Source organism: Metabacillus indicus LMG 22858 (assembly GCF_000708755.2).
Taxonomy (GTDB): Bacteria; Bacillota; Bacilli; order Bacillales; family Bacillaceae; genus Bacillus_P; species Bacillus_P indicus.
The window spans coordinates 346,029-403,699 of sequence record NZ_JGVU02000006.1; the positions used below are offsets into that span (position 1 = coordinate 346,029).

At 44.5% G+C, this 57,671-nt stretch carries 57 protein-coding genes, 1 tRNA gene, 1 other RNA gene and 1 pseudogene (2 of these 60 cut by a window edge); 10 read left to right on the forward strand and 50 right to left on the reverse strand.

The window, feature by feature from the left end; all coding sequences use genetic code 11:
- Positions 1-1,255, reverse strand: partial view of an ammonium transporter gene (locus tag AZ46_RS16205; protein WP_029284510.1) — the 5' portion only. It extends 11 nt beyond the left edge of the window; the window shows 1,255 of its 1,266 coding nt (coding positions 1-1,255); it begins with the start codon at positions 1,253-1,255; its stop codon lies beyond the left edge, outside the window.
- A gap of 262 nt (positions 1,256-1,517) precedes the next feature.
- Between AZ46_RS16205 and AZ46_RS16210 the strand changes: the two genes are divergently transcribed.
- Positions 1,518-2,483: an L-lactate dehydrogenase gene (locus tag AZ46_RS16210; RefSeq protein ID WP_029284512.1), complete on the forward strand. Its 966-nt coding sequence runs from the start codon at positions 1,518-1,520 to the stop codon at positions 2,481-2,483.
- Positions 2,484-3,011: 528 nt separating this feature from the next.
- Here AZ46_RS16210 and AZ46_RS16215 read toward each other — a convergent pair.
- Entirely contained in the window at positions 3,012-5,147 is a 2,136-nt protein-coding gene (locus tag AZ46_RS16215) for a heavy metal translocating P-type ATPase (protein WP_029284514.1), read from the reverse strand.
- Positions 5,137-5,508 carry an ArsR/SmtB family transcription factor gene (locus AZ46_RS16220; RefSeq protein ID WP_029284516.1) on the reverse strand — a complete coding sequence of 124 codons (372 nt, stop codon included), beginning with the start codon at positions 5,506-5,508 and terminating at the stop codon, positions 5,137-5,139. The genes AZ46_RS16215 and AZ46_RS16220 overlap by 11 nt, the downstream gene beginning before the upstream one ends.
- Before the next feature lie 145 nt (positions 5,509-5,653).
- On the opposite strand from AZ46_RS16220, the gene AZ46_RS16225 reads away from it, so the two are divergent.
- Entirely contained in the window at positions 5,654-5,968 is a 315-nt protein-coding gene (locus AZ46_RS16225; RefSeq protein ID WP_029284518.1) for an ArsR/SmtB family transcription factor, read from the forward strand.
- Between the two features lie 49 nt (positions 5,969-6,017).
- Here the strand turns inward: AZ46_RS16225 and AZ46_RS16230 are convergent, their stop codons facing one another.
- The 4 genes from AZ46_RS16230 to AZ46_RS16245 all read right to left on the reverse strand — a co-directional run bounded on the left by AZ46_RS16230 (position 6,018) and on the right by AZ46_RS16245 (position 9,803).
- Entirely contained in the window at positions 6,018-6,935 is a 918-nt protein-coding gene (locus AZ46_RS16230; protein ID WP_029284520.1) for a cation diffusion facilitator family transporter, read from the reverse strand.
- 175 nt (positions 6,936-7,110) lie between these two features.
- Positions 7,111-8,091, reverse strand: coding sequence for an ABC transporter permease (locus AZ46_RS16235; protein ID WP_029284522.1), 981 nt, complete (start codon positions 8,089-8,091; stop codon positions 7,111-7,113).
- Positions 8,084-9,001: an ABC transporter ATP-binding protein gene (locus tag AZ46_RS16240; protein ID WP_029284524.1), complete on the reverse strand. Its 918-nt coding sequence runs from the start codon at positions 8,999-9,001 to the stop codon at positions 8,084-8,086. The genes AZ46_RS16235 and AZ46_RS16240 overlap by 8 nt, the downstream gene beginning before the upstream one ends.
- The gene (locus AZ46_RS16245; RefSeq protein ID WP_029284526.1) at positions 8,991-9,803 is read right to left on the reverse strand and encodes an SGNH/GDSL hydrolase family protein; all 813 of its coding nucleotides are present in this window, start codon (positions 9,801-9,803) and stop codon (positions 8,991-8,993) included. Before AZ46_RS16245 ends, AZ46_RS16240 begins: the two co-directional genes overlap by 11 nt.
- Before the next feature lie 178 nt (positions 9,804-9,981).
- On the opposite strand from AZ46_RS16245, the gene AZ46_RS16250 reads away from it, so the two are divergent.
- On the forward strand, positions 9,982-10,647 hold the full coding sequence (locus tag AZ46_RS16250; protein ID WP_029284528.1) for a haloacid dehalogenase type II: 666 nt from the start codon (positions 9,982-9,984) through the stop codon (positions 10,645-10,647).
- Positions 10,648-10,994: 347 nt separating this feature from the next.
- Here the strand turns inward: AZ46_RS16250 and AZ46_RS16255 are convergent, their stop codons facing one another.
- From AZ46_RS16255 to AZ46_RS16300, 10 genes are all read right to left on the reverse strand, one after another.
- The gene (locus tag AZ46_RS16255) at positions 10,995-12,434 is read right to left on the reverse strand and encodes a hypothetical protein (RefSeq protein WP_051865610.1); all 1,440 of its coding nucleotides are present in this window, start codon (positions 12,432-12,434) and stop codon (positions 10,995-10,997) included.
- A 63-nt stretch (positions 12,435-12,497) separates the two neighbouring features.
- The gene (locus AZ46_RS16260; RefSeq protein ID WP_029284532.1) at positions 12,498-13,415 is read right to left on the reverse strand and encodes an FTR1 family iron permease; all 918 of its coding nucleotides are present in this window, start codon (positions 13,413-13,415) and stop codon (positions 12,498-12,500) included.
- Positions 13,416-13,441: 26 nt separating this feature from the next.
- The gene (locus tag AZ46_RS16265; RefSeq protein ID WP_029284534.1) at positions 13,442-14,194 is read right to left on the reverse strand and encodes a hypothetical protein; all 753 of its coding nucleotides are present in this window, start codon (positions 14,192-14,194) and stop codon (positions 13,442-13,444) included.
- A gap of 74 nt (positions 14,195-14,268) precedes the next feature.
- Positions 14,269-15,033 carry a glycosyltransferase family 2 protein gene (locus AZ46_RS16270; protein WP_029284536.1) on the reverse strand — a complete coding sequence of 255 codons (765 nt, stop codon included), beginning with the start codon at positions 15,031-15,033 and terminating at the stop codon, positions 14,269-14,271.
- Positions 15,030-16,505 (reverse strand): alkaline phosphatase family protein, encoded by a 1,476-nt coding sequence (locus AZ46_RS16275; protein WP_029284538.1) that lies wholly within the window; start codon positions 16,503-16,505, stop codon positions 15,030-15,032. Before AZ46_RS16275 ends, AZ46_RS16270 begins: the two co-directional genes overlap by 4 nt.
- Entirely contained in the window at positions 16,492-17,436 is a 945-nt protein-coding gene (locus tag AZ46_RS16280) for a lysylphosphatidylglycerol synthase transmembrane domain-containing protein (RefSeq protein WP_051827315.1), read from the reverse strand. Before AZ46_RS16280 ends, AZ46_RS16275 begins: the two co-directional genes overlap by 14 nt.
- Complete coding sequence (locus AZ46_RS16285) at positions 17,402-18,349, reverse strand: SDR family NAD(P)-dependent oxidoreductase (RefSeq protein ID WP_029284540.1); 948 nt, start codon at positions 18,347-18,349, stop codon at positions 17,402-17,404. The genes AZ46_RS16280 and AZ46_RS16285 overlap by 35 nt, the downstream gene beginning before the upstream one ends.
- 85 nt (positions 18,350-18,434) lie before the next feature.
- On the reverse strand, positions 18,435-19,631 hold the full coding sequence (locus tag AZ46_RS16290) for a hypothetical protein (protein ID WP_029284542.1): 1,197 nt from the start codon (positions 19,629-19,631) through the stop codon (positions 18,435-18,437).
- 174 nt (positions 19,632-19,805) lie between these two features.
- Entirely contained in the window at positions 19,806-20,420 is a 615-nt protein-coding gene (locus tag AZ46_RS16295; protein ID WP_029284544.1) for a PH domain-containing protein, read from the reverse strand.
- A gap of 101 nt (positions 20,421-20,521) precedes the next feature.
- Positions 20,522-21,931: an MBL fold metallo-hydrolase gene (locus AZ46_RS16300; RefSeq protein ID WP_029284546.1), complete on the reverse strand. Its 1,410-nt coding sequence runs from the start codon at positions 21,929-21,931 to the stop codon at positions 20,522-20,524.
- A gap of 197 nt (positions 21,932-22,128) precedes the next feature.
- Between AZ46_RS16300 and AZ46_RS16305 the strand changes: the two genes are divergently transcribed.
- Positions 22,129-22,488: a YidH family protein gene (locus AZ46_RS16305; RefSeq protein ID WP_320154642.1), complete on the forward strand. Its 360-nt coding sequence runs from the start codon at positions 22,129-22,131 to the stop codon at positions 22,486-22,488.
- A 52-nt stretch (positions 22,489-22,540) separates the two neighbouring features.
- On the opposite strand, the gene AZ46_RS16310 is transcribed toward AZ46_RS16305, so the two are convergent.
- The 9 genes from AZ46_RS16310 to AZ46_RS16350 all read right to left on the reverse strand — a co-directional run bounded on the left by AZ46_RS16310 (position 22,541) and on the right by AZ46_RS16350 (position 27,307).
- Positions 22,541-23,317, reverse strand: coding sequence for a sulfite exporter TauE/SafE family protein (locus AZ46_RS16310; protein WP_029284550.1), 777 nt, complete (start codon positions 23,315-23,317; stop codon positions 22,541-22,543).
- A gap of 54 nt (positions 23,318-23,371) precedes the next feature.
- The gene (locus tag AZ46_RS16315) at positions 23,372-23,599 is read right to left on the reverse strand and encodes a sulfurtransferase TusA family protein (RefSeq protein ID WP_029284552.1); all 228 of its coding nucleotides are present in this window, start codon (positions 23,597-23,599) and stop codon (positions 23,372-23,374) included.
- Between the two features lie 35 nt (positions 23,600-23,634).
- Entirely contained in the window at positions 23,635-24,762 is a 1,128-nt protein-coding gene (locus AZ46_RS16320; RefSeq protein ID WP_029284554.1) for an MBL fold metallo-hydrolase, read from the reverse strand.
- Positions 24,763-24,805: 43 nt separating this feature from the next.
- Positions 24,806-25,372: a sulfurtransferase TusA family protein gene (locus AZ46_RS16325; protein WP_029284556.1), complete on the reverse strand. Its 567-nt coding sequence runs from the start codon at positions 25,370-25,372 to the stop codon at positions 24,806-24,808.
- A gap of 42 nt (positions 25,373-25,414) precedes the next feature.
- Complete coding sequence (locus AZ46_RS16330) at positions 25,415-25,702, reverse strand: rhodanese-like domain-containing protein (protein WP_029284558.1); 288 nt, start codon at positions 25,700-25,702, stop codon at positions 25,415-25,417.
- Between the two features lie 14 nt (positions 25,703-25,716).
- Positions 25,717-26,076 (reverse strand): rhodanese-like domain-containing protein, encoded by a 360-nt coding sequence (locus tag AZ46_RS16335; RefSeq protein ID WP_029284560.1) that lies wholly within the window; start codon positions 26,074-26,076, stop codon positions 25,717-25,719.
- Between the two features lie 20 nt (positions 26,077-26,096).
- Positions 26,097-26,576: a DsrE/DsrF/DrsH-like family protein gene (locus AZ46_RS16340; protein ID WP_029284562.1), complete on the reverse strand. Its 480-nt coding sequence runs from the start codon at positions 26,574-26,576 to the stop codon at positions 26,097-26,099.
- A 114-nt stretch (positions 26,577-26,690) separates the two neighbouring features.
- The gene (locus tag AZ46_RS16345; RefSeq protein ID WP_029284564.1) at positions 26,691-26,951 is read right to left on the reverse strand and encodes a metal-sensitive transcriptional regulator; all 261 of its coding nucleotides are present in this window, start codon (positions 26,949-26,951) and stop codon (positions 26,691-26,693) included.
- Positions 26,952-26,968: 17 nt separating this feature from the next.
- Positions 26,969-27,307, reverse strand: coding sequence for a rhodanese-like domain-containing protein (locus AZ46_RS16350; protein ID WP_051865613.1), 339 nt, complete (start codon positions 27,305-27,307; stop codon positions 26,969-26,971).
- Positions 27,308-27,484: 177 nt separating this feature from the next.
- Here AZ46_RS16350 and AZ46_RS22095 point away from each other — a divergent pair, with 177 nt between their 5' ends.
- A complete protein-coding gene (locus AZ46_RS22095; protein ID WP_162472517.1) occupies positions 27,485-27,646 on the forward strand; it encodes a hypothetical protein in 162 nt (53 codons plus the stop codon).
- 156 nt (positions 27,647-27,802) lie between these two features.
- Here the strand turns inward: AZ46_RS22095 and AZ46_RS16355 are convergent, their stop codons facing one another.
- From AZ46_RS16355 to secG, 6 genes are all read right to left on the reverse strand, one after another.
- Entirely contained in the window at positions 27,803-30,415 is a 2,613-nt protein-coding gene (locus AZ46_RS16355; protein WP_051865617.1) for an HD domain-containing protein, read from the reverse strand.
- 430 nt (positions 30,416-30,845) lie between these two features.
- Positions 30,846-31,210, reverse strand: a transfer-messenger RNA (tmRNA) gene (ssrA, locus tag AZ46_RS21615).
- Positions 31,211-31,366: 156 nt separating this feature from the next.
- Positions 31,367-31,837, reverse strand: a complete 471-nt coding sequence (gene smpB, locus AZ46_RS16360) for an SsrA-binding protein SmpB (protein WP_029284570.1) — start codon at positions 31,835-31,837, stop codon at positions 31,367-31,369.
- Between the two features lie 94 nt (positions 31,838-31,931).
- Positions 31,932-34,322 (reverse strand): ribonuclease R, encoded by a 2,391-nt coding sequence (rnr, locus tag AZ46_RS16365; RefSeq protein ID WP_029284572.1) that lies wholly within the window; start codon positions 34,320-34,322, stop codon positions 31,932-31,934.
- An 18-nt stretch (positions 34,323-34,340) separates the two neighbouring features.
- Positions 34,341-35,084 carry an alpha/beta hydrolase gene (locus tag AZ46_RS16370; RefSeq protein WP_029284573.1) on the reverse strand — a complete coding sequence of 248 codons (744 nt, stop codon included), beginning with the start codon at positions 35,082-35,084 and terminating at the stop codon, positions 34,341-34,343.
- Positions 35,085-35,438: 354 nt separating this feature from the next.
- Positions 35,439-35,672: a preprotein translocase subunit SecG gene (gene secG, locus AZ46_RS16375; protein WP_029284575.1), complete on the reverse strand. Its 234-nt coding sequence runs from the start codon at positions 35,670-35,672 to the stop codon at positions 35,439-35,441.
- 173 nt (positions 35,673-35,845) lie between these two features.
- Between secG and AZ46_RS16380 the strand changes: the two genes are divergently transcribed.
- The gene (locus AZ46_RS16380; protein ID WP_035319424.1) at positions 35,846-36,769 is read left to right on the forward strand and encodes a DMT family transporter; all 924 of its coding nucleotides are present in this window, start codon (positions 35,846-35,848) and stop codon (positions 36,767-36,769) included.
- Between the two features lie 178 nt (positions 36,770-36,947).
- Positions 36,948-37,871 carry a nuclease-related domain-containing protein gene (locus tag AZ46_RS16385; protein WP_081870218.1) on the forward strand — a complete coding sequence of 308 codons (924 nt, stop codon included), beginning with the start codon at positions 36,948-36,950 and terminating at the stop codon, positions 37,869-37,871.
- A 552-nt stretch (positions 37,872-38,423) separates the two neighbouring features.
- On the opposite strand, the gene eno is transcribed toward AZ46_RS16385, so the two are convergent.
- The 8 genes from eno to rpoN form a co-directional block, all read right to left on the reverse strand.
- Complete coding sequence (gene eno / locus AZ46_RS16390; protein WP_029284581.1) at positions 38,424-39,716, reverse strand: phosphopyruvate hydratase; 1,293 nt, start codon at positions 39,714-39,716, stop codon at positions 38,424-38,426.
- Positions 39,717-39,741: 25 nt separating this feature from the next.
- Positions 39,742-41,277 carry a 2,3-bisphosphoglycerate-independent phosphoglycerate mutase gene (gene gpmI, locus AZ46_RS16395; protein WP_029284583.1) on the reverse strand — a complete coding sequence of 512 codons (1,536 nt, stop codon included), beginning with the start codon at positions 41,275-41,277 and terminating at the stop codon, positions 39,742-39,744.
- Positions 41,270-42,031 carry a triose-phosphate isomerase gene (tpiA, locus tag AZ46_RS16400; protein ID WP_029284585.1) on the reverse strand — a complete coding sequence of 254 codons (762 nt, stop codon included), beginning with the start codon at positions 42,029-42,031 and terminating at the stop codon, positions 41,270-41,272. The genes gpmI and tpiA overlap by 8 nt, the downstream gene beginning before the upstream one ends.
- A 28-nt stretch (positions 42,032-42,059) precedes the next feature.
- On the reverse strand, positions 42,060-43,244 hold the full coding sequence (locus AZ46_RS16405) for a phosphoglycerate kinase (protein ID WP_029284587.1): 1,185 nt from the start codon (positions 43,242-43,244) through the stop codon (positions 42,060-42,062).
- A 124-nt stretch (positions 43,245-43,368) separates the two neighbouring features.
- Positions 43,369-44,376 (reverse strand): type I glyceraldehyde-3-phosphate dehydrogenase, encoded by a 1,008-nt coding sequence (gap, locus tag AZ46_RS16410; protein WP_029284588.1) that lies wholly within the window; start codon positions 44,374-44,376, stop codon positions 43,369-43,371.
- Between the two features lie 53 nt (positions 44,377-44,429).
- Entirely contained in the window at positions 44,430-45,458 is a 1,029-nt protein-coding gene (locus tag AZ46_RS16415) for a sugar-binding transcriptional regulator (protein WP_029284589.1), read from the reverse strand.
- Positions 45,459-45,656: 198 nt separating this feature from the next.
- Positions 45,657-45,914: a glutaredoxin family protein gene (locus AZ46_RS16420; protein ID WP_029284591.1), complete on the reverse strand. Its 258-nt coding sequence runs from the start codon at positions 45,912-45,914 to the stop codon at positions 45,657-45,659.
- Between the two features lie 11 nt (positions 45,915-45,925).
- Positions 45,926-47,242, reverse strand: a complete 1,317-nt coding sequence (gene rpoN, locus AZ46_RS16425; RefSeq protein WP_029284593.1) for an RNA polymerase factor sigma-54 — start codon at positions 47,240-47,242, stop codon at positions 45,926-45,928.
- Positions 47,243-47,320: 78 nt separating this feature from the next.
- Between rpoN and yvfG the strand changes: the two genes are divergently transcribed.
- Complete coding sequence (gene yvfG / locus AZ46_RS16430; protein ID WP_029284595.1) at positions 47,321-47,539, forward strand: protein YvfG; 219 nt, start codon at positions 47,321-47,323, stop codon at positions 47,537-47,539.
- 169 nt (positions 47,540-47,708) lie between these two features.
- Here the strand turns inward: yvfG and AZ46_RS22385 are convergent, their stop codons facing one another.
- The 3 genes and pseudogenes from AZ46_RS22385 to AZ46_RS16440 all read right to left on the reverse strand — a co-directional run bounded on the left by AZ46_RS22385 (position 47,709) and on the right by AZ46_RS16440 (position 49,010).
- Positions 47,709-48,146: a peptidoglycan-binding domain-containing protein gene (locus AZ46_RS22385; protein WP_328286784.1), complete on the reverse strand. Its 438-nt coding sequence runs from the start codon at positions 48,144-48,146 to the stop codon at positions 47,709-47,711.
- A 69-nt stretch (positions 48,147-48,215) separates the two neighbouring features.
- Positions 48,216-48,734: pseudogene (locus AZ46_RS22390) on the reverse strand (peptidoglycan recognition protein family protein); the annotation flags it as partial.
- 200 nt (positions 48,735-48,934) lie between these two features.
- Positions 48,935-49,010 (reverse strand) — tRNA-Arg (locus AZ46_RS16440).
- Positions 49,011-49,224: 214 nt separating this feature from the next.
- Between AZ46_RS16440 and AZ46_RS16445 the strand changes: the two genes are divergently transcribed.
- Both AZ46_RS16445 and clpP read left to right on the forward strand, forming a co-directional pair.
- Positions 49,225-50,244 (forward strand): STAS domain-containing protein, encoded by a 1,020-nt coding sequence (locus tag AZ46_RS16445; RefSeq protein WP_029284599.1) that lies wholly within the window; start codon positions 49,225-49,227, stop codon positions 50,242-50,244.
- A gap of 188 nt (positions 50,245-50,432) precedes the next feature.
- Positions 50,433-51,032: an ATP-dependent Clp endopeptidase proteolytic subunit ClpP gene (gene clpP / locus AZ46_RS16450; RefSeq protein WP_029284600.1), complete on the forward strand. Its 600-nt coding sequence runs from the start codon at positions 50,433-50,435 to the stop codon at positions 51,030-51,032.
- 631 nt (positions 51,033-51,663) lie between these two features.
- Here clpP and AZ46_RS16455 read toward each other — a convergent pair.
- The 7 genes from AZ46_RS16455 to AZ46_RS16485 form a co-directional block, all read right to left on the reverse strand.
- Positions 51,664-51,921: an HPr family phosphocarrier protein gene (locus AZ46_RS16455; protein ID WP_029284602.1), complete on the reverse strand. Its 258-nt coding sequence runs from the start codon at positions 51,919-51,921 to the stop codon at positions 51,664-51,666.
- Positions 51,922-51,945: 24 nt separating this feature from the next.
- Positions 51,946-52,896, reverse strand: coding sequence for a DNA-binding protein WhiA (gene whiA / locus AZ46_RS16460; RefSeq protein ID WP_029284604.1), 951 nt, complete (start codon positions 52,894-52,896; stop codon positions 51,946-51,948).
- Positions 52,897-53,001: 105 nt separating this feature from the next.
- On the reverse strand, positions 53,002-53,961 hold the full coding sequence (locus AZ46_RS16465; protein WP_029284606.1) for a gluconeogenesis factor YvcK family protein: 960 nt from the start codon (positions 53,959-53,961) through the stop codon (positions 53,002-53,004).
- Positions 53,961-54,848 carry an RNase adapter RapZ gene (rapZ, locus tag AZ46_RS16470; RefSeq protein ID WP_029284608.1) on the reverse strand — a complete coding sequence of 296 codons (888 nt, stop codon included), beginning with the start codon at positions 54,846-54,848 and terminating at the stop codon, positions 53,961-53,963. The genes AZ46_RS16465 and rapZ overlap by 1 nt, the downstream gene beginning before the upstream one ends.
- Positions 54,849-54,905: 57 nt before the next feature.
- Entirely contained in the window at positions 54,906-55,364 is a 459-nt protein-coding gene (locus AZ46_RS16475) for an 8-oxo-dGTP diphosphatase (RefSeq protein WP_029284610.1), read from the reverse strand.
- Between the two features lie 346 nt (positions 55,365-55,710).
- On the reverse strand, positions 55,711-56,661 hold the full coding sequence (gene trxB, locus AZ46_RS16480) for a thioredoxin-disulfide reductase (RefSeq protein ID WP_029284612.1): 951 nt from the start codon (positions 56,659-56,661) through the stop codon (positions 55,711-55,713).
- Positions 56,662-56,762: 101 nt separating this feature from the next.
- Positions 56,763-57,671, reverse strand: the 3' portion of a protein-coding gene (locus AZ46_RS16485) for a tetratricopeptide repeat protein (RefSeq protein WP_029284614.1). The gene runs 561 nt beyond the window's last position; the window shows 909 of its 1,470 coding nt (coding positions 562-1,470); its start codon lies beyond the right edge, outside the window — the gene reads right to left on this strand; the stop codon is at positions 56,763-56,765.

A 57,671-nucleotide genomic window follows, 5' to 3' on the forward strand; every position in this document is an offset into this window, starting at 1 on the left:
TCTTATCCTCTTTTGATAAGAATACTTCAGGATAGCCGTAACTTCCATGCTCACTCATATCAAGACCCATAATTTCTTCTTCCTCTGTCACACGCAGACCGCCCATCAGCTTTTTTGCTGCGTAAAGAATGACAAACGAAACGATGAAGGCATATGCACCTGATACCCCGACGCCCATGACCTGAACGCCAAGCTGTTCAAAACCGCCGCCGTAAAAAAGTCCCGGCTTTCCTACTGTTGCAAGTTCAGGCGCTGCAAAAAATCCGGTTGAAATGGTTCCCCAAACACCCGCTGCCCCGTGAACGGATAAAGCAAAGATCGGATCGTCTATTCTTTTCTTTTCAAAAAATCTCACACTATAGAAAACTAGGATTCCGGCAACAAATCCGATTAGAACAGCTGCCCACGTTTCTACAAATGCACATGATGCGGTAATCGCGACAAGGCCGGCAAGTGCCCCGTTCAGCATCGTCGGGACATCTGATTTCCCGAGAACCGCCCATGAAACAAGCAGAGCAGCAACCGCGCCGGCAGCAGCCGCAAGGTTCGTATTCAGGGCTACATAGCCGAAAAAGCCATCTTCCACTCCGAGCGTACTAGCGGCATTAAAGCCGAACCAGCCAATCCACAGTACGAGCACACCAAGAGCCGTAAAGACCTGGTTGTGGCCGAAAATACTGTTGGCAGAGCCATCCTGATTAAATTTTCCGATACGGGGTTTTAACAGAATTGTAGCAGCTAAAGCAGCCATAGCACCTGTTAAATGAACAACTGTCGAACCGGCAAAGTCCTGCTTGCCATGCTCTGCTAGCCATCCGCCTCCCCAAATCCAGTGCGCAACTACAGGATACACCAGCGCCGAAAACAAAACCGTGAACACAAGATAAACCGAAAGCTTCGCGCGCTCAGCAAATCCGCCAAGAGCAATGGTGATCGCAATCCCTGCGAATGCAAGCTGAAAAAGAAAGAAAACAGATGAGGATAAATTCATCCCCTCAAGCTCATATCCTGAATAGAAAAAGTGTGATAAACCTACAAAGAAATTGCCGTTGTCACCGAAAATAAAACCGAATCCAACCGCCCAGAAAATAAGCGATGCAAGACCAAACGTAAAGATCGTTTTCCCTGCAATATGCCCTGCATTTTTCATCCTGGTTGAGCCTGCTTCAAGCAGAATAAACCCGCCCTGCATAAGTATGACAAGAATGGCACCAAGCACCACCCATAAACTGTTTAATAAATACACCGAATCCAATTGAATGTCCTCCTTGATGATTATTACCTTACATTACATGTTATTAAACATAACATAAAACTATTATTCTATATTCTATCTGAATATTAAATGTTGTCAACCAGTTTTCTGTAAATCATGTCACAAATCCTAACATTGATGAATCTGCCTATTTTTCATAACAGGAATTGTCCGGCTCCGCTTTCCTCATGGACATTTTTACCTTTTTAAGGTAAAATTATATTGTGAAGTTTTTCACATAATAATGGGAGGGTGTTGCACTGTGGCACAGGAAAAAATAAACCGTGTAGTGCTTGTAGGAACCGGATTTGTAGGATCAAGCTATGCGTTTGCTCTTATGAATCAGGGAATAGCAGATGAACTGATTCTTATTGACGCGAATGCCGAAAAAGCCCTTGGAGATGTCATGGACCTGAATCATGGAAAAGTCTTTGCACCGAATCCGACTGCCATCAGGCTCGGAGACTATGAAGATTGCAAACACGCAGACCTTGTTGTTATTTGTGCAGGCGCCAACCAGAAGAAAGGCGAAACACGCCTTGATCTTGTTTCAAAAAACCTGAAGATTTTTAAAGAAATTACCGAGAGTGTTATGAAATCAGGTTTTGACGGCATCTTTCTCGTTGCAACAAATCCCGTCGATATTCTCACATATGCCACATGGAAATACAGCGGACTGCCACAGGAGAAAGTGATTGGATCAGGAACCATTCTGGACACATCCCGCTTCCGCTACCTGCTTGGAGACTACTTTAAAATTGCGCCGAACAACGTCCACGCATACATCATAGGCGAGCACGGAGACAGCGAGCTGCCGGTTTACAGCACTGCGGACGTCGGAGGCATACCTGTTATGAAAATGATTGAACGGAACAGCACCTATAAAAAAGAAGACCTGGATGAGATCTTTAAAAATGTACGCGACGCAGCCTATCAGATTATCGAGAGAAAAGGCGCAACCTATTACGGCATTGCCATGGGCCTTGTCCGCATCACAAGAGCCATCTTTCATAACGAAAATTGTGTGCTCACCGTTTCTGCGCGTCTTGACGGACAATACGGCGAATCTGATGTGTACATCGGCGTACCCGCCGTTATTAACCGCGACGGCATCAGGGAAATCGTTGAGCTTGACTTAAGCGCAGACGAACAAAGCAAGTTCCGCCGCAGCGCAGGGGTGCTGAAAGAGATCCTGGCACCGTTTTGGCCGGGAGATGCACCGGATTAAGGAAAAAGAGAGTAAAACTGCAGCACTCCGGTTTATGGGAAGCCGGAGTGTTTTGAGTTGGAAAATGTGCTGTTTAGCAGATGGATGGAAGAGTCATAAGAGGCTTCGATTGTTACCTTTAGCTGCGGCGGAAAGGCATGGAGGGTCATAAGAGGCTTCGATTGTTACCTTTAGCTGCGGCGGAAAGGCATGAAGGGTCATTAGAGGCTTGGATTGTGACCTTCAGCTGCGGCGGAATTGTCTGAAAGGTCATAAGAGGCTTGGATTGTTACCTTCGGCTGCGGCGGAAAGGCATGAAGGGTCATTAGGGGCTTGGATTGTTACCTTCAGCTGCGGCGGAAACGGCTGAAGGGTCATAAGAGGTTTGGATTGTGACTTTCAGCTACGGCAAAAATATCTTAAGCGTCATATAGGCAACAGTTTGTGACCTTCATACATGATAAAGACCTCTGAAAGGTCATAAATTCCCAAAAGCACTTATTCCATTCAAAAAAACACGAACCCCCGCAAGGTCCGTGTTCTCACAATCTATCTGTCTCTTTTTTCTTTTACTCTTAATAAACGCAATCCGTTGGCTGTCACAAGCAGGGTTGCTCCCATGTCTGCGAAAATGGCGATCCAGAGGGTCAGCCAGCCTGGAATGACAAGAAGCAGCGCAAGGAGCTTAAGTCCGAGTGCGAACGCGATGTTCTGCTTGATGATGACGAGGGTTCTGCGGCTTAAGTCAATGGCAAACGGCAGCTTCTTCAAGTCATCTCCCATCAGCGCTACGTCCGCTGTTTCAAGCGCCGTATCGGTTCCGGCTCCGCCCATGGCTATTCCTACTGAGGCTGCTGCAAGCGCAGGAGCATCGTTTACTCCGTCACCGACCATAGCTGTCTTGCCATAGGACTGCTGCACATCTTTAACGGCTGTTAATTTATCTTCCGGAAGAAGGTCTGCTTTTATGTCCGAAACGCCGAGCTGCCTGCCCACCGCTTCAGCAGTTGCAGCATGGTCTCCCGTCAGCATCACAGTCTTGCTGATTCCAAGCTCCTTCAGCTGATCGATCACCCTGATGCTGCTTTCCCGCACCTCATCTGCTGCAGCTAAAAGAGCAAGCGGCCCTTTATCTGTACCCGCAAGCATAACGGTTTTTCCTTCTCTTTGCAGGGAGTGCATTCGTTCTGTCCATTTGGAATCCAGCTTGCCCGACTCTTCAAACAGTGAGGCATTCCCCACATAAATCCATTCGCCGTCAACTTTTCCTTTCAGTCCTTTCCCAGTGACAGACGTAAAGTCTTCGACCACCGGGGATTCAAACGGAAGATTGTAATCTCTTGCCTTCTTTAAAACGGCAGATGCAAGCGGATGCTGTGATTTGTTTTCAAGAGCGGCAATCTTTGTGAAAAATTCATCTTCAGAACGTCCTCCAGCAAGAACTTCAAAGTCCGTAACAGCGGGTGTTCCTTTAGTCAGGGTTCCTGTTTTATCAAAAGCCACAGCCTTAATGCTGCCAAGCTCTTCAAGGTAAATGCCGCCTTTTATCAGCACTCCGTTCCGGGCCGCATTGCCGATGGCCGTTACAATGGATACAGGTGTAGAAATAACGAGGGCGCACGGGCATCCTACCACTAAAACGGCAAGCCCCTGATAAATCCACGTTTCCCATGCACCGCCAAGAAATAATGGCGGAAGAACAGCAACCAACAACGCGACAGCCATAATGGCAGGCGTGTAATATTTCGCAAACTTATCAACAAATGCCTGTGAAGGGGCACGCTCAGCCTGAGCCTCTTCTACCAGATGAATGATTTTTGAAATAGCCGTATCTTCTGCAAGCTTCGTGACCTCAACCTCAAGAAATCCTTCTTCGTTCAGTGTCCCGGCAAACACATCTGCACCGGGGCTTTTTTCAGCTGGCATGGATTCACCGGTAATCGGAGCCTGGTTAACAGATGAAAAACCTTTTATAACCCTTCCGTCCATAGCAATCTTCTGTCCCGGTTTGACAATCATTAAATCTCCGACCTCAATATCATCAACCGATATCAGCGATTCCAGGCCATTTCTCCTAATCAGGGCTGTTTTCGGGGCTATTTCCATTAAAGAACGTATCGACCGGCGCGCCCTGTCCATTGAATAGGATTCAAGCGCTTCGCTGATGGCAAACAAGATGACAACAACCGCACCCTCACTCCACTCTCCAATGATTGCAGCACCAATAACAGCGATTGTCATCAGTGTTCTCATATCGAATTCAAGGCGCATCAGATTTTTAAATCCCGTGAGGAAAAGCGAATATCCCCCAATGATTATGGCAACCAGAAATGCCAGAATAGACGGCAGGCTTTCTTCTCCATATGCAAAAAGAGAATAGTACCCGAAAGCAATGAAGCCTATTGATGCGAGCAATGCCCCATGCTTTTTGATAAAAGGTTCTGCCGGTGTTTCCACAGCCCCTTTTTCAGGAAGTATTTTCAGGTGCTCAAACGCACCGGCTTTCTCGATTTCTTTTATACTGGCTGTTCCCATCACGGTCAGCTTGGCGGCACCGAAGTTCACTTTCGCATCCGTCACGCCGTCCAGCTCCTTGACGTTCCGCTCAAACTTCCCGGCGCAGCCCGCACATGTAAAACCTTGTACCCGGTACACATTCTTCTCGGCTGATTGTTCAGCTTCCATGGATGCTCATCTCCTCTTGATGAACAAAAGCAATCCGGATCTGCTGCAATACATGCTCATCATCCAATGAATAATAGACAAGTTTTCCTTCTTTCCGGAACTTTGCGAGACCGGAATTTTTCAAAAGCCGCAAATGGTGCGATGCGGTTGCTGTTGTTGTGCCGGTGATGGCGGCTGCATCACAGACACAAAGCTCCCCCTCTTCAAAAAGGGCACAGACAATTTTGAGTCTCGTTTCATCAGCCAGTGCTTTATAAATTCTCACAGCCCTTCCTGTATCCAGCTGTGCTGCTTTTCTTTTTGCCCGCTCCACCTTCTCAGAGTGAACACAGGTGATTTCACAAACATCCTGCAGATTCATTTTCATCACACCCCACATTCAAATCATTGTTTGAATAAAGTATATGCATGAATACATGAACAGTCAAACAATTATTTGAATGTTTGTATAAACAGAACATTTTTCCTATAATAAAGGAACAATCGCCCGGAGAAGGAGAATATCAATGTCTAATGAAAAACACGGGTCCTATCAGGACTTGGACGAAGAAACGCTGTTTATCGCATCGCAGACATTCAAAGCATTGTCCGATCCTACCAGACTCCGTATCTTAAATCTCCTGACACAGGGAGAACGCTCGGTCAATGAAATAGCTGAAACCTTATCTCTTCTGCAGTCAACCGTTTCCCACCAGCTCAGATTTTTAAAAAACCTGCGCCTGGTCAAATTCCGCAGAGAAGGCACCACCTTATTTTATTCACACGATGATGAACATGTTATCGGGCTTCTAAAACAGATGATTGAGCATGCGCAGCATTAAAAAGACAGCAGAAAAGCCCCATAATTCGGGGCTTTATTTTAATTGTCTTTTAATTGCAGTGCTCATCCCCGCAGCAGCCTGATCCTTTCCAGTCGACCTGAATGGTTGTATGATGAAGTCCGAATTTGTCATGCAGCAGTTTGTTCGCTTCTCTTAGGACAGCCTGCTGTTCCATTCCTTCCTCCACTTCAAGATGACAGCTCAGTGCAGGAAAATCTGATGTAATCGACCATACATGCAGATCGTGCACCCCGTGTACACGGTCCATGTTCAGCAGAGCGCCTTTAATTTCATCCAGATTCAAGTTGCCCGGAACACCCTCCATCAAAATATGAAACGAATCCTTTGTGACCCTGAATCCGCTGATGATGATTAAGATGGCCACAATGATACTTGCTACCGGATCTGCTGCTCCCCAGCCGAAAAACATGATCAGCAGGGCGGCGATAATGGCCCCGACAGAACCAAGCATATCCCCGATCACATGGAGAAAAGCACTCCTGACATTCAGATTGTCATCCTTGTCACCCTTCATCAGAATAAATGCAGCTGCAATATTAACCAGCAGGCCGATGCTTGAAATAATCAGCATTCCTGAGCTTACTACTTCCGGTGGATCCACAAACCGCTGATAGGCTTCTATAAAAATAAAAATCGAAATGACGATCAGCGTCAGGCCGTTTATGAATGCAGCAAGTATCTCAAACCGTTTGTACCCGAATGTTTTAGAAGAAGATGCCCCTTTTGCCCCGAATACCAGAGCCAGATAACTCAAGCCAAGCGCAGCCGCATCACTCAGCATATGACCTGCATCAGAAAGCAGAGCCAGACTGTTTGTCAGAAGCCCCCCTATCACTTCAGCAACCATAAAGAGAGCAATAAGAGCAAACGCCCAAAGCAGTGCTTTTTTATTGTTCGTATGGTGGTGGTGATGCCCGTCATGACCATGGCTGTGAGAATGTCCCATCCAAATCCCTCCGTTCTTCTTATATATGAATATATGCTCATATATATTATTTCAAAACGTGTTGTTTTGTGCAAGTTGTACTTAGTTTTTACATTTCTATTTTAATTATCAGGTTTGTACGCCCTTAACGGAATGCAAGTATGAAAAAAACAGCCGCATCCCCTGCGGCTGTTTCTTAGTAAATATCTCTTCTCGAAAAGACAAAAAACGATACGATGAGGCCGCACACGGCCCATACGCCGAGGACACTCATTGAAAATCCGAGCGACATCCCGCTGATTGGCGGAGCCATTCCGGCTACGTAGTCTGTGAGCCTCAAGTTGACCATGAAAAAGTATTTCGCTGATTCCCACGAGGAAACCATATTGGCAAGAATCGCTCCCGCAATCAGTGCTGCGAGCATGACGCCCATGACGGATGCCGTACTCTTCATGAGCACGGACAGGGTAAAGGTAAGCGTGCCGATGACGACAGCGACGAACCATACGAGCCCAAGCTCCATCAGGATATACTGCCACTGGTCAATGAGCTGAACATTTTCCGTGTTCAGTTCTTCTCCGGTCACGGTAAATCCGGTCAGCACAGGCATTGTCCACCCGCCATATCCGAAGACGACTCCAGATATCAGGTAAGACAGAACCCCAAGCGAAAGAACAATAAACGATATGGACAAAAGCAGGGTGATGTATTTACTCAGAAGGATCTTCCACCTTTTCACAGGTCTTGTCAACAGCAGTTTAATGGTGCCTCTGTTCGCTTCGGACGAGACAAGGTCTGCTGCAATGACCATGACCATGAGCGGCAGCAGGAGATCGATGGAATTTTCGGCGAACATCCTCATGAACGTCGGTGCTCCCGGCGCACTTGGATTGATGTCATTGTCCAGGTAGTATTGCTGCTGTTCCATTCGGATCTGCAAATATTTTTTCCATTCAGCTGAAATTCCGCTTGAACTCAGCCGGTTCTGGGCATTGATAATTTCCTGCTGCAGCTGAGTGCGCCAGTCTGTGGTCCCAAGTTCTTCTTGAAGCTGTTGTGCTTCTTTCATTTGTGCATAGGTGAAAAGGCCAACCAGGACGGCAAGAATTCCTGCGATAATAAAGAGCCGCTTTTTGCGGATGATTTTGATCATTTCGTTGTAGACAAGATTAATCAATGGTTTCACCTTCAGTCAGTTCAATGAACAGGTCTTCAAGAGTAGGAAGCTTAACCTGGATTTCTTTTACTTTAACACCAGCTGAAACGAGCTTCCCGTTCCAGTCCGGGATATGTTCTTCTTCATGATACGTGACAATCTGCTGATCAAAGTCTGACAGGATGGCTGTTTCCGCTGCCAGCACTTCTTTCCCTTTTTCAGGAGGGTCAAGCTTCCAGATGACTCTCTCTTTCTCTGACAGGAGGTGCTCTACTGTGTCTACTTTAAGTACAGATCCTTTAGATATAATCGCCACTCTGTCGCACATCAGCTGAATTTCACTGAGCAAATGAGAGGATACCAGAACACTCAGTCCTTCTTCTTCTGCCAGGAACCGGATGAATTCCCGCATTTCCCGGATGCCCACCGGGTCAAGGCCGTTTGTCGGCTCATCAAGAATGAGTACATCCGGCTTGCCAAGAAGAGCCTGGGCAATACCAAGGCGCTGGCGCATACCTAGGGAGTACGTGCTTACGCGGTCGTCAATTCTGTTCTGCAGTCCGACAAGGTCCACCACTTCCTGTATCCGTTCCTTCGGAAGCCCGGGAACCATGCGCCAGAAATACTGAAGGTTTTCCCGGCCTGTCAGGTAAGGATATAGTTCAGGGTTTTCCACAATGCACCCGATATGACTGATGGCTTTTGAAAAATCCGTCTTTAAATCATGACCGCAAATTGTAATCTTTCCTGACGTTGCTTTAATGAGCCCGACAAGCATGCGGATCGTCGTTGTCTTTCCTGCTCCGTTTGGTCCGAGAAAGCCGAATACTTCTCCCTTTTGCAGCTGAAATGAAATGCCTTTAATGATCTCTTTCCGTCCAATTTTCTTTTTAAGATCTGTCACTGCGAGCGTTGTCTGCTTACTGCTCATCCTGCTTCTCCTCCCCGCTGAACACAATCAATGATGAAAGCCTCTCTCCGATCAGCTTATAGCCTTCTGAGTTAGGATGAAATTTATCGCTGTACAAGTAGTCATTCACGTTCTGCTCAAATAAATCGAACGTCGGAACCATGATGACGTTTGGGTATTTCGCTGCCGTCTCTGCGGATTCAAAATTCCACTGTCTGACAACAGCTGACGTCGTTTTTGCATCTTCAAGATCATTAAACGGGTTGTAGAGACCGACATAATAAAGCACGGCTTCCTTATTTATTTCGCGAATTTCGCTGAAAATGGCATCCAGATTCTTTACATACGCTTCTCTTGCCGCTTCATTTGCAGAAGCGTTCAGATTTTCCAACGCCTGGCCGCCCTGGAACAAATCATTTCCGCCAATCGTCATGACAATCGTATCCGCTGAGCGGAGCTGCCTCTTGATTTCAGGCTTTTGGAGCTGACCTATGACGTCTTTTGAGACTTGTCCTTTTACAGCCAGATTAGACAGGTTAATCTCTCTGTCTGTCTTTTCTCCGAGCTCATCCATCATGTAGCCGATGTATCCTTTACCGGACTGATCCCCGGTTCCCCGCGTTAGAGAATCTCCAAGCGCGACAATCTGATACTCCCCGTCGCTCGAAGCGCTTACTTCTTCCTTTTCACTCTGACCGGGCGAAAGATTAGCAGCCGGCCCGCTGAAAAAATAATGCTGAATCGTCCATCCAAGTCCAAATATCCATAAAGCGGTTGCCAGCACGGATAAAATGCCGATAAACTTTGCTGCAGTTGGTTTCAAACGATCACCTTTTCCTTACGTGTTATCCATCAATTTACATGAAAACAGAAGCTCAGTGCAACTTTGAGTACGTTCCATTTTGGACAAATTTGACCATTGTTCAAGCTTTCGCCATATTTTCTGTCTGTTTGTGTATAGTAAAAAAACGGGTATGGCTCAGTAATAGGAGGAGACGCCAATGAATAATGAAATAAAGGCTTGTGTATTTGACGTATACGGCACACTTTTTGATGTGCATTCCGTAAAGAAAAAAGCAGATGAACTTTATGATGGACGAGGAGAAGAGATCAGCAGGATATGGCGGCAAAAGCAGCTGGAATATTCCTTCCTGCGGCAGATTATGGGCAACTATGAAACGTTTTTGACCGTCACAAGAAACGCACTGTCATACACCCTTCGTTCGCTTCATCTGGAGAATTCACCTGAAAAAGAAGAGTTGCTTATTAATGAATATAAAAAGCTGGAATGCTACCCGGAAACGGAAGAGGTTCTGCGGAGCCTATCGGGTAAAAAACTGGCTGTCTTTTCAAATGGATCCCATGATATGCTGGATCCCCTCATTGAACAGTCAGGACTTGCCCCTCTATTTGACGCCATTATCAGTGTGGATCATGCGAAGCAATTCAAACCTTCCCCCGCTTCCTACACCCTTGTATTAAAAGAACTCGGGGTCGAGCGGGAAAACGTGCTTTTCATGTCATCAAACGGCTGGGATATTTCCGGTGCCAGAAATTTCGGATTCCAGACAGCTTGGATCAACCGGGGAGGCATGCCCACAGAAGAGCTTGGGGTAAAGCCGCATAGTATTTACGAAGATTTGAAAGGGATTTTGGAGTGGAGATGAGTTGCAAGCCAATTTATCTTACCCTCCTAAACCGCAATTCGATGTGAGAGGGCACGCAAATCTACTTTTCTTACCCTCCGAAACCGTTATTCGATCTGACAGGGTACGCAAACCTGCGTTTCTTACCCTCCCAAACCGTTATTCGATCTGGCAGGGTAACCAAACCTGCGTTTCTTACCCTCCCAAACCGTTATTCGATCTGCCAGGGTAAGCAAATCTACTTTTCTTACCCTCCAATACCGTTATTCGATCTGCCAGGGTAAGCAAATCTACTTTTCTTACCCTACAAAACCGTTATTCGATCTGCCAGGGTAAGAAAACCTCATCAGCGTCACTCACCCCACCCATCATTCCTTCAATTTATAAAGTTCAATCTCCCCGTATACAGGATCAAAAAGCAAGTTCGAATGAAATTCTTTTACTTTTTCAAGCCGGGGATATAAGTCCACTCCCTGTTCCTTAAATCCGTCGACAAGCTCGCCTGTCAGATAGATCTCTTTGTCTTTCTGGTAGGAGATGTCTTTTTTGAAGTATGGATATGTGTAAAAGCGTTTATGGTCATAGGGAACGGAAAGATACTGCAGCACCCGGGTTTCTTCCCACGTATACACAATCAGCGGCTGTTTCTGCTGTTCAAGGTATTCCGCCATCTGATAGACGGCGGGTTTTTTTTCGGCCTGTTCTTTTAGAATGGGAACACATACCGCTAACTGAAGGCCCGCGAACAGAATAAGGGCATACTGAGCTTTTGCAGATTTTGCGGCAGCCATTGTAAAAAGGCTGAAAAGCAGCAGCATGGCAACCGGAAACGAGTGTCTCGGTTTATCAATATTTTGCGCGAAGAGATTCCAGATAAAATAGGCGCCGGCAAGGATGAGCAGCAGTTTGTTGATCGACCAATACTCCCTGAATGCACTTTTTCGGAATCTGATCAGCAGCAAGCCCCCAGCTAGTGCACCCGCCCCAAGCAGGAGAAGCGATCCGGCAAACATGCCTGTAAACACAACGTTGTGGACAGTCAGCCGGTAAAGTCTGGACAGGAGCGGTTCTCCTGACTCCGTGACAGCGCCTCCCCAAGAAGTGAAGTGACCTGCAACAAATCCCATGGAAAGCTTTAGAAAACCGCTTATGCTCCCTTCACTGAGTATAAGCGCAGCAAGCCACACTCCCTGAAACAGAATGGCCGCCGCAGCAAGGCCCGCAAGCTCCCTAAAACCTTTTCCTTTTCGGTACTGATGAATCCACAGGAGCACGATGGCAAGACCGAACGGAGCATACGAGAGCCTGATCCCCATTAACAGACTGAAAAAAAGAAGCGGCAGGAGCTGCGCCGTCAGATTGGTTTTATGATAGGCACGGTGAACCGCCCATAGATACCACCACAGCGCCCCGATTGCCGCTCCTTCTGACATCGGCTGAGCTGAAAGGATAGAGAGGTACGTGTTCGTCTGCAAGGCCGCCACAACCAGAAGTGATGGAAGACGTCCGGCATACTGCCTTGCAAGCAGATAAACCGGCAGGCTCGCAGCAAGTGTCATGATTCCGTTAAAAACAGACAGCGCCTGTGCAGGGTTTTCTATCCAGCTGTTAGCAAGCATGCCTCCGAAGATAAAAAAAGGATAGCCGGGAAAATGCGGCTGCATGGCAAGAAGATCATATCTCTCAAGTGCAAGGGCAAAGTCAACCTGATCCCAGGTTGCTGCATAGGGGCTGCTGTATAAAAACCGTAAGCTGAAGACTGCAGCCAGAAGAAAAAAGGCGGCGGCTGTCGTGATGTTTTTGCTCATTATTGCATTCTCCTCTGCTGGATACTGAACGATAAAAAACGCAAGGCATATGCCTTGCGTTTTTTAGCCTAAACGTGCCTCAGGCTTCAATACTTCTTTGGATGCTTCTTTTTCTTTCTTTACAGGCTTCTTAGTTGTCAGCAGCATATAAATGACAGCAAAATAGCCAAGGTATCCGATGACTTCCTCGAGAGAAGGCATGGATGAATAGCCAAGAAATGCTTTCAGGAAGATGCCGATATCTCCTGATAAAAGCGGTGCTGTGCCGTGATCGCGCAGATAGTGCGCATAATCAATTGGATGCTCCGGCAGGAGCCAAGTAATGTTGTACACATGAGGCATGACGCTTCCAATGATCTTTAAATCCTGAAGGATAGAAATACCTTGGACAAACAAACCCGCAGCGATCAGGACAATGAAAGCCCCCGTAATTCTAAAGAATGCTTTAAGTGAAATCTTCATTGTTCCTTTAAAGAATAAATAGCTGACAACAGATGCTGTGAGCAGCCCCGATATAGCACCCCAGCCCTGTATAGCCGCTCCAATGTTTCCGCCCGTGATGGCTGCGAAAAAGAAGACCGTTTCTACACCTTCGCGGAGGACAACAAGGAAGGAATGCATGACCATGCCGATGATGCTACCGGCAGAAATATAATGACTGATTTTCCCCTCAATGGAGGACTTGATGTTTTTGCTGTGTTCAGCCATCCAGAAAACCATTTGCGTTAAAAGAATGGAGGATATAAAGATGATGGATATCTTCAGGTACATTTCGCTTCCCATCGCCGAAAAGCCGGTAAAGACGACCTGGAAAAGCAATGCGACAAGGTAGCTTGCGAAAATGGCAAGACCTGCACCAAGCCAGACAAATTTCACAAGCTTTGCATTGTCTATTCTCTTTAAATAAGTGGTGATAATCCCTACAATCAGCAGGGCTTCAAGTACTTCGCGGAATGTGATTAAAAAAGCCTGAAGCTGCATACTATACCCTCCCCTTTATAATGCGGCTACTTTCTTCTTCTCCGGATGGTGAATACTGTAACGGCCGCAATCACTGCTGCGAGCAGCAGAATTGGAATCCAGTTTTTTAAATTCGCAAGATCTGTCCAGTCCGTTGTCTCTGAAGCGGTCGATTCTTCCTCTCCGCTTGTAAAGTGTCCCTGTTCAAAATCTTCTATATCAAATTCTTTTTTCAGGTTCGTTAAAATAACATCTTTGCTTTCATTAAACGAATCCTGGCTTGCATCTGCTTTTCCGACACCGAAAAGGCCCGGATTTCCAAGAGATTTTAGAGCTTTATTGAATTCATCTTTGTTCTGCTGATCCATTTCAGGGTCACTCTCTGCGATGCGCGGCGACAAAGCTTCGTAAGTAGCAAAGCCTTTTGCAAGCAGTCGTTTGCTTGTATCGTAATCTTTAAAATTCGCGTCTACGTTCTCAAGGCGGCGGCTGATGTTCATGGCAAGAAGCTTCTCCATGTTCTGAACCAGCTGTTCTTTGTCTTTATCTTCTATATTCTGAAGGATTGCTTCTGAAGGCTCAGCGCCCATGTGCATATCCACTTCTTCCTGAACTGTTTCATAAATCTTCTTTGCCTCAGCAAAATCAGGAGGAGATTCGTCGAGCTGAACCTGCATGTTTTTATAAGCTTCTGCGATCTTTTCCTCATTCGGATCACCGTAGGAATAAGCAGAAACACTGTTATGTACAGGCAAACTGAGTAGTATTAGTGCTAAAAGCAGGATAAAAGTCTTTTTCATTATGTTCCCTCCCTAAACAATGATAATGATTCTCATTTTTATTGTCAATAAAAAATGAGAAAATAAAAAATACTCTAGGAGCATTTTTTATTTTCTCTAAAAAGCGGCAAAACATGTGCATCTCTTTTTATGGCCGGTTTTCTGACCGGGCGCGTCATTTCTTTGAAGATGGCAGGCAGAACAGACGACATGTATTTTCTGAATTTAATAAATGACTGACCTTCTGTCCGCACTTGATAGGTGATCGGCACCTCTTTTACCCTGAAGCCTTTGCGGACAAGGTTAAGTGTGATGACCTGGGCATAATTGTAGTCATGGATGATTTCAGCGTGTTCCATTGCCTGGCGGGAGAACGCCCTCATGCCTGATTGCCCGTCGTAGATCCACCTTCTTAATAGAAGCGACTGAAGGAGGGTGAAGCAGTAATTGCCAAGCCTTCTATGAAGCTTCATCCCTTTTATCGTTCCTAAAAATCTCGAACCCATTGTGTAGTCTGCTTCTCCTGCAAATATCGGTTCCAAGAGGTTTGGAATTTCATCCGCTGGATATTCGTTGTCGGCATCAATCATGACAGAGATATCAGCCCCTAATCGAAAGCTTTGCGCAAGGCCTTCTCTGACCGCAGCCCCGAGGCCGCCGTTACGGGGCATTGATACAATATGATCAGCGCCTGCCGCTTTTGCGACACGGACAGTTCCGTCTGTTGAACCATCGTCAATAACCAGAATTTCAACGTCCACATTCTCATGAATGTTCCGGGGAACACATTCGATGACAGGTGCGATGGATTTTTCTTCGTTGTATGCGGGCAGAAATACGATTACTTTCTGTTTTCTCATTGATCTGATCCTTTCTTAACGGCATCCATGAGCACCGGTCCCCTGCTGTGCGATGGAAATGGTGCGCCTAGCAGATAGGAAAGGGTAGGCGCAATCGATACGAGACTGTGTTTTTCCTCCACCACTTTGCCTTTGGCAATGGATGGGCCGTACATGAAGAACGGCACAATCCGCTCTCCCTCATCAAGATGGCCGTGACCGCCGATGCCATCGGCCTGGCCGTGGTCCGCACAGATGATAAACGTCGTATTTTCGGCTTTTCCTGATTTTTCAAGGTGTCCGATAAAATCCTTTACGAGATGATCGGCTTCTTTTATTTTCTGAAGATACTCGTCATATAATACACCTCTGCTGTGGCCTGTCTGATCTGTTGAAATCAACTGGACGATGAACAGCTCAGGATCCTGCTCATCCATAATCTGCTTTGCTTTTTCCATGATTTTATAATCAACCACATCATTTTTCATGACGGCGGTAAAGGTTTCAACGTCTTTTCCAAATGCGTCCACAAGGTGGGCAACGGCAAGCATTTTCCCCTTTTTCCCCACTTTGCGCAAGGAATCAAAAATACTTTCTGTCCGCACTCCGAATCTCCACACCATGTTGGATTTTATGCCATGCTCAAACGGGTATGTGCCGGTGAACATGGATGAGAAACACACGACCGTTCGTGCAGGATACACCGTTTCCATCTTCGCATACTCTGTTCCGTTCTTGCGGAGGTAATCGAGATAAGGGGTATCAGCTTCTTCAAACCGTTCCTTTCTCATTCCGTCGATGACAATGACAACTACTTTATCATTCATGCCTTCTTCAGGTACTTCGGCGTTATCTGTATACGTTTCAATCGGCTTCGGCTTCCAATCGAACAGATAGTGATGAAGGATAAAGGTATAAATGAACAGGCCAGCGTACAATATGATAAGCTGCCCGGCAGCAATATCTGCAAATGTTCCGCCATTGTAGAAAACGCTGAACGCGTAGCTCCAGACAGAAAGAACAAGCATCAGCTTCGGCAGCTGCTCCTGTGCATTTCCGCTTGTGGAGTCACTGTTTTTTAACACAAGCTTCCAGAAACGCGTAAAGTTAGTCCAGGACGTCCCAATCCGCAGATGATAATAAAACGTTCCCCAGAAAAAGACCGTAAAAAAGAAATAAAGACCGGCAGCAAATAAGAGCAGGCCAAGATTCACTGTATCAAACATAAGCAAATACGCAATGAACGGAATCCACAAATAATTTCTTAAAAACAGAGGGAAATCATAGAGATAATAAATAATAAGCAGTGGAATGACAACGAGCAGCGAACTTGCGAACGATTGCCAAAAACGGACATCTTCAAAAAGACCAAGATGAAACAGCAAAAAAGAACCTGCTGCAAAAATAGGTGTGAACGGCTTGCCTTCATTCAGCAAATTCCAGCACCATGCAGCGATTTTCTCAAAAGATGAAGCTTGTTTAGCTTTTTCCACTCCGATTCCTCTCCTTTCTTTTCATGAATTTTGTCAGTTCTCTTAAAGGAACCGGCAGCAGCAGAAATGCAGCCAGGCCCCCTGCATATGAAAAGACAAACTTAAATACGTGGCTGATGACTGCGTATCCGTAAGCTTCCTGTACGTTTGCACCTGTCTGAACGAGTGCCGCTGTCATGACTGACTCATAAGTGCCCACCCCGCCCGGCGTCACCTGAAATACCTGTCCTGCGACCGTTACGCTGTTCACCCAAATCGATTCAATAAAGGATAAGCTTCCAGGTGCAGCAACACCAAATATAACGAACGCTTCAAGCACCCAGCTCACAATAATCAAACATAAGACCGCCATGCCCCTCACACCGTGAAGCCCTTCTTTCAACTGAAGAATCTGCTTGCGGAGAAACTCCGGAAATTTCAGCCGAAGCAGCAAAAGCCCCGCTCCTGCAAGACATGCCAACAGGACAACAAGCGGAACATTGAGGCCGAAGCTGCCAAGTAAAACAGCAAAGCCTGCCCCTGCGAAAACAATCAGCACAAGCATGTCAAGAAGTCTCAGCACGACCACAGAGTGGGCTGCCTGTCCAAGGGATACATGCCGGTCACCTTTAAAAACAGCTGCTCTCACTGCGTCCCCTGCTTTTACAGGAGATAAATGATTGACAAACAGACTGTAAAGCAGGCCTGCCAGACACTTTCTGAATGAGGCCCGGTTTTGGAGATACAGCTTCCAAGACGCTGCCCGCAAAATAAAGGCAGTCCCGTAAAGAAGAGTCATCAAAATCAGAACGTACGGACGCTGAAGAAGGGACTGAAACTGGCCAATCATCAATTCCGGATGGAACACGCGGAGACTGATAAAGATAAAAAAGCCTACAAGAATGAGACCTGTCAGATTAAATAAGGTCCGAATGCTCTTTTGCCCAGGCAACAGTTTCCTCAAATCCTTTCTTAAAAGACACCGCAGGATCATACCCGAGTTTCACACGTGCTTTTGACACATCAGCCCAGGTCGACGTCACATCGCCTATCCTTGCCTCTTTTTGCAGCAGCTTCACATTCGGAAAGTGATGCTTGATCTCATCCACTACCTCACTCATTAAAACGGGCCGGCCTGATCCAAGATTGTACACGTCACTCTCTTTTGATTTCAGTGTCAGCAGAATGCCGCTCACAATGTCATCAATATACGTATAATCACGGCCTGTACCCTGTCCGTAAATAGTAATCGGCTCATTATGGAAAAGCTTGCGGATGAAAGTGGCAAACGCCATATCCGGCCTTCCCCACGGTCCATATACGGTAAAAAATCTGAGGATATTCATCTGAAAGCCATACATGTGGCGATAAGAGTGGCAGAGTGCCTCTGCACCTGCTTTTGAGGCAGCATACGGGGAAAGAACCCTTCCTGTCGCCATATCCTCTGACAGCGGAAGCCCTGCCTGTTCTCCGTAAACGGATGAAGAAGAAGCAAAGATCACATGCTTCACATTCTGTTCAGCGGCACAGGCAAGCACATTGTTTGTACCGTCGATATTCGTCTTAATATAAGCAGAAGGATCTTTAAGGGAAGGTATGACCCCTGCCAGTCCTCCCAGGTGAACGACAGCATGGGGCTTTTCCTTCTCCATGATGACAGAAACCTTTTCGCGTTCCAGGAAACTGCAATTATAATAAACGGCAGGCCCGGTTTTGAATACCTGCTTCAGCTGATATTCTTTTCTCGCATGGGGCAGTTCCTCGGAAAGATGATCTATCAAAACCGGGTGCATGCCCTCTTTTAAAAGGCGGATGGCAAGATGGCTTCCAATGAAACCTGCCCCTCCTGTTATAAGTACTTTCATATTTGCATTAATCTCCTCATCATCCATTCTCATCGTAAAAAGAAGAAACCTTGTCTGCAAACAAGGCTTCTTCTTTTATACCATATTATTGAGCTTTCTGAATGAGATTATTTAAGCTCTCTTCAAGTAAAGGCAAATATTTGTCTGCTTCTTCTTTGTTGCCTGCTTTTGCAGCTTCAAGATAGCTATTAGCATTTTCAGTCAGCTTCGCTGTTTCTTCTTCGCCAAGAATTTCTTTGATGTCATTTTCAATCATGTTGATGAAAAGAGCACCCTCGATGGCTGTAACTGTTCCTTTTTCTTCACCGAACGCTTCTTTGCTTTCTTCATATTCATGAAGGGCAATCTTGCCGAATCCGCGTACGAACGCTCTGTTGATTTTGTAAGCATCAATATTTTTCGCATCTGTCTGAAGATCAAGCTGGCCTAGGATGTAGTCTGCTTCTTCAGGCGCATTCTTTTGCAGATAAGGATACACTGACTGATAGAAAGCCCATCCTTCTGACTGCTGAATCATCGCTTCTGTTTCATCCGTTTTCGCTGATTCTGACGCTTTTGTTGCATAGCCGTTCGGCACAGCGCCTACTGCATAATAGAATGTTTTCATCAAGGTTTTATCAACTACTTGTTTTCCAAGTGAAAAAGCAAGTTTGTCGTCATTTTCAATGGCTGACTGAATTTCGCTGAACCCGCCTGAAATAACCTCCTGCATGTTTGACTCATAGGCGGCATCGCGCTTTTCAACGGTTCCTTCAAGAACACTGTAGAATGTCATTGCTTCTTCATATTCTTCCGTTACTTCTTCTTTATTTCCCCAGTTTTCATCGATTTCAGCAAATTCGTGTCTGACCGTCTGGAAAAATTCTTTCTGCATGAGCTTATCAAAAAGCTGTCTTACAACAACCGGATTCATTTCTTCGTTCTTGCCGGCTGCAAGTGCAGCTGTCAGCGTCTGGTCAACCTGTTCTCCGAATTCCTCATCGCGCTTTTTAACAAGCGGCTGAAGGTCGGATATGTAGATTTCTTCTACTTTTGCAAAGTCCACTTCTTTGTCTTCTTTTGCTTTATCCAGTTCTGCAACTGCTTCTTTATAAGAGGCCACAAGAGCTTCAGGCTCCATTTCAGCCTGCTTATCTGTATCTGATTTCACTTGTTCTTCTTTGCCTGCTTTCTCTTCTGCAGCCGGTTTCTCTTCATTTGATGACGCGGAATCTTTTGAACATCCGCTGATGATAAGAGCTGATGCAAGAGCCGCTGATAAAATCGTCCACTTAAGTGACATGTTATTTCCCCCTGTTTATCGCTGTTGATAATGATTTTCAATAAGTACTTCGTCATTATAATGGAGAACGATTCTCATTGTCAACACACTTCAGACTATTTGCACAGGTTTTAAAGCAGCATGCTGCTCCATATGCAACTAAAAAGCCTGCTCACTGAGAGCAGGCTTTAACGATCAATTATTAATGTACTTTTCAAAAACACTGCCAAAATCTTTAATATGGTACTGCTCGCGTACAGATGTCATCCAAGTGAACCCGAAGTCCGTCAGATCTCTGTATGTATCCGCTAGCTTTGTATCATCCGTTCTTGAGTTTTGCAGTACATTCACCGCTTTATCAAGACTTTGAGACGCCATATCAATGTAGATGGCATTCTCATGGGTAGTTTCAGCGATGCGAAGAAGAGATTTGTACAGGTCCTTCAGCTGTTCAATTTGATCTTTGCGAACGTCAATGTCAAAACGCTGGCTGCCGAGAGTGAATTTAATTTCAACGTCCATATCAATTTTGCCTGCTGTTTCAAGCATCACATCAGCAAATTTATGCTGTGCGTACGGATAGCGTTTCAATGTTCGCTTTGAAGAGACAGCATTTGCACCATCTACATGGATAAAGGCAAGATTCGTAAAGCAGTACTCGTCTGCTTTTGTTTTTATTAAGAAGTAGATTTTCTCGTTGTCTTCATGCATCACATAATCGTCTGCATCTGTTTTATCAAAGTCCTGAGGGCTGATGATCGTGCCGATATCTGACAGGCCAAGTGCTTCTGAAGCGATCTTTTTAAACATGGTTTTCATCCTTCCTTGTTTAGCATCTCCCTAATTTTAACAAGAGGCAGAAGGATTGGGAACCGTTTTTTATGAAAAGATTTCAGACAGGATACCCTTTGTCAGCTTTCTTTTGAGTACGGCAGGTCCGCTTCCTTCCAGGCAGAAAAACCGCCGATAATATTGATGGAATCTTTGTACCCTTCTGCCTGAAGAACACTCATGGCAATGGCGGAGCGCACTCCTGATTGACAGTGTACAAGCAGCTTTTTGTCACCCGGGAGCTCATCCGTTCTCTTTTGGATGGTTCCAAGCATCATGTGCTTTGCTTCCAGGATATGCCCCTGCTCCCACTCTGCAGCGTTTCTTACATCGATGACTGCATAGTCTTCAGGGTTTGATTTAAGCAGATCAGCTGCCTCGGCTGCGGTGACTTCTTCATACGTTTCCATGTCTGAAATCTCACTGATGCCTTTTGGTTCTATATAGGCTGCCGTTTTATCATACCCTACCGACTCGAGCATTTTTTTTGCCTGTTCTACAGATGCTGACTCACACACGAGCACCGCTTCCCTGCTGTAATCAAGAAGCCATCCGGCCCAGTTTGCAAACGTTTTGCCAAACGGAATATTAAGACTTCCAGGCAAGTGCCCCTCTTTAAAAAGATCAGAAGGCCTTGTGTCTATTACTTGTACCTCTGAATTCTTTTTCAGGTCCTTATCAGACATCTCCTGTATATCAGCTTCACGCAAGTAATCCGGCCCCTCTTTGTTCACTTTTTTCATCAGGGCAAAATATTTCGGAGGCTCAGGCTGGCCTTTAAGCAGTTCTTCTATAAAATCATCTTTGTTATCAAGTTTAAAAGCCCAATTGTTTTTCTTTTCATATCCGGCCGTTGTAACCGGCACAGCCCCCAATGCTTTTCCGCAGGAACTCCCTGCTCCATGAGCCGGCCATACCTGCATATAGTCAGGCAGTTCCCTGAACTTCTGTACGGACTGATACATGGCAGCTGCCCCTGCTTCAGCAGTTCCCGTTACACCCGCCGCTTTCTCCAAAAGATCCGGACGACCAATATCTCCGACAAAAACGAAATCTCCTGTGAAAATCCCCATCGGCACATCAGAGCCGCCTCCTCTGTCAGTAAGAACATAAGAGATGCTCTCCGGTGTATGCCCAGGAGTATGAAGCACCTTCAGTTCGATTTTCCCGATTGTGAAAACAGAGCCATCCTTCAGAAACTCGTGGTCAAACTCTTCAGCAAATCCGTATTTCCAGTTTTCATCGCCCTCGTCAGATAAAAAGAGCTTGGCCCCTGTCTTTTTCGCAAGCTCTCGTGATCCAGATACATAATCGGCATGAATATGGGTTTCTGTTACGGCTGAAATATGAAAACCCTCTTTAGCAGCTGTTTCCAAATAGGGAGATATGTGGCGTGCAGGATCTACAATCAGTGCCTCGCCTGTCTTCTGGCATCCAACAAAATAGGACATTTGAGCAAGATTTTCATCAAAGAATGAACGGAAAAACATAGAATTGCCTCCTTGTTATTTTACATATACCCGTATATGTATATTACCTCGTCAACATTCTTCTAAACCTGTTTGTATCTAAACTGATTTCCGCTTTTTATTTATAAATATGGACATACTCTTACAGAATTCAAAAGTTGAATATATACCCCATATAGTATTTAATGAAGGTAAGATAAATGAATGAGGTGAACCCATTGAATAAAACAGTGAGCTCTAATTACATTCAGCAGCATCTCGCAAATGAAAGAACCTATTTAGCCTGGATCCGGACATCCATCGCCATTATCGGAATCGGGTTTCTTATGACTAATATTCATTTTACTTTTTTGTCAAAACTGTCTGATATGGCTGATGCCATAACTACTATTACCGGTATTGTCTCCATTTTTTCAGGAATTGGGATTGTCCTGTTTTCGACGTATGACTATATCAAAAAAACGAAGCAGATCGATACTCAGACGTTTAAGCCCTCTAAACATATTGTCATCTTTTTATCCATCATTATTCTTGTGCTGATTCTTGGGTTTACTTTCTACTTTTTCCTTATAATTTAATCGAGCAAGATAAAAGAGCAGCAAATCAACCGATGATCTGCTGCTCTTTCTATTAAAGAATATCCAGCCAAATCTTCACGGCTGTTAATAATATCAAGACAGCGAGAATGATTTGAAGGATTTTCGTATTCATTTTTTTACCTGCTATTGCACCAAGCGGAGAAGCAATCAAACTTGCAACAACCATAATCAGAGCAGGATAGTAGTCAACCTGGCCTGTCGTTATTTTCCCTACAGTTGCTCCAATGGATGAAATCAAGGTAATTGCAAGGGACGAAGCAATCGTCATTCTTGTAGGAATTTTAAGAACCACGAGCATAATCGGCACAAGTAAAAATGCCCCGGCTGCACCGACAATTCCTGATCCAACACCAACAATAATTGCTAGAACAGCAGCAAGCCACTTGTTAAACGTTACTTGATCAAGAGGAATATCATCGATGCCCTTTTTAGGAATGAACATCATAATAGCTGCAATCAAAGCAAGTACTCCGTAAATCACGTTAATGCCTTCTTCAGACATTGCTTTAGAGCCAAATCCGCCGATAAAGCTTCCGATTAAGATACTTGCACCCATATAAAGGATGAGCTGCTTATTTAAGTATCCGCCTTTTCTGTAGGCCCACACACCGCCGATTGTCGCAAAGAAGACCTGAACAGCACTGATCCCCGAAACTTCATGGGCGCTGAAGGCTGCAAGTCCGAAAAGGGGCGGAATGTATAGAAGCATCGGATATTTTATGATTGAACCGCCGATTCCAAGCATTCCGGAAATGTATGAACCGATAAAACCGATTAAGAAAATAGTGATAATAAATGCAAAGTCCATGGGTAAGTCACTCTCCTTTATTAAAAAAGGGAACCTGAACCGGTTCCCTTTCTATTATCCTTTTCTGATCCAGAACTTGAAGACACTGTTTTCTTCTTCGTGTTTCACAAGCTCGTGGCCGCCCGATTTTGCCCAGGCTGTAAGGTCCGCCTTTGCCCCTTTGTCTGTTGCATGTACTTCAAGCACCTGTCCAGATTCAAGTTCAGCCATCGCTTTTTTTGTTCTGACGATTGGCATTGGACAAGCTAAACCTTTTGCGTCTAATACTTTTGCTGTTTCCATTTTAAAATTCCTCCTAGAGTTAATTTAAAGTCTGATTATCTTACTGCACAGCGGTTTGGACCGATTTCCATTTCACGCTGCTGCTCTTCATCCGGGGTGATTTTCCCCATGTTTGTTTCGCGAATTTCCTGGTACGCATTTGGCTGCGGAGGAAGATTCTCGGTTACAAGCTTTCTGAACTCATTTTCATCTTCAATGTTTAAACCATGGTTCTTTTCAAAAAGTACGCCTAGCTTCTCAGAAACACTGCCATCGTCATTTAACTCATCAATAATCATGAAATGAGCCGGAAGGACAAGCAGATCCTCAGACAATTCTTTATAGCGCTTATAAAGACTCTCGCGCAAGTCGTCTACCCAGTCTTCAGCCATACCTGCAAGATCCGGTCTCCCAATGGAATCGATGAAAAGAATATCACCTGAAAGCAGGAATTTCTCATCAACGACGAAGGAAGTTGATCCAATCGTGTGGCCCGGTGAATAAAGGGCATGGATATTGATTGTCGTACTGCCGATTGTGACATCTGTTCCGCTTTCTAATGCGTTATAGTCAAAGGTTACTTCACCAGCATCCTTTGGAGGCAGCCAGTAGGCTGCGCCTGTTTTCTCGGCGATGATTCTTCCGCCGGAAATATGATCCGCATGCAGATGCGTATCAAACACATGCTCAATTGCTGCACCCTTCTCTTTTGCAAACTCGAGATATAAATCTGTCATACGGGTTGAGTCAATAATCGCTGCTTCACCGTCTGAAATGACCATGTAGGAAAGACAGCCTTTCCCGATGCGGACGAATTGATAAACCTCGCCGCCGTTCTTTAAGTCTCCGACTTTTACAGGCTCGAGATGCTCACTCCAGGCTTTCATGCCGCCTTTTAAATAGGACACAGACAGACCTTCATCAGCAAGCATTTCACCAACCATAATGCTTGATCCTTCTTTTGCACAAACGACTAATACGTCACAGTCTGCCGGAATCTGATCTAGTATCTCTTCAACCCCATCAAGCAAATCAAAATACGGGATATTTAAATAGCTGAAGTTTTCGCCTTCGATTTTCCAATCCTGAAAATCACTTTCGTTGCGGACATCCAAGATGAATAAAGGCTGTTTATCAAATACCTTTTTTGTTACGTCTTTTGCTGTCATCACATTTAATGCCATGTTCAATTACCCCCTAAGGTATATTATATGGTAAAAAAATTTGTTAGATGCGTGCCGTATTGCCAGACCATGCAGACATGCCTGGAACAACGTTTTTCACGTTCGCAAATCCATTGCCTGCAAGTTTTTGAGCGGCAAGATCACTTCTGCTTCCTGTACGGCATACAACATAAATCTCGTCTTCTTTGTTCAGCTCATTCATCCGGTCATCAAGCTCGCCAAGCGGAATAGATACTGCATTTGGAATATGTTCAAAAGCATATTCTGCTGCTTCCCGTACATCGAGAATCACAATGCTGCTGTCTTCAAGCTTTGTTTCAAGCTCTTCATTGCTGCTTACGTGAGGGTACGTTTTCTCTTTTGTTTCTTCACCTGAAGATTTGCGCACATAATGCTTAAGAATGCCGTCTTCTTCGATTGTGCCGAGATAATGATGTCCTGCGCTTCCTGCCCAGGCTTTCAGATCAGCCTTCGAGCCTTTGTCTGTAGCGAGCACCTCGAGTACCTGCCCAGGTTCAAGATCTTTCATCGCTTTTTTCGTCTTTACGATTGGCATTGGACATGCAAGGCCTTTTGCATCAAGTGTCAAATTCGTTTTCAGCGTATTCATTTTCATTCCTCCTAATTGTCTAAGTGCTTTTTCCTGTGAAAATTACTCCGTTTTCCCTTCCCACTCAAGCATTCCGCCAGTCATATTAATAACCTTGAATCCCTGGCTTTCGAGAAACTGGGCTGCGCGGCCGCTTCTTCCGCCTGAACGGCAGACCATTGTGTATTCTTTGGTCTTATCAAGTTCATGCATGCGGAATTCAAGAAGCCCTAAAGGAATGGTCATTGCACCGGGAATTTTGCCGGCTGCCGTTTCATCCGGTTCTCTGACATCAATCACAGTTAAATCTTTTAGCGATGCTCCAACTTCTTTTGCCGTCATTTGTTTCATCCGATTCAGCCTTCTTAATTCCAGGCGTTCATTCCGCCTTTAACGTTTGTCACATCTTTAAAACCAAGCTTTTTTAATGTTTTACAGGCACTCTGGCTTCGCATGCCGCTCTGGCAGATGACAACAACCTCACGATCTTTTGAAAGAAGCTGTGCCTTTTGAGCCAATTGATGAAGCGGCATATTTTTAAAACCCTTAATATGTCTCCCCTTATACTCTGCAGGGGTCCTGACATCAATATACTGCTTGCTGCGGTCATCCAGCTGCTCTTTAAGCTGAGCAGTTGAAATGGCCCGGATACCCTTTGCAGGCATAAGCCTTTTAATAAGAAACAGTAAAAGCAAGCCAATTAAAACGTATTGTACAATCTCCAACTGCACTCACACCTTTCCAGTTAGATAAACAGATTCACATTGCCGTCTTCTGCGTCTGCCAAATAAGCGGCAACCCCGGCATATTCAATGTTATCAAGAAGTTCTTTCTCCTGGAGACCAAGCAGATCCATTGTCATTGTGCAGGCTACAAGCTTAATATCCTGTTCTTGAGCCATTTCGATCAGCTGCGGAAGCGGGATAGCGTTGTGCTTTTTCATGACATCTTTAATCATCTTAGGACCCATTCCAGCAAAATTCATTTTAGAAAGTCCCATTTTATCTGCGCCGCGCGGCATCATTTTGCCGAACATTTTTTCCATGAAGCCTTTTTTAACAGCAATCGGTTCATCTTTGCGAAGAGCATTCAAGCCCCAGAATGTGTGGAAAATCGTTACTTCATGATCGTACGCCGCTGCACCATTTGCAATAATGTAAGCTGCCATTGCTTTATCGTAATCACCGCTGAAAAGAACGATGGTTGTTTTTTTAGTTTCTGACATGTGTTGTTCCTCCTGTTTTTACCCCTTAGGGTATATAGTTTAATAAAAAAATTTACCTTTACCCCTATGGGTATCATACTAATGAAAAATAAAGAGGGTGTCAACCCTTTTATTTTATCTGCTTCTTACCAGCAGATTAACAGCTTCCTTAACCAGATCTTCCGTGTTATGGCCTTCCTCATTTGCAGCCCGTACACATTCCACCAGGTTAGAGCTCACAACGACACCAATTGTCCGGTCAATCGCCGTTCTCGTGGCAGACAGCTGTGTAATCACATCTTTACAGTCTTTCTCTTCTTCCATCATCCGAAGAATGCCTCTAAGCTGACCTTCAATCCGCTTAACCCGGTTTTTCATTTGATCATTGTACTCCATGTTCTTCTCTCCTTTCATTAAGCATTTATATTGGCAATCGTACACCCTTTGATCTGAAATCCTTTTTGCTTCAGAATACGGATGCCGAAATTTCTCTGCACCTTATCGGATGCAATGATATGAATGTTATTGTGCTGAATTTCCTTATAATATCTGTGCAAATAGGCAACAGGTATATTTCTTGCACCCGGCACAGGATTCTTATAAGACTCATTGTAAGCTCTCAGATCCAGTACCATAATACCTTCTGCCGGCTGATCCGGCATGCTGCTGCAGGCGATTCCCCGCACAGGAAAGTAGCGGTTATATAGTAAAATACATGATAACACGATTATACTTAAAAACAAACCAATCAACGATAGCATCTCCCCGTTAAACGATTTGATGTGAACAAGACTAATAATATACCCCTTTGGGTATTTTGTCAACAACCCGGTTCGAAATTTTTTCATATGCCTAAATGACTTTTTTCAGAAAAAAAATTTGAACTTTATTACCGGTCTGTCACTCTTATAAAAGAGAGAGGTGAAGAGATGGAGGCAGCACGACTGATCAAAAAAGCGAAGCGGGGCGACAAGGACGCTCTGCTCCACTTAATCATGGCAGAAAAAAACGCCTATTACAGGCTTGCCCTTACTTATATGAAAAACCCCCATGACGCAATTAATAAATATTACGTATTAACCCACCTTTAATACCTCTATAATTTGAACATTGTCGAAAAATTAAGAATGAATATTTATGGACGATAGTGGTACTGTTTACCTAATTACGAATAAACAATAAGACATCCTGTTAAATTGGATGTCTTCATTAATTCACTCGAAATATATAAATTACAAATCAAAACCTTACTCTTTACTGAATTGTATGATTTCAAGCTTACTTTCAATATTGCTACCTTCTAAAGTTGTTCCTAACTTCATAGGTTTATTTCTACGTCTATTACCATTATAATATTTTTTGAAAAATTCATTTGCATTTAGTCCAAATAACTCTGTAAATGCCTTTAGTACATTGTGCTTAACACTCCAAAGGAATCGTTTCTCACCTAAAGGCCAACTTTGAAAAATAGTCATACTACCAATACTTGTAGCTATAACGTCTGGCTCAAGCGATTCTAAATTAGTAATTTCATCCACAGTGTATAAGGATGTAAAATTCAACTGCTGAGACCAACTTTGTTCTTTTATCTGAGAATAATTCAACCAGCCATAACTTGTATAACATAATGGAAAATCCCCACCATCTCCCCCTAATGCATAAATAGTATCAGCAATACTATTTAGAACTTTTGGAGATAGATGTTGAAATTGCTCCAGAATTAGTTTACCTTGTTCATTTGCCCATAAAGCAAGTGCTTCTTCAGAAACTACCGGAGTACCCCCTTTTCTACTAGCCCCATTAACTTCACCAAACATTACTCCAAATACACCTTGTAATCTTTCAACATATAAACCACCACATATTAGACATCCTCTTACCTTGCTAGTATAAGCATACTTTTCTCCCATTGGGGTTATCCCTACTCTCCCTACTTGTACACCTTCTTCATTATGTATTGGCTTTAATAATAATGAAAACTCTTCAGCCAAACTTTTAATGTCTACTGGACAATTACTTTGATTAAAACCTGATAACCTTATAATGAAATCAAATGGATTGATTTGTTTCCAATCATCCGCTCCTATAATTCTCTGAATGGGTTGATTTTCGTATTGAATATATAAATCCACTTCTAATGCAGGCGCTATCATTCTACAAATTGATACAAGCTTCTCATTTAAATCAAATTGAAAAATTTCATCGGAAGCATTTAAACTTTTCAGCATTGAATCAATTAATACTTCTTTGTTCTCTATATAAATACGTACAGTTGTCCCAGGATCTTGTAAGCCCTCTCTCATACTACATTTTTTTAGTATCGGACGACCACTAAGCCCCATCCCAAATTCCAGTATTTTAGTTTCACTAGGCCCTTCGTATATGGTCCTAGTTTTTACTACCACTCTTTCTCCCCACATAAAAGTAGAATAAAATCCTATTCCAAATTTCCCTATCGATTTAAAATTACTTGTAAGTAATCCTGGGTGTTCTTTTGTCATTAAATAGCTTCCCCAATAGCTTGAACCAAAAGCTAGTAGTTTTTGACTTAAAGTATTCTGAGACATACCTATACCGCTATCTATTACTTCAATATAATCATTACCGTTTTCCACACCAACTTTTATTGTGATTCTACCCCAATTATTTCCAAGGTTTTGTATAATTCTTCTTGAATGTACAGTATCTCTTGCATTTTGAATAAGTTCCCTTAAAGGAATTGTATGATTCTTCCCATATAATCCTTCACCACCAAGTTGTTTAACTAAACGAGGTACATCACTTACATGTAGACTAGCAATTAAGGGTTCCCAGCCATTAACTCGAACCATTTGTGATAATTTAGTAGGGCTCTCTACTCCTTTTACACCTTTTACGGTAAAAGTTTTTTTATTTGTTTCCTTTAGTAACCTATCTACACTTTTTAACTCGCTATCCACCATAGATAAATTTTCATATGCTAGCCACCAAGCATCGATTTCATCTTCATTAAATCTTTGAACTGAATAATAAACTATTTGATCATCTTGAAGAGTTGGCCTAGACAACTTCCCCTGAAACTTCCAGTGATTATCACTATAAGGCTCAGGTTTCCTCAAAGCTCTCAGAAAACCTGGGGCCCTTCTACTATCTAAATGTGCAGCATCAGCTACACGAATTATACAAGCCAATTTTAATATATCAACAGACCAACTACTTGGATAAGAAGGAGGAGCACCAATTTCTACGGCTAATAAATTCTCAACCTTTTCAATTGGCCACCCATGACTTGATGCTATTTGTCCAATATATTCTCCAAAGTGTGCTAATAGTTCCTGGTCTTCTAATAGTCGATAACTCTGACCTTCTTTTGTAGTCCAAACCGCACTTGTTAAATTTTCAGCATGAGTTGCATGCAGTTCTCTTAATCGAGTTGCTTTTGCATTTTCCAAAACTTCTTTAGGAATATCTCCCCTTTCATCTTGTCTTGGAATTCTTCCTAGTTCCTGTCTCAGAGAATATTCAACTATATCTTCCCATTCTTCCCCTTCAAAAATGTTTTGAACGCCATCTACATACGCAGCTGAAGCCATCCCTAAGTCATGTAAAAGGATTGCACTACCTAATACAAACGCTTCCATCGGATTCAATTCAAAACCTTCACCTGTAATTAATGAAGCTGTTTCCCATAAAGCATCAATATGAGTAATGTCATGAACAGTAAAATTAGGTAAATCCCTAGCAATTTCAGCAGACAGTATCATTGAATTCTTTCTAAAGTTCTCGTAAGCTGATATTAGTTTTATTCTAAAGTGTTCATAATGACCTAATTCCTCACCTATGGAACTTTTCCATAAGTTACTATCGCTAATTGTTTGCATAATGAATCCCCCAATAAAGGTGTTAATTGATTTATTTGATAATTATAACCTATTTAGGAAATACTTAACATAATAGCAATATTTTTTATAATAATTGAATTTTTTGATACCGTTATTTTTGATACCGTTAATAAAGAAGACTTTTATTAATTTTAACCTCTACTTTAATTTCGAAATCATGTTCAATTTTTACTGTAAGCTGTTCATATGAAACGTTTACATTCACCGTTTATTGTCTCTAATTAATCTAATGCGATATCAAAATTTCTAAACTACTGTTTCTATCCATAACAAAAAGCCTTCAAATAATGAAATATCTACCAAGTAATAAAAAAGTACTTTTGTACCTTAATTCAATTACTGTGCGGAGATTTCCCAAAAATTGAAGGCTCTCTAAACGTTGAAGTAATAATGTTAATCCACATATGTATGGTGGAGACGGTGGGAGTCGAACCCACGTCCAGAAACATCGGCACCATAGCGTCTACGAGTGTAGTTGATATATTTGGATTTCGCTGACTCGTATGCCTATCAACGGGCGTCGGAGCAGCTAGTCTGATTGATCTCTTCCCTTATCCCCAGACGGAGGCATCAGGCGTAGCCCACTTAGAGTGAGTCCCTTACCCTACCACATGGGCGATGGAGGGAGGAACCGCTATAGACTGTTATTAAGCAGCTAAAGCGAAGTTGTTGTTTTGTTTGCCAGTTATTATTGGCTTTGACGTTTTGACGAGGACGATCCCCTCGACTCGCAGCTACAGCTCGAACTATCCCTGTCGAATCCGTAACGTCCCCATGATAAAAGGTTCAGCAAGGAAATGAATCCAAGCCTCACATGGGTGTTCGGAGACGCTCGATAATCAAGCTTGAGCGTATATGAAATTGTGTGTTTGTCTTACAAGTTCCATTATAGCAGAATGACGCGGAATATCAATTGTAAGTTATTGTCAATCAATAATCCTTCTGACGTTCGCGGAAAGCACGCTCGACTTCTCGTTTTGCTTCTTTTTTCTTCAGGTCTTCACGCTTGTCGTATTTCTTTTTACCCTTTCCGAGTCCGATCAAAACTTTGGCAAAGCCGTTTTTCAGATACACTTTTAAAGGCACAAGTGCGTAGCCTTCTTCTTTTGTGAGTCCGATCAGCTTGCTGATTTCTTTTTTATGAAGCAGCAGCTTGCGCGTTCTCAAAGGTTCGTGGTTGTAGCGGTTGCCCTGTTCATAAGGTGAAATATGCATGTTGTGAAGAAAAACTTCACCCTGCTGCACTCTCGCAAAAGAGTCTTTCAAATTCACGCGTCCGGCACGGATCGCTTTTATTTCTGTTCCCTGAAGGACAATGCCCGTTTCATACGTTTCTTCAATGGCATAATCGTGGTTTGCTTTTTTATTCTGCGCAACGACTTTTCCGGTTCCTTTTGGCATGCTGCATCCCCTTTCTCTCTCTATGGCGATAGCTTCTATTTTAGCAAAAGATTAAAGGAAAAGGAAGCCTGAGGCTCCCTGTCCATTAAATCCATTATTGCTTTTTCTTCTTTTTCGTCTTCCGTTTTGCAACAGGGGTATTCTGAAACGACTTCTTTTTCTTTTTCTTCTTATTAGGATTCTGGTTGCTCCAGCCGTCCTCCACACTGCCATTGCGTTCAGCAGGCTTCCTTCTGTCATCAGAAGCAGATTTTCTTCTGTTTCTGCCTTCTTTTGCCCCGCTGCGCTTGCCGCGGTCGCCCTTGATGACTTTAGGAGCATCTTTGGCTGAACGGCGTCTTGTGCCTTTCATGCCGACAATTTCAAAATCAACGGCCCGTTCGTCTTTGTTGACATTTACGACACGGACGGTGATTTCATCCCCTATGCGGTACACAGTTCCCGTACGCTCGCCGATCATCGCATAGTTGCGCTCATCGTAGCGGTAGTAATCGTCTGTCAGATAGCTGACGTGGACAAGTCCTTCAATCGTATTCGGCAGCTCGACGAACATGCCGAAATTTGTGACAGAACTGATGATGCCGTCGTATTCCTCACCGACTTTATCAAGCATGTACTCTGCTTTTTTCAGATCATCTGTCTCGCGCTCAGCATCAACTGCGCGGCGCTCCATGTTTGATGACTGATCTGCAATCATCTCCATCTTTTCAGCCCACTTGGCCTTTGTCGCTTCATCCACCTTGCCTTCAATTAAGTAAGTCCGGATCAAACGGTGAACAATCAAGTCAGGATAACGGCGGATCGGAGATGTGAAATGCGTATAGAACTCTGTTGACAACCCAAAGTGTCCAAGGCTTTCCGGATCATATTTCGCCTGTTTCATGGAGCGGAGCATGACGGTTGAAATGACCATCTCTTCAGGCTGGCCTGCTACATCATCCAGAATATCCTGAAGTGCACGCGGATGAATCGTATTGGCTGTTCCTTTTACGGCGTATCCGAAGTTTGTGACAAACTCAAGGAACCGCTGCAGCTTTTCCGTATTCGGCTCCTCATGAATACGGTAGATAAACGGAACGTTCATCCAGTGGAAATGCTCGGCAACCGTTTCGTTTGCAAGCAGCATGAACTCTTCAATTAAACGTTCAGCCACTGTCCGCTCTCTAAGAACGACCTCTGTCGGCTTTCCGTCTTTATCAACAAGCACTTTTGCCTCTTTAAAGTCAAAATCGATCGCACCGCGGCTCATCCGCTTGTTTCTTAAGATTTGCGCAAGCTTCTCCATGCGTTTAAACATCGGAATCAGCGGCTCATATTTTTCAAGCAGCTCGGGCTTCTCATCCACAAGGATTTCCTTCACATCTGAATAGGTCATCCGCTCCGTCGTTTTAATGACGCTCTGGAAAATTTCATGTTTGACTACTTCTCCTAGGCTGTTGATCTCCATTTCACAGGAAAGCGTGAAGCGGTCAACCTTCGGATTAAGCGAGCAGATTCCGTTTGAAAGACGGTGGGGAATCATTGGAATAACACGGTCTACTAAATAAACACTCGTAGCACGCTCCAGCGCTTCTTTATCAATCGGCGAACCTTCCGTCACATAATGACTGACATCGGCAATATGAACGCCAAGCTTATAGTTTCCGCTATCGAGTTCGGTCACAGTGACTGCGTCATCAAGATCCTTTGCATCCGCTCCGTCGATCGTCACAATCATTTCATTGCGGAGGTCGCGGCGGTCTTTAATATCTTCTTCCCGGATTGTCTCAGGAACTTCATTAGCCTGCTCAAGCACTTCTACAGGGAACGCCTGAGGAAGGCCATGTTTATGGATAACCGAAAGAATATCCACACCAGGATCATTTTTGTGACCGAGAATCGCTATTACTTCCCCTTCAGCGCTCATTCTGCCTTCAGGGTAGGTTGTCAGCTTCACAACGACCTTATGCCCTTCAATCGCACCATTAGAGGCTTTTTTCGGGATGAAAATATCATTTGGAATCTTTTTATCATCCGGAATCACAAATCCGAAGTTTTTGCTTTCCGTATACGTTCCAACAACCTCTTTCAAGCCGCGTTCTACGATGCGGATGACGGTTCCTTCCTGCCTGCTCCCGCTTGATTCCGTGCTGACTCTGACAAGCACCGTATCACCGTGCATGGCATTGTTCAGCTCGCCCGGAGGAATAAAGATATCATCCTGGCCCGGCTCCTCAGTGACTAAAAAGGCAAACCCCTTGGCATGCCCGCTGAGCTTTCCGCGGAAAAGATTCATCCTTTCCGGAATTCCGTAGCGGTTGCTGCGGGTTCTGACAACTAGGCCTCTTTCCTCCATGACAACAAGAGCCTTTACAAACTCTTTAAAATCAGAGGATTCCTTAATGCCAAACGCCTCTTCAAGCTCCTGAACAGTCAGTGGCTTGTACGCTTCCTCTTTCATAAAAGAAAGCAGTTTTTCTATATGTAATTCAATTTGCTGATCCATTTGCGTCCCTCCTTTAAATTACTGCCAGTCAAGACCTTCCAGGAACTCGTAAACGTCTGCATGAAGCTGCTCCCGCTCTTTATCGAGTGTAATAACATGTCCTGACTCTTCGTACCATTTAATCTTTTTATTGTCTGTTTCCACTTCGTTATAAATAATATTTGCACTGTCTGTATTAATCATGTGGTCATGCCTTGCCTGTGCAACAAATGCAGGCGAGTAAACCATATCTACATTATTTCTCACATCAGCAATCAGCTCTTGAAGTGCTTTCAGGGTATTCATCGGCGTTTTCTCAAACTGCTTCATTTCCTCTTCGATTTGCGCCTCTGTTTTCCCTTCGAATTTTTTAAAATTGCGGGCATATTCAAGGATACCTTTATACATCACTTCTTCGCTCTTGATGTACATCGGCGCACACATCGGCACAATACCCTTTACAGGTACAGTGTAACCCAATTTGACCGAAAACACACCGCCCAGCGACAATCCGGCAACCGCAATCGATTCATGTCCCCGGTCCTTAAGGAGCTGATAGCCCTCCATAACGTCTTTCCACCAGTCTTCAGGACCTGTATGAACAAGCTCTTCAGGCGGCACTCCGTGACCCTTGTACTGAGGGGCATGACACGTGTAGCCTCTCTCGTTCAAATAGCGTCCAAGCATCCTCACATCCGCTGTGTTCCCTGTAAAACCGTGAAGCAGCAGAACGGCCCGGTCTCCCCCTTCAAACGTAAACGGCTTCGGCAAAACTCTTTTCATTTTAAAAACTCCTTTATGTAAACTAGTCATATAAACAAAGGCTTCTATTGTTAAGATTCCTTCTTCCGTTTCTATTTAAACAAACGTTTAATTAAAGGGCAAAAATGCTGTCTTAAAAATAACAAAAGCGGAGGCGCCTTGTTCAGATCCGATAGGCAGATAAGAATCCGGCAGAAAAGTCCGGTTTTGACTTTTTTGACGGATTTGTTCTGACAGAGGATCTAGGCGCTTACGCTTGCCGAAGATAACTTTGTTATATTATCCAAAGCCTTTTGTTCTTTATATATATTTCCTTTAACAATAACAAAAGGGAGTCTGATGGCAATCAGACCCCCGAATGATTAGAAAGATGTATTAAAATCCTGCGTAAGAAACCAAGATTGTAAGTACAAAGAATAAAACAGACAGCACGATAGTCGCGCGGTGAAGCACCAAATCAAGTCCGCGTGCTTTTTGCTTTCCAAAAAGCTGCTCAGCTCCGCCTGAAATGGCTCCTGATAAACCTGCACTCTTCCCAGATTGAAGAAGTACGACTGCGATAAGGGCAAGACTGACGATAACAAGCAAAGTAATCAATAAAACGTGCATGGACGACACCTCCTAAAACCCGGTTAGCATTATTTTCAATTTACCATATTGCCGTCCAAATGTCACTATCATTCAAAGTTGATTTTTTATTAGCCTCACGAAACATTCCCTTTGAGGGAAAAGCTTCCTCTGTGATATGCTGTTTAAATAGTTCGCAGAAAGAAGGGAAAATCTTGAACAACACCCGCATCTATCTGATTCTGGTCGGTGTTATGCTCATATGGGGCCTGAATGTGCCCCTGCTTAAAATCATTGTTGACAGCTTTATGCCTGTTACTGTCACCTCAGTGAGAATTTTTACTGCAAGCATTTGCGTCCTGATCATACTGGCTTTTTTAAAACTGCTCCGCAAGCCTACATTAAAAGAAACTTTTTACATTGCAGCCGGCGGCCTGCTGAACGTTGTATGCCATCACTACTTTCTTTCTGTCGGCCTGACAATGACTTCCTCTACAAATGGAGGACTCATTCTCGGCCTTGGCCCAATGCTTACAGCCATCTTGTCCATTATTTTTCTTAACCAGCGTCTGACGATGATCCGCTTAACAGGATTTATCCTTGGGTTAACCGGTGTCGGGTTCACCATTTTAGCCGGAAGCAAGGGCGTCAGCAGCATGAACACTGGCGATATTTACATTTTCATCTCAATTTTCACTCAGGCATGCAGCTTTATCATAATCAAAAAAGCATGCCGCACATTGGATCCCCGTCTTATGACAGGATACATGCTGTTCTTTGGATCCTTTGTTTTATTCCTTATCAGCCTGGTCACAGAACCTGGCGGACTTGCAAGCCTGACTGAGGGAACGCCTGAAGTATGGGGAGTTTTTTTCACATCCGCCATCCTCGCAACGGCTATTGGGCACATGACTTATAACTACGCCATCGGCATGGTCGGACCGGCAGAAACATCCATCTTCATGAATCTAAGCACCTTTTTTGCACTCGCAGGATCTGCTCTGATTTTGCATGAAGCCGTATATGCATCACATTTATTTGGACTTCTGTTCATTGTGTCCGGGGTCATTTTAGGATCTGGGGCATATGAAGAATTCAGGCATCGTCATCATAAACATGAAGCATCTTCTTCGGGGTGAAGAAGGTGTTTTTTTGTAGTTTTTTAGGTAAGGGCGAAAACCTTCTTAGCTTTTCCCCAAGCATACTGCTTGCGAACAGGAGTAGGAGACATATGCGAAAATTACTTTTTCAACGAATAAAATTAGATTTTGAAGATTTGCCGGATCATCTGCTCTCGCCTTATGATGAGCAGAGGAGGTGATTATACTGATTTTAAAAGAACGAACAGAATCGGCGGAACTGAGAACGTATAAAAGCTTAAATGCGCGAATGGACTTAGCGCGTGCAGACCAGAAACAGTGCGACTACCTTGAAAGCGGATATGAGGGAGAGAAAATCTTTGATGGATGGGTAGAGCACGCTGGAGAGGGACTGATTTTAAACGACCTTCTCTTTGTCACCGGCGGAAGCCACTATCAGATGGATTCTCTTTACATCGCTCCGCAAAAAATCTATCTATTCGAAGTGAAAAACATGTATGGAGACCACTACATTGAAAAAGAAGAATGGATCTCATGTGGGGCAAAAACCGAAGTCAAAAACCCCATTTTACAGCTGAAAAGATGCGAATCTCTTCTTAGAAGACAGCTGCAGATTTTAAGATGCCCACTTCCGGTTGAAGCCTATGTCGTATTTGTAAACCCGCACTTTCACCTCTACCATGCTCCCCTCCATTCCCCTATGATCTTCCCTTCCCAATGGGACCGTTTTTCCCAAAGACTGAAAAGTATCCGTATGCCGCAAGGCCTTCACTCGGAGCTTGCGGAGAAGCTTTTATCACTCCATGTGGAAAAATCCCCTTATGAACGGCGGCCCGATTTTAGATATGAGGAACTTCGGAAGGGGATTGTGTGTGGGGGGTGTGGAAGGTTGGGGATGGATGCACTTAGCAGGGATCAGCTGGTCTGTGTAAACTGCGGGCAAAAAGAAAGATTTAAAAACAGCGTTTTGAGAAGCGTGGAGGAATTTCGTCTGCTGTTTCCGGATAAAAAGATTACGTCTGAACAAATACACGAATGGTGCGGAAACATAAAAAACAGCAGGTCTATTCAAAAAATACTAAAAGAGAATTTTGTGAGAGTGGGTCGTTCGAGAGGCACTAATTATGAAGAGAAAAAGTAGTTTTCATTTGGAGCACTTTCTTATTAGTTTAAATCTGGCTTAGAACACTTTCGGGCCTGAGCTCTACCTAGTTTGTGCTGCTAACTCTGGGTTAGAACACTTTCGGGACCGGGCTCTACTCACTTTATGTTGCTAACTCTGGGTTAGAACACTTTCGGGCCTAGGCCCTACTCACTTTGTGCTGCTAACTCTGGCTTAGAACACTTTCGGGACCGGGCTCTACTCACTTTGTGCTGCTAACTCTGGCTTAGAACACTTTCGGGACCGGGCTCTACTCACTTTGTGATGCTAACTCTGGGTTACAACACTTTCAAGCTCGTGCTCTACTCACTTTATGCTGCTAACTCTGACTTGGCGCACTTTCTGGACGGAGCTTCCCCAAGTTCCTGCTGCTATCCCCGTCTTAACTCAATTCAAAAGCCACAGCAGCACCAACTTGTAATCTCAGCTCACACGATCTTCACTCTAAAAACTTATCCACCAACAATGAATTACAAAAAAAACCGCCCCAAGACCAAAGTCTCCGGGGCGGTTTTCAGCTTATAGCTAACCTTATTTTTTAAGGTTGTAGAATGTGTGGATGCCATCGTATTTAGCTGTGTCGCCAAGCTGATCTTCGATGCGAAGAAGCTGGTTGTATTTCGCAACACGGTCTGTACGTGATGGTGCACCTGTTTTGATTTGGCCAGCGTTTGTTGCTACAGCGATGTCAGCGATTGTGCTGTCTTCTGTTTCACCAGAGCGGTGAGAGATAACTGCTGTGTAGCCAGCGCGTTTAGCCATTTCGATTGCGTCGAATGTTTCTGTAAGGGTACCGATTTGGTTAACTTTGATAAGGATTGAGTTGCTGATTCCTTTTTCGATTCCTTCAGAAAGTTTTTTCGTGTTTGTTACGAACAGGTCGTCACCAACTAGCTGAACTTTTTCGCCAAGGCGCTCAGTCAGAAGTTTGTGGCCTTCCCAGTCGTTTTCATCTAAACCGTCTTCGATTGAGATGATTGGGTATTTAGAAACTAGGTCTTCGTAGAAGTCTACCATTTCAGCAGATGTTTTTACGACGCCTTCACCTGTAAGGTGGTATTTGCCGTCTTCTTTGTTGAAGATCTCAGAAGCTGCAACGTCCATTGCAAGCATAACTTGCTCGCCTGGTTTGTAGCCCGCTTTTTCGATTGCTTCGATGATTGTTTGAAGAGCTTCTTCGTTTGATCCAAGGTTTGGAGCGAAGCCGCCTTCGTCACCTACAGCTGTGTTAAGGCCTTTGCCTTGAAGAACTGATTTCAGGCTGTGGAAGATTTCAGCGCCCATGCGAAGAGCTTCGTGGAAATCTTCAGCGCCAACAGGCATTACCATGAATTCCTGAATGTCAACGTTGTTGTCAGCATGCTCGCCGCCGTTGATGATGTTCATCATTGGGACTGGCAATGTTTTAGCGTTGAATCCGCCAAGGTACTGGTAAAGTGGAAGTCCAAGGAATTCAGCTGCTGCACGAGCTGCTGCCATAGATACGCCAAGGATTGCGTTCGCACCTAATTTACCTTTGTTTTCCATGCCGTCAAGCTCGATTAGAAGGTGGTCGATTGCAACTTGCTCAGTTACGTCGAAACCTAGTAGTTCTGGAGCAATTACTTCGTTTACGTTTTTAACTGCGTTAAGAACGCCTTTTCCAAGGTAGCGTGATTTGTCGCCGTCACGAAGTTCTACTGCTTCGTATTCACCTGTAGATGCGCCTGATGGAACCAATGCGCGTCCCATTGCACCTGTTTCTGTGTGTACTTCTACTTCTACTGTCGGGTTACCGCGTGAGTCTAATACTTCGCGTGCAAATACATCAACAATGTATGGCATATTAAATTTCTCTCCTTTTAAATGGTTATTTTTTGATTAACGTTTTGCCTGTCATTTCTTTCGGAAGGTCTACTCCAAGCAGGTCGAGCACGGTTGGCGCCAAATCGCCTAGAATGCCGTCTTCTCTCAGGCCTGAAACTTCCTTGGTGATAATTACAGGAACCGGGTTTGTCGTGTGTGCAGTCATTGGTTTTCCTTCAAGTGTAAGCACTTCGTCAGAGTTCCCGTGATCTGCTGTAATAATGGCTGTTCCGCCTTTTGCAATGATTGCATCGACAACCTTGCCGAGGCATTCATCAACCGTTTCAATGGCTTTTACAGTTGGCTCAAGCATGCCTGAGTGTCCAACCATATCAGGGTTTGCAAAGTTCAGGATGATTGCATCATGCTTGTCCGCTTCGATTTCGCCAAGCAACGCGTCCGTTACTTCGTAGGCGCTCATCTCAGGTTTCAAGTCATAGGTTGCAACCTTCGGTGAATCAATAAGAATGCGTGTTTCACCCGGGAATTCCGCTTCACGTCCGCCGCTCATGAAGAACGTTACGTGAGGGTATTTTTCCGTTTCGGCAATCCGAAGCTGGGTTAACCCGTTTTGTGAGAGAACTTCACCAAGTGTGTTGTCAAGGTTTGTCGCTTTAAAAGCAACATAGCCGTCAACAGTTTCACTGAAGTGAGTCAGGCAGACAAAATGAAGGTTTTTCGGATGCTTTGGTCCACGGTCAAATGAACGGAAATCTTCGTTTGTGAACGTATTTGAAATTTGAATCGCGCGGTCCGGGCGGAAATTATAGAAAATGACCGCATCGTTGTCGCTGATTGTTGCTACTGGTGAGCCATCTTCTTTTGTAATCACAGAAGGAAGAACGAACTCATCATGAATACCATTTTTATATGAATCCTCAACTAAGTCAAGAGGATCTGTGTAGGTCGGGCCTTCGCCGTAGACCATGGCTTTGTAAGCTTTTTCCACACGATCCCATCTCTTGTCGCGGTCCATGGAATAGTAGCGTCCTGAAAGGGTTGCGATTGCACCCACGCCATATTCTTCAATCTTCTCATTCAGCTCTTTAATGTAGCCTTCAGCTGTTTGAGGACCAACGTCACGGCCGTCAAGGAAACCATGGATATACACGTTTTTCACGCCTTCTTCTTTGGCTAGTCTCAGCAGCGCATAAAGATGATCAATATGGCTGTGAACGCCGCCGTCTGATAAAAGACCGAAAACGTGAAGGTTTGTTCCGTTTTCTTTCACATGGTTCATGGCAGAAAGGAAGGTTTCGTTTTTCTCAAACTGGCCTTCGCGAATAGCCACGTTTACACGTGTTAAGCTCTGATACACAACGCGGCCGGCACCGATGTTCAAGTGACCTACCTCTGAATTGCCCATTTGGCCTTCAGGAAGTCCGACTGCTTCGCCGCTTGCTGTCAGCGTTGCATGAGGGTACTGATCCCAGTAACGGTCAAAGTTTGGCTTTTTCGCGTGTGCAACCGCATTACCCTTTTCCTCATTGCGCAGGGCAAAACCGTCAAGGATAATGAGGGCGACCGGTTTTTTACTCATGCTTTCCTGCCTCCAGAAGCTGAAGGAAAGATTGTGCCTCAAGGCTCGCTCCACCGACTAGTGCTCCGTCGATGTCTGATTCAGCCATGTATTCTTTAATGTTGCCCGGCTTTACGCTGCCGCCGTATTGAATGCGGATTGCTTCTGCCGCTTCGCTTCCGAATTTGTCAGCGAGTACTGAGCGGATGTGAGAGCATACGTCATTTGCATCTTTAGCAGATGAAGATTTGCCTGTTCCGATTGCCCAGATGGGCTCATAAGCGATGACAACCTGCTTTAGCTGCTCGTCAGTTAATCCTGCAAGAGCTTTTGTTACTTGATCAGCAACAAGGTCGTTTGTTTTTCCAGCTTCACGCTCTTCAAGCGTTTCGCCGCAGCAGACGATTGGAGTCAGACCGTGCTTGAAAGCAGCAGCTGTTTTCTTGTTGACAGATTCGTCCGTCTCAGCAAACATTTCGCGTCGCTCAGAGTGGCCGAGGATGACGTAGGATACGCCAAGATCTTTAAGAGCTTCAGGGCTTGTTTCGCCTGTGAATGCTCCGCTTTCCTCAAAATGCATGTTTTGAGCACCGATTTTTACATCTGTGCCTTTTACTGCTTCTACAAGGCGGTCCAAGAAAAGAGCAGGAGCACATACAACTGCATCCACTTTCTCAGCAGAAGGCACAAGACCTTTTACCTCTTCAATGAAAGCTGCTGCTTCGCCCATGACTTTGTTCATTTTCCAGTTGCCTGCGATAATTGGCTTTCTCATTGTGTACACCATCCTAACTTAACAAGAATTATTTATCGTTTAGCGCGACGACTCCAGGAAGTTCTTTGCCTTCCATGAATTCAAGTGAAGCTCCGCCGCCTGTTGAGATGTGATCCATTTTGTCAGCTAAGTTGAACTTTGCTGCTGCCGCTGCAGAATCTCCGCCTCCGATGACTGAGTATGTATTCTCAGCTTCTGACAGCGCTACTGCCACCGCTTTTGTACCTTCAGCAAATGCATCAAGTTCAAATACGCCAAGAGGACCGTTCCAGATTACAAGCTTAGAGTTTTTAATGACATCAGCGTAGATTTCGCGTGATTTTGGTCCGGCATCAAGGCCTTCCCAGTCGCTTGGAATGCTGTCGATTGGAACGATTTTGATGTTTGCATCGTTAGAGAAATCATCTGCAACCACAACATCAACCGGCATGTAGAAGTTTACGCCGTTCTTTTTCGCTTTTTCCATGAACGTTTTAGCAAGGTCAATCTTGTCTTCTTCAAGAAGAGATTTTCCTACTTCATGTCCAAGTGCTTTGATGAACGTGTAAGCAAGTCCGCCGCCAATGATCAGGTTGTCTACTTTATCTAAAAGGTGGTCAATGACACCAATTTTATCTTTTACTTTTGCTCCGCCAATGATAGCTGTAAACGGACGCTCTGGGTTGGAAAGTGCTTTTCCAAGTACTTCGAGTTCTTTTTCCATAAGGAATCCTGCAACTGCCGGAATGTGCTCAGCGATGCCTGCAGTAGATGCATGTGCACGGTGTGCTGCTCCGAATGCGTCATTTACATAAACATCGGCAAGCTCTGCAAATGCTTTTGCAAGCTCAGGGTCGTTTTTCTCTTCGCCAGCGTAGAAACGGACGTTTTCAAGAAGAAGCACGTCGCCTTCCTGCATGTCTGAAATTTTCGCTTTTACAGCGTCGCCGTAAGCTTCGTCAGCTTTTGCAACATTTTTACCAAGCAATTCTTGAAGACGCTCTGCAACTGCATTTAAACGAAGCTCCTCAACAACCTGGCCTTTTGGACGGCCCAGATGGCTTGCTAAAAGAACCTTTGCACCTTGCTCTGTTAAGTGCTGAATGGTTGGTAAAGCTGCGTTAATGCGTGTGTCATCTGTTACTTTGCCGTCTTTCATCGGCACGTTGAAGTCTACACGGCAGAAAACCACTTTGCCTTTTACATCGATGTCTCTTACTGACTTTTTGTTCATCTTCAGGAATTCCTCCTTTTATTGGAAATACAAAACAAAAGGGAGGGGGCTGTATTCCCCTTCCCCTTTGCACTCATTATATCGTTAGTTTTAGGTTAAAACCAAACTTCGTGCGACTTAAGAATTAAAGTCCTTTAGAAGCGATGTAGTCTACAAGGTCAACTACGCGGTTAGAGTAGCCAGACTCGTTGTCATACCAAGAGATAACTTTAACCATGCTGTCTTCCATAACCATTGTAGAAAGAGCATCGATTGTTGAAGAAGCAGGGTCACCATTGTAGTCGCCTGATACAAGAGGCTCTTCGCTGTAGTTAAGGATTCCTTTAAGGTCGCCTTCTGCAGCTTCTTTGAATGCAGCATTTACTTCTTCAGCTGTTACGTTTGTGTTAAGTTCAGCAACAAGGTCAACTAGAGAAACGTTTGGAGTTGGAACACGCATAGCTCCGCCGTTCAATTTGCCTTTTAGCTCAGGCAATACTAGAGATACTGCTTTAGCTGCACCAGTTGAAGTTGGGATGATGTTTTCAGCTGCAGCACGCGCACGACGGTAGTCTTTGTGCGGAAGATCAAGAATTTGCTGATCGTTTGTGTATGAGTGAACAGTTGTCATCATACCGCGCTTGATGCCGAATTTGTCGTTAAGAACTTTAGCGAATGGCGCTAAGCAGTTTGTAGTACAAGATGCATTTGAGATAACATCGTGGCTTGCAGCGTCATATTTGTCATGGTTAACACCCATAACGATTGTGATGTCTTCATCTGTTGCAGGAGCAGAGATGATTACTTTTTTAGCGCCAGCTTCCAAGTGCTTAGCAGCGTCTGCACGCTTAGTGAAGAAACCAGTTGATTCAACAACAACTTCTACTCCGCGCTCGCCCCAAGAAAGTTTAGCAGGGTCGCGCTCTGCTGATACTTGGATTGTTTTGCCGTCAACAACAAGGTTGTTTCCGTCTACTTTCACGTCAGCATCTAGTCTGCCATGAATTGAGTCATATTTTAAAAGGTGAGCAAGCATGTTAGCGTCTGTAAGGTCGTTAACTGCTACAACGTCCACGTTAGGATTTTTAAGTGCTGCACGGAATACGTTACGTCCGATACGTCCAAAACCGTTAATACCAATTTTTACTGCCATGTTGAAATTTCCTCCTTTAAATAAGTGAGAGATTTTTTTGTGTAACTATATAATTAGGGATGAATATCCCTTATTAACTCTTTTGCGGCACCTTCATCCGTAATCAGGATGGAACCCTGTGCCTGCTTCAGATAAGCCTGGATGGCTCCAGCTTTTGAAGCGCCGCCCGCTACTGCGATGACGTTTTGAATCTTCTCGAGGTCACTCAGCTGCATGCCGACAGTCTGCACTTTGTGGACAACTTCCCCCTCCTGGTTGAAGTAGTATCCAAATGCTTCTGCGACCGCTTCGCCCTGCTCAATCTTTATGTAATCTTCAGGCAGCGTTTTCCGGCGTTCCGCCATTGTCTTAGCGTCTCCTATTCCATGAACGACCATACTTGAAGATTTAATGAGAGCAAGCAGTTCTTTGATGGAAGGCTCTTCTGTAATCGAAAGATATGCTTCCTTGCTGAGCTGGTCCGGAACGTGGAGCAGACGGTAGTTGCCCATTGCCCGTTCGGCCATTTTTGCACAGATTGTGTTTGCCTGGTTCTCTACATTCTCACCAAGGCCTCCCCGCGCCGGCACATATAGCTGCTCGCGGTTTTTGCTGTCAGGCGTCATCATTTCTGCAACGGCTGCAATCGTGGTTCCTCCAGTGACAGCGACGATATTTTTCCCGGTCAAACGTTCCTTTATACATGAGACGCAAGCTCTTCCCATTTCTTTTTTCACCCATGAGAATTGATCGCTGTCTCCAGAGACGACAATAACCTTTTTCAGGTTTAAACGTTCCTTTAATGTATTTTCCAAAAACGTTAAACCTAAAACATCTTTCATCGCTTCTTCCAGAACAGTAAGCAGGTGCGATCCTTCTTTTGTCAGCGTCATTCCGGCCGGGAAAATCTCAATCAGGTTCTGATCTTTCAGAAACTGAACTTCTCCCCTTAGAATCCGCTCGCTTATGCCGAGGCTCGATGAAAGGCTTCTTCTGCCGATCGGCTGCATCAGTCTTATGTACTGAAGGATCTGATATCGTTTTTGCATAACGAGAAGCAGATCAGGCAATAATTTTTTTTGGACTTCAATCAGTGATCTCATCGTATAAATTCCTTTCAAATAAGAAATGTGCCTTGATGCCCTCATTAGCGCATCTACTTCCGGCTGACCTTTTTAACGAAATTTCTTATTTACTAAGAATCGCGGGACTTCTTTTGTCCCTATATGACGTATTGTGTCCCACTGTCCGCAAAAAAAATCATCCCTGCTTCAATTCATATTCTAGCAGGGTGAATTCGCTTATTCAACTATTGTTTCTTGCTTTTTTTCAAGTAACCGCTTTCTTATCAATTCTTTTCTGATACGGCCGTATCCGATGATTTTTCCGTCTAATTCTGCCACCGGTATCATAAGCTGATACCTTTCGAGCAGACCATCGTCTGAGTGAATATCGATGACCTGTATGTCCAGGTCTAAATCCGCTTTCAGCCCGTTTAATTCCGCGATGGCCTCCTCACAAAGAGGGCAGCCTTCTCTTGAGTACACGTTTAAAATCATTCCAACACATCCTAATATCGTTTTCTTGCAGATGAAGATGCAATGCCAAGCTGATCTCTGTACTTGGCTACAGTCCGTCTTGAAACTTCGATTCCGTGTTCTTGTGAGAGGGTGTCTGCAATTCGCTGGTCAGATAGCGGAGACAGTTTATTTTCGCTCTCGATCATCTTTTGGATAAGTGATTTTACAGCCGATGACGTTATGTCCTGAGAAGTCTGCTCAAGGCCATTTGAGAAGAAAAACTTCAGTTCATACAGACCATGCGGTGTCTGTACGTATTTCTCCCTGACCGTTCGGCTTACCGTTGACTCATGAACGTCAATCACATCCGCGACGGCTTTTAGTGTCAGCGGTTTCAAAAAATGCCCGCCTTTTTCAAAGAAGTCCGTCTGTCTTCTGAGAATTTCATGCATCACTTTCAGCATGGTCGCTTTCCGCTGATTCAGTGTTTTCATCAGCCATTTGCACTGATTGAGTTTAGAAGAAAGATACTGCTTCACATCTGCATCAACAGTGGATGAAAAGGCAGCTTCATACGAAGAATTCACACCGATTTTAGGTGAACTCTCTTCATTATACATCACTTGCCACTCTCCGCCGATTTTCTTTACGATCAGCTCCGGCACAATATAGCTGTCATGGGCATGATGAAAAGCAAGACCTGGACGGGGATGCAGCTTTTGGATAAAGTCCTGCACATTTTGTATCTCTTTCAGTTCCAGTTTCGTTTTTTTCGCAAGCTCTTTCCATGACTTTTCGGCAAAAAGATAAAAATAATCGCGGATAATTAGCTCTGCTGTCTGATTGCGCTCAGGCAGCCGCAGCAGCTGAAGGTAGATACACTCCTGCAGATTTCTGGCCCCTACACCTGCAGGGTCAAGCTTTTGAAGATTTTCAAGCTGAATCTGCAGTTCATCTTCGCTGATGCTGAATCGTTCTGCCAGCACCTGCAGATCTTCTTCTATATACCCGTTTGGATCCAGGGCATGAATCAGAATGTGCAGCGCTTTTTTCTCCTGAGGCTGCATCTTCATGCCAAGCAGCTGAGATTCCAGATGCTGCTGCAGAGTCGCCGTCCTGCTCGCTGCATTTTCAAGCAAGTCTCCTTTTTTTGAGGCATTTGCCGTTTTGAGGGCCGAGGTATGATACAATACGCCTGAATCAGGCTTGTCTTTCACATCAATGAGGGGATTTTCAAGGGTAAGGTCCTCTATGTAGGACGCGAGTTCCATAGAAGAGTACTGAAGGAGAGTAATCGCTTGCTTTAGTTCCTGTGTCATATTCAGTTTTAAGGACTGCTCTTGAAATAAACCTGCTTTCATATCCATAGATCGTTCCCCCTGCTGTTCATTTTACACGAAAATGGTCCATCATTGAATGGAAGAAACTTCAAAGGAGAAATCAATATGAGCGAATTATTTTCAGTTCCCTATTTCGTACAGAATTTCAAAGAACATCTTAAACACAATGAGAACCAGATTCCTGAGCTTGATGCGATGAACCGGTATTACCGGTCGGTTGTTTCAACTCTTGTACAAGATCAGCTGACCAAAAATTCGGTTGTGCTGAAACGGATTCAAAATCTTGATGAGGCGTACAATCAGGTGAAATCCACCTTGAAATAATTACCTGTTCACAAAATGCGGATGATGATTTATCATTGGTTATGTTGAGTCGCCAAGCGCGGCAACATACACTTCTTGTCCAGTGCGGCTTACTGGACTGCTTACATACTATTCACATTCCATTAAAACATGCCCCGCCGAAAAACTCGGCGGGGCTTTTTTTGTTTTTTCAGCGAAACAGCCTTGCCCATGTTACAGGACCGACGATCCCATCAACCTTAATTCCTTCTCTTCTCTGAAAATTCCTTACTGCCTGGGCTGTGACAGGGCCATAGATCGAATCGGCAGGTACACCCAGTTTCTTTTGAATTTCCCCAATATTTGAGCCTCTCATGTAAGGAGACTTCAGTCTGTAAAGGGTTCCCGGGAACGGTTTTGGACGCCTCGGTTTCGCTCTGTTCAGCCTTCCAAATGTTTCAGGACCGACTATCCCGTCAACACGTATGCGCTGCTCCTGCTGAAATTGCCTTACCGCAGCCTCCGTTTCAGCTCCAAACGTTCCGTCTGCCCCGAATCTCGGAAGCGGATATCCAAGGGAAATCAGTTTTCTCTGCAAAAACGTCACATCTGCTCCAGAATCCCCTCTTCTTAATATCGTCGTGTCCACTTCACTGCCCGTCTCGCGCTCGGGCGGCTGGACTCTGATTGGCGGAGACGTGCTGCTGTCCCACGCATTATAATAGGCACGGACGTCTCTTAAAAACTGCGCGAACGTTACTCCGTTCGGTACTAGCCAGCTTTCAGGATCCGTGCGCCTTCGCGGGTCAAGCGTACTGTGTGCGACAATTTTAGTCGAAGGATCGAGATTAAATCTGCGGCAAAGGTACGCATGGTACCAGACATACCTGTCATATGCCTCACGGAAAACCCCCGTGCGGCAGAGCTCCACTCCAATGGCCGCATCATTTGCATCAGCCCCGAACAGACGGTTGTCCTCAGGATTTGTATACAAATTATGATAGGCTTTTTCATTCAGGGGAATAATCTCGAGAATTTTTCCATCATCTATAAATGTGTGGGCCGACGCACTCGGCTGTGAATTATTAAAATAGGCAAAATGATCATCTGCATCTGCAGAATTATTGGCGGTCTCGTGTGCAACAATAAAGAGCGGCCCGGACAGACCTGTTCCCGGTCTCGAGTTTCCAATTCGTATATAGCGCTGCTCAATCTGATATTTATCAGAAACACTCACTTTTATCACTCCTTTATATAGTAGATGATAGAGTGAGAGCTTTGGGAAAGGCTGTTATCCTGAGGCATGTGCCTGTTTTGGGGAAAATCTAGCTCCGGACCGCGAGACAGACAAGTTTGTGCTAGTTTTGAATGTCTGGTGTAAAAAACCCAATAAAAAAAGAGCTGCTCCCCTATGGGAACAGCTCTCTTGCAATTTGACGCGCTCGAGAGGATTCGAACCTCCGACAGACGTGGTACCGGAAACCACCGCTCTATCCAACTGAGCTACGAGCGCACGTATTAGCCAGTAGCGCTATTATACGACAAAACCGCTTCCTGTTTCAAGCGTTATTTTTCTTCGTGTCACGAAAGCCGCCTATTTCATGTACTCTCAAAATATACAGGTGTGCATCTTCTGTTGTATGATTAGAAAAACAGGCTTCATCACAGCGGTATAAAGGGTAAAGGGCTTATAGACAGAAGCAGCTGAATAAAGGAGATTAAACACTATGACTGACCGCTATTCAATAAATGTTAACGGTTCCTCTTTCGATTGGGATTTAAAGCAGGCAGCCTATCACTTCGAAGGAGATGAAGTCGTTTTATTCTGGATCAACACGGCCTTCAAAACATTCCTTGATTCAATTGAAGAGATCTCTGGAGAAAATGCCGCAAGACTGGTTCTTGAAACAGCCGGCTATCGCACAGGTGAAATTGTCAGCGACTTTTACAAGCGTTCAATCGGAAAAACAGAGGATATTTTGAAGAGCCTGCCGAATACATATGTTACAGCCGGTTGGGGTAAGACCACGATCGATGTCCTGTCCTATGACGAGTGCAGAGCTGTAGTGAGAATTGAAAACGGCTGGGAGTATAAGGTGAACAAAGCTCAGGGCAAAACGGTGGAAGGCTCGTTTCTGGCCGGTCACTGGGCCGGTGTTTTAAGCGGTCTGTTTGGGAAAACGGTCTGGTACAGAGTGCTGAAAAGCCAGACAAGCGGAGATCCTTATTCAGAATTTGAATTTTCGCCTTCCGGAATCACTCCTCAGCGGAATATCCGTTCCCTGATCCAGGAGCAGGAAAGGGCTGACATGCTTGCACTCGAACAAAGTGTTGCTAAGCGGACTGCAGATCTTGTTGATCTTGTGAAAGAGATTTCCTCTCCAATTATCCCGGTTCTGGACAACATCATCGTCCTTGCGATGATTGGAAGATACGACGAAGCGAGGGCTGAGGAACTTTTAACAAAAACTCTCTCAAACCTGCCAGAGTATAAAGCGACGTTTCTCATTCTGGATCTGACAGCCATCTCTCAAGTGGACGAGTTTACAATAGACTTGCTTCAAAAGCTTGTCCAGGCTTCCGCTCTTCTTGGAACATCGTGCATCTTAGTCGGCATTTCTCCTGAGCTAAGCATGAAAATTGTCAGCTCCCGGTATCAGATGCAGAACATTCCCTGCCTCTCTACGCTGAAACACGGCATTCACTACGCCTTGGCGCAGGAAGGACTGCATATTTCAAGAAAATAGTACCCTCTTCTTCTCAATCGTTTGAAAAAAAGAAAAATTGGGTAACATGGTTACAGTCACTAGCTCTGACATATACATAAGAGGGGCCTTAAACATGCTCAGGCGGCAGCGTTTCGTTTGACCTTTATTGACCTTAGTTGTATGATGAGAGTACATAAATTTACCTTTACTTTAAAGGAGGAAATACGATGAATTTAATTCCTACAGTTATTGAACAGACAAACCGCGGTGAACGTGCATATGACATTTACTCACGTCTTCTAAAAGACCGCATCATCATGCTTGGAAGCGGAATTGATGATAACGTTGCAAACTCAATCGTTTCTCAGCTTTTATTCTTAGAAGCAGAAGATCCGGAGAAAGACATTTCCATCTACATCAACAGTCCTGGCGGATCTATCACTGCCGGTATGGCCATTTACGATACAATGCAGTTCATTAAGCCGCAAGTATCAACAATCTGCATCGGTATGGCAGCTTCTATGGGAGCATTCCTTCTTGCAGCAGGCGCCAAAGGCAAGCGTTATGCCCTTCCAAACTCTGAAGTCATGATCCATCAGCCTCTTGGAGGCGCGCAAGGCCAGGCTACGGAAATTGAGATTGCTGCAAAACGCATCCTTTTCCTTCGCGACAAGCTTAATCAGATTCTTGCAGACCGTACAGGCCAGCCAATTGAAGTCATTGCGCGCGACACAGACCGCGACAACTTCATGACAGCAGAGCGTGCACTTGAGTACGGCCTGATTGACAAAGTCATGGACCGCAATACGTTAGCAGACAAAAAATAAGAAGTGTAAAAAGAACGGCATCGTGCCGTTCTTTTTTTATTTGGATTTTACATAAGAACGCAAACTACCTCTTTTACTAGTAAGATCTTGGGCATATGGCAATTGATTTGCTGTACTGGACTTGTTCAGCAGCTAAATCAGGCACCTGCGCAGTCCGGATTAACAGAGATCAGTGCGTTACATCCAACAATCAGTGCAATACTTCCAACTTCGAGCATTTTACAACCAACTTTGATTGAGTATCTACCAGCTTTCCCCGATTTACTACCAGCTCTCCGCACAAGCTCTAACTACCTCTTTTTCTAGCAAGATCTTGGGCATTTGGCAGTTGATTTACTGTCTGGATCTGTTCAGGCAGCTAAATCAGGCACCTGCGCAGTCCGGATTAACAGAGGTCAGTGCGTTACATCCAACAATCAGTGCAATACGACCAACTCCGCCTATTTTACAACCAACTTAGATTGCGTATCTACCAACTTTCCCTGATTTACGACCAACTCTCAATACGAACGCAAACTACCTCTTTTTCTAGCAAGATCTTGGGCATTTAGCAGTTGATTTGCTCCACTGGACCAGGTCAGGCACCTGCAGCTAAACTTGCACCATAAAAAAAACGGCCCAAAGGCCGTTTTTATGCTTCCTGCTTTACGTATTCTGTTAAAACTTCGAGTGCTTCGTTTTCGTCGTGGCCTTCTGCAATCAGTGTTACGGTTGATCCTGAGCTGATGGCAAGGCTCATGAGCCCCATGATGCTTTTGGCATTAACCTTTTTCCCATCCTTCTCAAGGAAGATATCTGATGCGTACCTGTTGGCCTCTTGTACAAATAATGCTGCGGGACGTGCTTGTAAGCCTGTTTTCAAACGAACTTCGACCTGTTTTTGAGCCATGTAAATCCCCTCTGCTTTCCCCTTTTATTTGATTGTTACCGGCTGGCCGTTTCTAAGCTGTTCTGCAATTTCGTCCAATTTTCTCAGGCGGTGGTTTATGCCTGATTTGCTGATTTTTCCGCTCGAAACCATTTCCCCGAGCTCTTTCAGCGTGACATCCTGATACTCTACCCGCAGCCTTGCAATTTCGCTTAATTTATCAGGCAGAGCTTCAAGACCCATTTTTTCATCAATGAATTTAATATTTTCAACCTGGCGGATTGCAGCACCAATTGTTTTGTTTAAGTTAGCGGTTTCACAATTGACGAGCCTGTTTACGGAGTTTCTCATATCCCTCACGATGCGTACATCCTCAAAGCGCATCAGCGCCTGATGGCCTCCAATGATACTCAAAAACTCGGAGATTTTTTCCGCTTCCTTGAGATAGGTGATATACCCCTTTTTCCGCTCAAGTGTTTTGCTGTTCAGGTTAAAAACATTCATCAGCTCGCACAGTGCATCATTATGCTCTTTGTACAGAGAGAAAATTTCCAGATGATACGAGGATGTCTCAGGATTATTCACTGAACCTCCAGCAAGGAACGCCCCTCTGATATACGATCTTCTGCAGCACTTCTTTTTAACGAGATCTTCTGAAATACTTCTAATAAAGGTGAAATTCTCCCCAAGGATGCTTAAATCCTCCAAAATTTCACGGGCTTTTTCTATCAGCCGAACGATATAGACATTATTCTTTTTCAAACGCATTTTTTTCCGGACAAGCAGTTCAACAGAAACGTCATACTGCTTTTTTAAGAGAGTATAAATTCTTCTGGCTATTGCTGCATTTTCAGTCTGAATATCTAGAATCAATTTTCGATTCGAAAAAGAAAGAGAGCCATTCATCCGGATGAGTGCAGACAGTTCTGCTTTTAAACAACATGGTTTAAGTTCTATGTTAGTTAGTTCTTTTTTTGTTTCAGAAGCAAAAGACATCGTTCTGCACCCTCCAATCAGTATGAATGCATTCGTTTGCACTCTTTATTTTTTGCGGTTTTCCGCGGATTAGCAAGAAAGGCTCCGCGGAAAGCCTGAGTCTTATCAAGTAATCATCTCATACAGGAGCTTTGCTACCTTTACGGTGTCATGCCGGATGACGTTATTTTCATAGGAGACAATCTTATCGTGGACAATTTCAAGTCCCAGTTCACGGAGTGCCTCTATATCATAGTTTACCGGTTTTGCCAGTTCTTCTGCATATAATGCTTTCATCATATCAGGAATCACTTCATCATTCACTAAAATTGTATCGATGAACTTGCATTTCATATGGTCGTTAAGTGCTCTAACATGATCGGATGCTGTGTAATCAAGGGTCTCACCGGCCTGTGTCATCACATTGCAGATATACACTTTTTTGGCTTTCGCCTTGCACACTTCATCACCGAGTTTTGGCACGAGCAGATTCGGCAGGATACTTGTATAAAGACTTCCCGGTCCTATAAGAATCAGGTCTGCCTTCCGGATGACGTCAATTGCTTCCTCAAGGGGCTCAATCGTTTCGGGTGAAAGAAAGACCCGTTTGATTTTTTTCCCTGAGTAAGGAATTTTTGATTCACCGGAGACGATGGTGCCGTCTTCCATCTCTGCATGAAGCACAACGCTTTTGTTTGCAGCCGGAAGGACTTTTCCCCGGACATTCAGCACTTTGCTCATCTCGGTGACAGCGTGGAAGAAATCTCCCGTGATGTTCGTCATGGCGGCAAGGATCAGGTTCCCAAGAGAGTGCCCAGTCAGGCTGTTGCCTTTATTGAAGCGGTGCTGAAACAAATTTTCAACAAGGGGTTCCACATCTGAGAGCGCAGCTAACACATTGCGTATGTCACCTGGCGGCGGAATACTCAGTTCATCGCGGAGCCGGCCAGAGCTTCCGCCGTCATCTGCTACAGTCACAATCGCTGTAATATCCACAGGGTATACCTTTAAGCCCCGCAGAAGGACAGATAAACCGGTTCCCCCGCCGATGATGACTACATTTGGCCGTTTAGAAGGAGCTGTCATTAATGACGGCTTCTGCGCTCAATATCACGGTGTGATACGTGCGTCTGGTAATCGTTTTTGTAATGCTTCGCAATGTGTTCCGCCAATGTGACCGAACGGTGCTGTCCGCCTGTGCACCCGATCGCAATTACAAGCTGGCTCTTGCCTTCCCGCTTGTAGTAAGGCAGCATGAACGTCAGCAGATCAAGCACTTTTTCAAGGAACTTCTGCGTTTCCGTCCACTTAAGAACATAAGAGGACACTTCCTCTTCAAGTCCTGTTTTTGGCCTCATATGGTCGATATAGTGGGGATTTGGCAGGAATCTGACATCAAAAACCAGATCCGCATCAATCGGCACTCCGTATTTAAAACCAAATGAAAGCACATTGACCGAGAAGGTATGCTCGGCATCTTCCGCAAACTGCTTCAGAATTTTTTCTCTGAGTTCGCGCGGCTTCAGTTGTGATGTATCAAAAATAAGCTGTGCACGGCCTTTCAGTTCCTCAAGCAGCTCCCGCTCATTTTTGATGCCTTCAAGCGGCAGACCTGTCGTTGCAAGCGGATGGGATCTCCGTGTCTCCTTGTAGCGTGTCACAAGAGTTGCATCCTTTGCATCGAGGAACAGGATCTGCGGGCTGATCCACGTTGTCTCAGCTATATCATCAAGCGCCTGGAACAGACTTTCAAAGAACTCTCTTCCCCTGAGGTCCATTACCAGGGCAACCTTGTTCATCTTTGAACCCGATTCTTTCATCAGTTCAAGGAATTTAGGCAGCAGCGTCGGCGGAAGATTATCCACACAGAAATAGCCAAGATCTTCAAAGCTCTGAATCGCTACTGTTTTTCCAGCTCCGGACATGCCTGTAATAATGACCATTTTAATGTCCTGAACACTGCCTGTACTCATTTTGATTGCCTCCTCTCACATTCTCGTTACGTGTATATATTTGTATGTCTAAGCAGACTACTGCGGATCAAGGCGGTAGGCAAGCAGTTCAAAATCAGGAGTATATGTGAACGTGCCGTAGATCAAGCCTGCCCCCTTCATCATGAATTCAAGAATATGATGATCTCCCGGAGCCATCGGAAGCTCTGCGACTTCTTCAAGTGAATGCCACTTCAGCTTTCCTTCTTCGGACTGGTCCACATTTTCGCCCGTGAATTCAGTAGCGAAAAACGTAAACATCATCCATTCGGAAACAATTTCATTTCCTTCTTTAATAATAAAGGTAAAAATGCCTTTGATTTTTGGGTTTTTTAAATATATGCCTGTTTCTTCGCGATATTCCCGTATGACAGTGTCTTTAATTGATTCACCCTGCTCCATCTTTCCGCCGGGTGCCACCCACCATCCTCTTCTCGGTTTTTGCAGGAGAAGAATTTTATCGTCCTGTACTAATACGCAATTCGTCACTCTTTGCAAAACTCTTCACCTCTGGATTTAATCGGCAGGCCGTCATTGTTTTTCTTCTTTTTTATTATACTATTTTGCGCACAGCCCCACAATGAACGGGGGCTCCAGGCACCATTTTATTTTCTTGTTTTCTGCTGGAAATAGCACTTATGTATATATACGGCTTGTACGAAGGAATGTTTCAGTTTTTTGGACAAAAAAAAGGAGCACGGGAAAGGGCGCCCGTACTCAAAAAATATTTATAAAAGGGGGTCAATTACTATTTATATAGTACCCCATAATTATTTCAGTGGTGTTACAGGAGAGTTAAAACAGAGTTACGTTTTTATGAACTTGTTTAAAGCTTTAACGTCATTTAGTTTCCGGCTTTGATTTTTTCCATCAGTTCTTCTACGTAATGCTGTGCACTCTGGGCTGCAATAGATCCATCGCCTGTTGCTGTAACAATTTGACGAAGGGATTTTTCACGGATATCGCCTGCTGCAAAAATACCCGGCACCTTTGTTTCCATGCGGTCGTTTGTTTCAATATAGCCCTCTTCGTTTGTAATGCCGATCGCCTGGAATGGTTTAGAAAGCGGCAGCATGCCGATGTAGATAAACACGCCGTCTGTTTTCATTTCTGTTTCTTCACCGGTTTCCGTATTCACTAGGACAGCACTTCCTACCTTGCCGTCTTTTTCATTGATTTCTTTCACCGTATGGTTCCAGATGAAATCAACCTTTTCGTTATCAAACGCCCGCTGCTGCAGAATTTTTTGAGCGCGCAGCTCATCGCGTCTGTGAACGATTGTTACTTTAGATGCGAAGCGTGTTAAGTACACACCTTCCTCAACCGCAGAGTCACCTCCGCCGATAACGATCAGCTCTTTGTTTTTGAAGAATGCGCCGTCGCATACCGCACAGTAGGAAACGCCGCGTCCGCCAAGCTCTTTTTCGCCCGGAACGCCGATTTTTTTGTATTCAGCACCTGTTGAGATAATGACGGCACGCGTTTTGTACTGCTTGCTTCCGGCAACAACGGTTTTGTATTCTTCGCCGTCGATAATTTCTTTAATGTCTCCGTAAGCATATTCAGCACCGAACTTCTTCGCATGATCAAACATCTTTGTTGATAGGTCCGGTCCGAGAATATGGTCAAAACCCGGATAGTTTTCAACATCTTCCGTATTGGCCATCTGGCCGCCCGGCACGCCGCGCTCAATCATCAATGTTGAAAGATTTGCCCTTGACGTATATACAGCTGCTGTCATTCCGGCAGGTCCTGCACCGGCAATAATGACATCATAGATTTTTTCTTCAGACATCGTTCAATCACTCCTTGGATTCGCACAAATCATTCGTATACGGGACGTTGCTCCCATACTTCTATCCTATAAAAGATAAGGATTTCATGCCATTTATTTGCTCACGACCAGAGGTTCCGGATGTAAGCTGAATATTTGGACAGGGTTTTGCCGGATATGGAGTATTGCTTAGCCGTTTCCGTCTGTGTCACTTTATAGCCGTTTTCCTTTTTCCATACATACTCAAGTGCTCCTGCCCATGCAAGATGGTTGCTTAAAGGCAGCTCTTCTCGTTTTGCTTTCAGAGCCGTCTTAAAGAAAAACAAGTAAAGTCCTTCATTCAGACCCTCGTTGTTTTTGAAGAGAACCTGTGCTGCCTGGTAGGTGAATCTGGATTTCTCAGACACGCTTTTTTTAATCTCCCCATTAACATGCGCAATTGCAAGATCCATAAACTCTCTTTCGAATGCAGACTGGGGAATTTTTGATGCTTTAAAAACCTGAATTTGATCTGGCTGATTCGTTTCAGCTGCCAAAAAGATTGCCAGCAGACGCTCTTCAATCGGCATAGTCATCGGCCGCTCCACTGACACTGTATCTTTAGTCCACGGCTCTGATCCCTCTTTTTCGGGATTCATCTCAAGAACGCGGTCAAAGCAGCTTCTGGCAAACTGTTCTTTTCCGGTAAAATAAGCGGAATAAGAAAGCCAGTAGTAAAACGTTTCATCACCGTCAAACCCCTGTCTGTAGATCGCCTTCAGCCATTTATAAGCAAGCTCGTACTGTCCGACAAGAGCAAATGTCGCACCAAGCTTATATCTGTGTTCAAACAGAATCGGGTGGATTCTCCCCATGCGCTGCGCGAGCTCCTCCACTTTGTCATCCTGGCGCTCATAATAATAAAACACCATTAAGTTGCACAATGCATGAAGGTTGCCGGGATTTTTGTCCAGCACCATATCCAGGTGCTCTTTCGCCCGCTCGACATCTCCCATGTAAAAATAGGCCAGGGATAAATTGTTGTAAGCCGA

Excerpts from the sequence above, each read along its gene's own strand:
- eno (WP_029284581.1), bottom strand. The coding sequence starts at position 39,716 with ATGCCATACATTGTTGATGTATTTGCACGCGAAGTATTAGACTCACGC.
- secG (WP_029284575.1), bottom strand. The coding sequence starts at position 35,672 with ATGCACGTTTTATTGATTACTTTGCTTGTTATCGTCAGTCTTGCCCTT.
- AZ46_RS16265 (WP_029284534.1), bottom strand. The coding sequence starts at position 14,194 with ATGAAAAAGACTTTTATCCTGCTTTTAGCACTAATACTACTCAGTTTG.
- AZ46_RS16300 (WP_029284546.1), bottom strand. The coding sequence starts at position 21,931 with ATGTTTTTCCGTTCATTCTTTGATGAAAATCTTGCTCAAATGTCCTAT.
- AZ46_RS16445 (WP_029284599.1), top strand. The coding sequence starts at position 49,225 with ATGACTGACCGCTATTCAATAAATGTTAACGGTTCCTCTTTCGATTGG.
- AZ46_RS16295 (WP_029284544.1), bottom strand. The coding sequence starts at position 20,420 with ATGTTTAAAAAGATCGCTTCAGAAGCACTTGGCCTGTCAGATATCGGC.
- AZ46_RS16225 (WP_029284518.1), top strand. The coding sequence starts at position 5,654 with ATGTCTAATGAAAAACACGGGTCCTATCAGGACTTGGACGAAGAAACG.
- AZ46_RS16405 (WP_029284587.1), bottom strand. The coding sequence starts at position 43,244 with ATGAACAAAAAGTCAGTAAGAGACATCGATGTAAAAGGCAAAGTGGTT.
- AZ46_RS16260 (WP_029284532.1), bottom strand. The coding sequence starts at position 13,415 with ATGCAGCTTCAGGCTTTTTTAATCACATTCCGCGAAGTACTTGAAGCC.
- yvfG (WP_029284595.1), top strand. The coding sequence starts at position 47,321 with ATGAGCGAATTATTTTCAGTTCCCTATTTCGTACAGAATTTCAAAGAA.
- AZ46_RS16250 (WP_029284528.1), top strand. The coding sequence starts at position 9,982 with ATGAATAATGAAATAAAGGCTTGTGTATTTGACGTATACGGCACACTT.
- AZ46_RS16420 (WP_029284591.1), bottom strand. The coding sequence starts at position 45,914 with ATGATTTTAAACGTGTACTCAAGAGAAGGCTGCCCTCTTTGTGAGGAG.
- AZ46_RS16415 (WP_029284589.1), bottom strand. The coding sequence starts at position 45,458 with ATGAGATCACTGATTGAAGTCCAAAAAAAATTATTGCCTGATCTGCTT.
- clpP (WP_029284600.1), top strand. The coding sequence starts at position 50,433 with ATGAATTTAATTCCTACAGTTATTGAACAGACAAACCGCGGTGAACGT.
- AZ46_RS16345 (WP_029284564.1), bottom strand. The coding sequence starts at position 26,951 with ATGGAGTACAATGATCAAATGAAAAACCGGGTTAAGCGGATTGAAGGT.
- AZ46_RS16270 (WP_029284536.1), bottom strand. The coding sequence starts at position 15,033 with ATGAGAAAACAGAAAGTAATCGTATTTCTGCCCGCATACAACGAAGAA.
- AZ46_RS16330 (WP_029284558.1), bottom strand. The coding sequence starts at position 25,702 with ATGAAACAAATGACGGCAAAAGAAGTTGGAGCATCGCTAAAAGATTTA.
- rnr (WP_029284572.1), bottom strand. The coding sequence starts at position 34,322 with ATGGATCAGCAAATTGAATTACATATAGAAAAACTGCTTTCTTTTATG.
- AZ46_RS16230 (WP_029284520.1), bottom strand. The coding sequence starts at position 6,935 with ATGGGACATTCTCACAGCCATGGTCATGACGGGCATCACCACCACCAT.
- AZ46_RS16285 (WP_029284540.1), bottom strand. The coding sequence starts at position 18,349 with ATGAAAGTACTTATAACAGGAGGGGCAGGTTTCATTGGAAGCCATCTT.
- tpiA (WP_029284585.1), bottom strand. The coding sequence starts at position 42,031 with ATGAGAAAGCCAATTATCGCAGGCAACTGGAAAATGAACAAAGTCATG.
- AZ46_RS16370 (WP_029284573.1), bottom strand. The coding sequence starts at position 35,084 with ATGAAAAGAGTTTTGCCGAAGCCGTTTACGTTTGAAGGGGGAGACCGG.
- trxB (WP_029284612.1), bottom strand. The coding sequence starts at position 56,661 with ATGTCTGAAGAAAAAATCTATGATGTCATTATTGCCGGTGCAGGACCT.
- whiA (WP_029284604.1), bottom strand. The coding sequence starts at position 52,896 with ATGTCTTTTGCTTCTGAAACAAAAAAAGAACTAACTAACATAGAACTT.
- AZ46_RS16215 (WP_029284514.1), bottom strand. The coding sequence starts at position 5,147 with ATGGAAGCTGAACAATCAGCCGAGAAGAATGTGTACCGGGTACAAGGT.
- AZ46_RS16255 (WP_051865610.1), bottom strand. The coding sequence starts at position 12,434 with ATGAGCAAAAACATCACGACAGCCGCCGCCTTTTTTCTTCTGGCTGCA.
- AZ46_RS16320 (WP_029284554.1), bottom strand. The coding sequence starts at position 24,762 with ATGGCATTAAATGTGATGACAGCAAAAGACGTAACAAAAAAGGTATTT.
- rpoN (WP_029284593.1), bottom strand. The coding sequence starts at position 47,242 with ATGGATATGAAAGCAGGTTTATTTCAAGAGCAGTCCTTAAAACTGAAT.
- AZ46_RS16355 (WP_051865617.1), bottom strand. The coding sequence starts at position 30,415 with ATGCAAACAATTAGCGATAGTAACTTATGGAAAAGTTCCATAGGTGAG.
- AZ46_RS16325 (WP_029284556.1), bottom strand. The coding sequence starts at position 25,372 with ATGAATACGCTGAAAACGAATTTGACACTTGATGCAAAAGGCCTTGCA.
- rapZ (WP_029284608.1), bottom strand. The coding sequence starts at position 54,848 with ATGAGTACAGGCAGTGTTCAGGACATTAAAATGGTCATTATTACAGGC.
- AZ46_RS16310 (WP_029284550.1), bottom strand. The coding sequence starts at position 23,317 with ATGGACTTTGCATTTATTATCACTATTTTCTTAATCGGTTTTATCGGT.
- gpmI (WP_029284583.1), bottom strand. The coding sequence starts at position 41,277 with ATGAGTAAAAAACCGGTCGCCCTCATTATCCTTGACGGTTTTGCCCTG.
- AZ46_RS16240 (WP_029284524.1), bottom strand. The coding sequence starts at position 9,001 with ATGAGCAGTAAGCAGACAACGCTCGCAGTGACAGATCTTAAAAAGAAA.
- AZ46_RS16340 (WP_029284562.1), bottom strand. The coding sequence starts at position 26,576 with ATGTCAGAAACTAAAAAAACAACCATCGTTCTTTTCAGCGGTGATTAC.
- AZ46_RS16290 (WP_029284542.1), bottom strand. The coding sequence starts at position 19,631 with ATGTCACTTAAGTGGACGATTTTATCAGCGGCTCTTGCATCAGCTCTT.
- AZ46_RS16220 (WP_029284516.1), bottom strand. The coding sequence starts at position 5,508 with ATGAATCTGCAGGATGTTTGTGAAATCACCTGTGTTCACTCTGAGAAG.
- gap (WP_029284588.1), bottom strand. The coding sequence starts at position 44,376 with ATGGCAGTAAAAATTGGTATTAACGGTTTTGGACGTATCGGACGTAAC.
- AZ46_RS16315 (WP_029284552.1), bottom strand. The coding sequence starts at position 23,599 with ATGGAAACAGCAAAAGTATTAGACGCAAAAGGTTTAGCTTGTCCAATG.
- AZ46_RS16465 (WP_029284606.1), bottom strand. The coding sequence starts at position 53,961 with ATGACAGCTCCTTCTAAACGGCCAAATGTAGTCATCATCGGCGGGGGA.
- smpB (WP_029284570.1), bottom strand. The coding sequence starts at position 31,837 with ATGCCAAAAGGAACCGGAAAAGTCGTTGCGCAGAATAAAAAAGCAAAC.
- AZ46_RS22095 (WP_162472517.1), top strand. The coding sequence starts at position 27,485 with ATGGAGGCAGCACGACTGATCAAAAAAGCGAAGCGGGGCGACAAGGAC.
- AZ46_RS16455 (WP_029284602.1), bottom strand. The coding sequence starts at position 51,921 with ATGGCTCAAAAACAGGTCGAAGTTCGTTTGAAAACAGGCTTACAAGCA.